Raw genomic sequence first — 55,948 nt, forward strand, 5'->3', positions numbered from 1 at the left:
ACCCAGTCCAGCAAGCCTTGCCAGAATTCACTGCCACAGAGGATGATGGGAATGCGTCGGCTCTTGCCGGTTTGCACCAGCGTGAGCGCTTCGAACATCTCGTCGAGCGTGCCGAAACCTCCCGGCATCACCACATAGGCGATGGCATGTTTCACGAACATGACCTTGCGGGAAAAGAAATGATTGAAGCGCAGGCTCAGATCCTGGTAGTCGTTGGGTTTCTGCTCGTGCGGCAGCACGATGTTGAGTCCGACCGACGGGCTCTTGCCGTAGAACGCCCCTTTGCTGGCGGCTTCCATGATGCCGGGGCCTCCGCCGGACAGCACGGAAAACCCCGAATCGGATAATAGGCGGGCAATCTCTTCCGTCAGTTTATAATAGCGGTGATCCCGGGGGGTGCGAGCGCTTCCGAAGATGCTGACAGCGGGCGTGATCGCTTGCAGTTCTTCGGCGGACTCGACGAACTCCGAAAGAATTTTCATGACATGCCAGGCCTCGCGTGCGCGAAAACGCTGCATCATGGCGTAGCGGTCACTCGTCTGCGGCAATTTATCGGACAAGCTCATATTCTCTGCCTTTATGAAAACACTGTTATTGATTGACGGCTCTTCTTATCTGTATCGCGCCTTTCACGCGATGCCCGATTTGCGCTCCCCGGACGGACTGCCGACAGGGGTGATCTACGGCATGGTCACCATGCTCAGACGCCTGGAAAAGGAAGTTCAGTTCGATTATAGCGCCTGCATTTTCGACGCTAAAGGCAAGACCTTCCGCGATGAGATGTACCCTGACTACAAGGCCCAGCGGCCGCCGATGCCCGAAGAGCTGGCTTCCCAGATTACGGCGGTTCATGAGGTGGTGCAAGCTTCCGGCTGGCCGATGCTGGTCGTGGGCGGGGTCGAGGCCGACGACGTGATCGGCACACTGGCGTCTCGGGCGGAGGCCGAAGGGATGAAGGTGATCATCTCGACCGGCGACAAGGACATGTCGCAACTGGTCAGCCCCTCGGTGTCCCTGGTCAACACCATGACCAACGAAATGCTCGACGAAGCGGGCGTCAAGGAGAAGTTCGGCGTACCGCCGTCCCTGATCGTCGATTATCTGACGCTCATCGGCGACAAGGTCGACAATGTGCCGGGCGTCGACAAGTGCGGTCCGAAAACGGCGGTGAAATGGCTGGAGGCGTATGGTTCGCTGGACGGCGTGATGGCCGCCGCCGATTCGGTTTCCGGCAAGGTCGGGGAAAACCTGCGCCAGGCGCTCGACTGGCTGCCGACGGGGCGGCGCCTGATTACCATCCGGCGCGATGTCGATCTGGCCGAGCACCTGACCGACGACAATCTCGAGGCGTTGCGTCATCGGGCGCGCGATCTGGCCCACCTGGCGGTGCTGTTCAAGGATTTCGGGTTCCGCACGTTCTACCGCGAGGTCACCGAAGGCCAGGACCTGCCCGATGCGCCGCTGGCCCGGCCCGCGGCGGGCGATCTCTTCCATGACGAGCCGGCTCCGGGGCCGGTCACCGCCCCGCCGCCCGAGCGGCGTTACGAAACCGTGCTCGACGAGGCCGCGCTCGATGCGTGGATCGCCAGGCTGATGGCGGCGCCGGTGGCGGCGGTGGACACCGAGACGACCAGTCTTGACCACATGTCGGCGAAGCTTGTCGGCATCAGTTTTTCCATCGAACCGGGCGTGGCGGCCTACCTGCCGCTGGCTCACCACTATCCGGGCGTGCCCGAGCAATTGCCCATGGCGCGCGTCCTGGAAAAACTGCGCCCCTGGCTGGAGAGTGAAACCCACGGCAAGATCGGGCAGAACCTCAAGTACGACCGTCACGTGTTCGCCAACCATGGTATCGCGTTGCGCGGCGTGGTCGATGACACCATGCTGGCTTCCTATGTGGTGGAGAGTCACGAGCGCCACAATATGGACGATCTGGCGCGCCGTCATCTCGGTGAAACCACGGTTACCTACGAGGAGATATGCGGCAAGGGCGCCAAGCAGATCGGATTCGATGCGGTCGATATCGACACCGCCACCCGGTACGCGGCGGAGGATGCCGACATCACCTTGCGCCTCGCGCACTTTTTCGCGCCGCGCCTCGAAGGGCGGCTGGGCGAGGTCTATCGCGACATCGAGCTGCCGGCGGCCGACGTGCTGTTCGACATGGAGCGAGAAGGGGTGCTGATCGATCGCCAGCAACTGGTCCAGCAAAGCCACGAGCTTGGCGCGGCGATGTTGTCGCTGGAGAGCAAGGCCTATGAACTGGCCGGTCAGCCGTTCAATCTCAATTCGCCCAAGCAGTTGCAGGAAATCCTGTTCGGCAAGCTCGGCATCGATACCCGCGGCGTGCGCAAGACCGCGACGGGCGGTTTCTCCACCGACGAGGAAGTGCTGGAAAAGCTGGCGCTGGATCACCCGCTGCCCAAGCTGATTCTGGAATACCGTGGCCTGGCGAAACTCAAGTCCACCTATACCGACAAGCTGCCGCAGCTGATCCGCCAGGATACCGGGCGGGTGCATACCAATTACGCCCAGGCCGTGGCGATCACCGGCCGGCTGGCAAGCTCCGATCCCAACCTGCAGAACATTCCGGTGCGCACCGCCGAAGGGCGGCGCGTGCGCGAAGCGTTCATCGCGCGCCCCGGTTTTTGCATCGTGTCGGCCGACTACTCGCAGATCGAGCTGCGCATCATGGCCCATCTGTCGGAAGATCCGGGCATGCTGGCCGCCTTTGCCGGCGGCGAGGACATCCACCGCGCCACCGCGGCCGAAGTGTTCGGCGCCGGTCTTGACGAGGTGACGCCGGATCAGCGCCGTTCGGCCAAGGCGATCAATTTCGGCCTGATCTACGGCATGGGGGCGTTCGGGCTGGCGAGCCAGCTTGGCATCGAGCGCGCGGCGGCGCAGCAATATATCGACCGCTATTTCATGCGTTATCCGGGGGTGGCCGATTATATGCAGCGCACTCGCGAGATGGCGCGTGAAAAAGGTTATGTGGAAACGGTGTTCGGACGCCGGCTCTATCTGCCCGAGATCCGCCAGTCCAATCCGGCGCGCCGGGCCGGCGCCGAACGCGCCGCGATCAACGCGCCGATGCAGGGCACGGCCGCCGACCTGATCAAGCTGGCGATGATCGCCGTGCAACGCTGGATCCGCCAGGAAAACCTCGCCAGCCGCCTTGTCATGCAGGTGCATGACGAACTGGTGCTGGAAGTGGCGGAGTCCGAACTGGCGACGGTGCGCGAGGCGTTGCCGACGCTGATGGCGTCGGTGGCCGAACTGAAAGTGCCGCTGCTGGCCGAGGTCGGCTCCGGGGCGAGCTGGGAAGCCGCCCACTGAGCCGGCGGAAAGATCAGGCCAGACGGTCGAAGGCGGCCAGCAGACTCGTGTGGCGGGCGGAGCCCGCCATGTCCGGACCCAGCCGTTCAAGGCCGAAATGGCGCAGTTCGCCACTGAGCAAGGCCCGGGCGATGGCGACCGCGTCGCGGCCGTACAGCAGGTCAAGGGACGTGGCGTAATCGTCCGGGGAACCCATCTCCAGGAGGCTGGCCACCGCGCGATAGACACGCCGGCGCGCGGCGGGCAGCTCGCCGAAGTGATGCAGCCAGTGGCAGCCGGCGCGCACCGTTTCCTCGTGCCCCGAGGCGAGTCCGAGCAGGGTCTTGAGCTCGGCGACGCGCAGGGTTTTCCAGGGGCTGGTCTCGTCCGGCGCAAGTCCGATGAGTTCCGCCACCAAACGCTGATCGGCAAGGCCCAGCCGTTCGATCAGGTCGAGCAGCGCCGCGGAGCCTTGCGCATCGAGCGCCGGCAGGTCGAGCAGCGCCGGCCGGATCAGATTGCCCACGCTGTTGTTCTCCCATTCCAGATCGTCCACATCGTAAATCTCCGACATGCCCGGCACGATCACTCGGCAGGCATAGGCGCCCAGTTCGGTGAAATCCGCCACGTAAATGTCAAAACCGTCGGCTTCGATCGTGTTGCGCAGCCACTGGTAATCGCTTTCGTTGTCTTCGCTGAACTGCCAGTCGCAGAATGGGTGGTCGGGCGTATCGGCGAGGAAACGCCAGCCGATCACACCGCTCGAATCGACGAAATGGATTTCCCGGTTTTCCGCGCTGGCGACTTCCTCACTATCGAATGACGGTTCGGGAAATTGTGCGAGGTTGTCGAGTGCCCGGCCCTGCAGCAATTCGGTCAGCGCCCGCTCCAAGGCGATGGCGAAGCGCGGATGGGCGCCGAAACTGGCGTAGCAGCCGTGATCTTGCGGATTGAGCAGAACGACGCACAGTACGGGGTAACGCCCGCCCAGCGAGGCATCGCGAACCAGGATGCCATACCCCGCGTCGCGCAATTGATCGATGCCGTGGCGGATACCGGGGTAGCGGTCGATGACGCTGTCCGGCACCTCGGGCAGGCACAGTTCTTCGCCGATGACGCGGAATTTCACATGGCGTTCGAGGATTTCCGACATCGCCTGGGCGCGCGCTTCGCGCGGCGAATTGCCGGCGGACAGACCGTTGCTGACATACAGGTTGCCGATCAGATTGATGGGAAACCAGAGCGTTTCGCCATCGCTCAGACGCGTGTAGGGCAAGGCGCAGATACCGCGCTCGCGGTTGCCGGAATTCAGATCGACCAGGGTTTCCGCGGCGATGGCGTCGTCGGGGTTGTAAAACGCCTTGAGCGTGTCGTCGAGTAACCCTTCCGGCCAGGCCTCTCCCGCTATGGGAAACCAGCGCTCCTGGGGGTAATGGACCCAGTCGCGCCGGGCGCGGCTCTCGCCCAGGTAGTAGTGGCTCCAGAAATGATGGCAGCTGGCCCGCTCGACGAATTCACCCAGCGCGCTGGCGCGGGCGGCTTGTTCGGTGGCGCCTTTGCCGTTGGTGTACAGCATGGGGCAATGGCGGTCGCGCAGGTGGACCGACCAGACGCCGGCCACCGGATTGAGCCAGGAGGCTTCCTCCAGATCGAAGCCGCGTCCGGCCAGAAGTCCGCCCAGAGTCGCGATGGAGTGTTCGAGCGGAGCGTCCTTGCCCGCGATGATGCTGTGTGATGCCATGGTCAGGTAAGCCCGCCGATGATGGACAAAGGGGGGCACTCTACCGGACTTCCGGCATCGTTTTTTAGCGTTTTATCAAGGAATCAATGAATTACGCGATGCTTGGCACGTAAAACCGTTCGCTCAGCTCTTCCAGCCCGAGCATGTCGAGCAGCCGGGTGAGCTTTTCCGCGGCCTGGCGGCGCGGATGGCCTTTGCCGGTGGCGATGATCAATTCGTTCTTCATCGAGTGCTCCCAGCCCACCAGCTCGGTGACATTGACCTGGTAACCGTGCGCCTCCAGTTGCAGGCAGCGCAGCACGTTGGTGATGTGGCTGCCGAATTCGCGGGTGTGGATGGGATGGCGCCAGATTTCCGTCAGCACGTCGCGGGCCAACTGACGCGCCTTGTTCTTGCGCAGCGCGGCGGCGACCTCGGCCTGACAGCAGGGTACGAGCACGATGTGCCGGGCCTTTTTCGCCAGCGCGAAATGAATGGCATCGTCCGTCGCGGTATTGCAGGCATGCAGGGCCGTGACGATGTCGATGGTTTCGGGCAACTGTTCCGACGAGGTCGATTCGGCGACCGACAGATTCAGGAAGGACATGCCGGGAAAGCCCAGTTCCTCAGCCAGTTTCCGGGAGCGTTCGACGAGTTCTTCGCGGGTCTCGATGCCGTAGAGGCGGGCGTCGGGCGCTTTTTCCTTGAAGAACAGATCGTAGAGAATGAAGCCCAGATAGGATTTCCCCGCGCCATGGTCGACAAGGGTGACCCCGGGGTGATCCGCCAGGCGTTCCTCGAGCAGCGGTTCGATGAACTGGAACAGGTGATAAACCTGTTTGAGCTTGCGTCGGCTATCCTGGTTCATCTTCCCGTCCCGGGTCAGGATGTGCAGTTCTTTGAGCAGGGCAACGGATTGGCCGGGGCGTACTTCATATTTGTCAGACATGGCGTGGACTTCAGAATGGCAGGGTGAGCCGCTATTTTAGCGGATAGCGCGCAAAACATCGAAATACCGTGCTGCGGTACAATGCAGACCTTTTGATGCATCGCGAGGAGGTGCGCGGATGATGACGTTTCTTGGAGCCCGCCTGGATCGCCGTGCGCAGGTGCTGGTGAATGTCAGGCTTGACGGTTACCCGTCGTATTTCCATATCGAGCCGGGCGCGGTGGCCGCGTTTCTGGGCGAGGCGGCCATGGATCCGGCCGCTGAGGCACGTCTTGTCGGCGAACGCTGGGCGATTTTCGCCGCGCCGCTCGAGACGCTGGTGCGCCGCCACGGTCAGGATTTTCGCGTGACGGGCGCGATGCTCGACGCCCTGCGCTGAAACGCAAGCCGGCCGGGCAGGCCGGCTTGCCCCACGGCGTCAGGCCGCTTCGTTGGCCAGGACCGCGCGTTTGCGGGAGTAGCCGAAGTAAACCACCAGACCGATGAGCAGCCAGGCGACGAAGCACAGCCACGTCAATGCCCCGAGCTGGCCCATCAGGAATACGCAGAATACCACGGCAAGACCCGGAATCCAGGGTACGGCCGGGCAGTGGAACTTGCGCGGCAGATCGGGTTGCTGCTTGCGCAGTACGATCACCGCGATGGCGATCAGGCTGAACGCGGCGAGCGTGCCGATATTCACCAGTTCCGCCAGCGTGCCAAGCGGCACGAAACCGGCCAGCGCGGCGATGGCCGCGCCGATCAGCCAGGTCGCCTTGTAGGGCGTCTGGTATTTCGGGTTCACCTCGGAAAACACTTTGGGCAACAGACCGTCGCGCGACATGGCGAAGGCGATGCGGGTTTGGCCGTAGGTCATCACCAGGATAACGGTGGTCATGCCCATGATCGCGCCGATATTGACGACGCCGGCGACCCAGTCGAGGCCGGCGACTTCCAGCGCCTTGGATACCGGGTGGTCGACCCCGGCGTAGCCGGAAAAGTGAACGATGCCCGTCATGATCGCGGAGACCACCACGTACAGCACCGAACAGATCGACAGCGACAGGATCACGCCGCGCGGAATGTCGCGTTCTGGATTCTTCACTTCTTCGGCCGCGCAGGTCACCGCGTCGAAACCGAGGAAGCTGAAGAACACGATGGCGGCGCCATGGAACACGCCGGTCATGCCGTAGGGCAGGACGGGATGCCAGTTGGCGGGCTTGACGTGCCATACGCCAAGCGCGATGAACAGCAGGACAACGGCCACCTTGATGACCACCACCACGTTGTTGAACCGCTTGGATTCCTTGATGCCGAACGCCAGCAGGGCGGTGACGCCGATGGCGATCGCGAAGGCAGGCAGGTTGAAGAACGTCGCCTTGCCCGGCCGCGCGCCGTAGGCCGCCGATAAGGCATCGGGCAGGGTCAGGCCGAAACCGGCCAGCAGGTTCTGAAAGTAGCCGGACCAGCCGACCGAGACGGCGGAGGAGGCCAGCAGGTATTCGAGCACGAGATCCCAGCCGATGATCCAGGCGATCAGTTCGCCGAGCGTCGCATAGGCGTAAGTGTAAGTGGAGCCGGATACCGGCAGCATGGAGGCGAATTCGGCGTAGCACAGCGCGGCGAAACCGCAGGCCAGCGCGCCGATCACGAACGACAGCATCAGTCCCGGGCCGGCGATCAGCGCGCCGGTGCCCGTGAGCACGAAAATCCCGGTGCCGATGATGGCGCCGATGCCGAGCATGGTGAGGTCGAAGACCCCGAGTTCTTTCTTGAGGCTCTGGGTGCGCTGGCTGAAGGCAAGCATCCCCTGAACGCTCTTTTTGCGCATCAAACTCATAATTTGTGTCCCTGGTTTCATATACGACGGCGCGAGCCACGCGAACGGGGCACGGTCGTCCTGGCGGGCTGCCCGGTCTTTTGCCGGCATGTCCCGCCCGTCAATGGCTGGTTTTCTCCAGGAGGTTCCGGCTTTGCCTTGCGCTGTCGCGCCGACGGTTCTGGCCGTTGTCTGTCGGTCGGGCGCCGATTCCTGCGGCAATGAATCCGGACGGGCCGGAGTCATCCTGTGCTGCCGCAAGAGGGCATGTCCTCGGTCGGAGGCGTCGTACAGCCTGGCAAAGCGGAAGTGAACCTGGAGTCAAGACGACCACGGATGGCGGTCTTTTATGTCATTTTTTCTACAGTCGATTGGATACAATCGGCATGGAAAAAATAAAGCGGCCCGCTGATCTGAAGCGGACCGTCTTCCTGACTTACTTTAAACGCTCGATAAGCGTGAATGCAATAGCAACAATGAAAATACTGACAAAAAATTGTCAGTTTTCCTAGCACAAACTGGCTCTTATTCTTATTGCCAATCAGTATGTTGTGCAGTTGTTCCGCCGCCCCCCTTTTGGGGACGGTCACGGCGAGATTTCCGGCGGTATGGCGCGCCGCTTTCCGGCAATGGACAAGGGAAATCCGATTTCCACTACGGGGCACCGACGCTAAGCTGATTGTCCAGTGACGGTTCAAGCGGGAAAGGGAGGCGTCGGGTGAGCATGGCGGGTCGCAAGGCCGGTGGCGTGACGTTGCCCGAAATGGTGGTGGTGGTCGGTATTCTGGCCGTGTCGGCCCTGCTGGCGCTGCCAGGGTGGGGGCAGTTGATTGCCCGGGCCCGGGTACGCGCTGCGCTGGATACCTCGGCCTCCCTGTTCCGCCACGCCAGAGCCGTGGCCATGATGCGCCGCCAGCCGGTCGCCGTGTGCCCGGTTCTGGGAGACCGGCACCGCGAAATTCACGGTTGCCGGCGCGACGGAAGGGAGAGGCGATGGAGAGACGGTATTTTGGTGTTTGTTCCGGACGCCGGTGCCGAGCCGGATGCGTATCGCACCGGCCAGTCCCTGCGATACGGTTTTTTCGACAGGAATCTGGTCGTGCGGGGGCCGGAGGCTTTCATGATAGGTGCGGACGGAGATGTCGCCGGACCGCCCCCGACATTGCGAATCGCGGATGTTTCGGGCCATGCCTGCGGCACCGTGACACTGGTTTCCGCTGGAGGGGTGGCTCGCTGCTTCGGATCCGCATGCCCGGGATGCTCCGAATGACGGGAAGCACGTTTCCGGAAGTGATGCTGGCTCTAATGATCCTGACGGCGGGGGTGCTGCCGCTGATTCAGACCAAGCTGGTTATCGCGCGGGAGATTCGCTTGCAGGAGGAGAGCGCACTGCGGCGGTTTGCTGAGCGCAGTCTGCATGAACTGGGAGCCGGACGGCCGTGAGAGTCGCAGGGCAGCGCGGGATGACACTGCCTGAATTGATGCTGACCGGGCTGCTGGGAATGATGCTGGCCGGCGTGGCGGCCGATTGCCTGGTAGCCGGAGTACGGCTGGGGCCGCGTCTTGCTCATGCCGGCGAGCGCCAGCGGGCGAGAGTGGCCTTGTGGCGTCTTGCCGACGATCTCGTGCGGGCCGGCGGCGTCGGGCGGACAGGAAAACCACCCGGTTTGCCAGATGGCGTGACAGAGACGCCGGATCTGTTCATTCAGGGAAAGGTGGTGCCTTTGCAAGACCCGGTGGATGTGGCCGGGTGCATGGTGTTTCGGGTGCCCGTGACGGGAGCGGACATGGCGTCGGCCTCGTGGACATTGACCAGTCTTTCCGGTTCGGTGGATGACGTGGCGGGGAGCATTGAAGGGGGGCGGTTCTTTGCCCCGGTTTCCGGGCCGCAGGCCGATTCATTGCACTTGCCTTCCCTGCTTGCCGTGCAGCGGGTACGGGTGCGCTGGTTTATGCGGGAGGAGAAATTGTGGCGAGAGGAGAATGGCCGTATGGCAGAGATGGCGGAGAACGTACGTCGCTTTTCCGTGACGATCCGGCAAAACGGGCGTCTGGCGGATATCGTGCTGGACGATTGGTGCCTGACTGTGGCGATGGCGCGCCATGCGGGCTGAGCAGGGCAATGTGGTGCTGTGTCTGCTGATTGCGTTGATCATCGCGTTGACATCAGTACATGGCCTGATGCGCGACAGCCTGGACTTGTCCCGGCTCGGCCGCGAGGAAAGCGCGATGCAACGGCGTTTCATGGCGGCGGAACAGCGCCTGCGGGAGCTTGAGCTCGCTGCCGGCCGCGATGCCCCTGCTCCAGCCGGGCCGCCGGAGTCCTGCACCTGCGTCAGACGGCTCGATACGCTGCCCGACGGCCGGGGCCTTTTCCGGGTCGCCGTCGATGCCGGGCACGGAATCATGCAGAGCGATTGGCTTGTAACGGGTCATCAACAGGGAGTCAGAGTGTCATGGTATTGGCAGCTTCGCGATCAGGCGGTCTGTCCTTGCTGGAAGTGATGGTGGTGCTCGCGATGATGGCCACGCTGCTTGTTGCGGCCACGGCAAGCTGGCGGGGCCCTGTTGCGAAAGTCCAGCAGGCCGAGGCAAGAAGCACGCTGGTGCGCACGGCATTCTTTCTGGAGCGCTGGTATGCGGATCATCGCGGATTTACCGATGAGGGCATTCGCTGGCCCCCTCTTCCCGAAGACGGAACGAAACATTACCGGCTGGTTTTCGAAGCGCAGCCGGGAAACGTCGAACCGGGTAAATTCCGGTTGTACGCCTACCCCAGGCCCGGCCTGGCCGCTGATCCGGCAAGCTGGCTGGTGCTTGACGAGTCGGCGGTGGTGCGCCTGTGTCAGAAAATCAATGGGCGCAAACAATGCCAATGAACAGCATCCCCCTCTGAGCTTGTTTGATGCCGGGCGGGCAGATTGGAAAACAATCAGAAGTCCAGCTTTCGGCAGATGCGGCAATGCCGCTTGTGCAATGACCAGGCCGCGGCTGATGGCCTGAGTGGACTCTCCGTCTTCGATAGCCCAGATGCTTGATAGGGCGGCTTGCACAAAGCACCAACCCACTATGCGGTTCCTGTCAAAATCGAGCTCCCGGGCCGTGATGGTCAGACGGCAATCGATGATGGAGGTATGGGCATACAAGCGGGAATCCAGGGTCGGGCTCCTGAGCGCCGCACCTATTTCGTACTTCGGCTAGCCGATGACCCCTTTGGGATCGATGGCTAGCCAACCGTGCGAGCTATCAAACAGAACATTGTCGTGATGAAGATCCCCGTGCAGGAGCCGATGACATCGCTGGAAATGACCCAGGGCCGATGCCGATCGGTATTCGTCACTTGTGTTGTGCATGACCTTCAAGACGACGGGGCCGTGGCGCCCACCTCCGAATGCAATGGTCGCGTGTGCCATGTGTTGGATGCTAGGCTCGAGCGTCAGTTTCCAGTGCGCTGAATAACGCGGCAATGGCGCAAAACATGCTTCCATGTCGCTTTTCTCTGCGAGACGAATGCGAGTGCCTGCACAGCTTTTCTGACTCATGCCCCATGCCATTGCGCGGTGATTGATGAAAGGGTTCGAAGCCGGCGATATCAGCCAAGTTCCCAACCTGCACACCTGTCCCCCTCTCTGTTCGTCTCGGGTTTTTGGCGGCAATGCCTTTATCGGAGCATAGTAGTAATGTTGGAGAGGTTTACCCGCTCCGCCGTGTTCATGATAAAGGTGCACGGACGATGGGGCGGCTAGGAGGGGATCGGGTGGCCTGTTCTGTCCGAAGAAGGCATGAGATATTACCCGCTGGTTTTTGAGGTTCGCCCAAGGTGCGTCGAGCTTGGTGAATTTCGGTTGTATGCTTATCCGATCCTGGGCCCCGCCACTGACTCGTCCAAACTCCTGGGGGCTTGACGAGTCAGCGGTGGTGCGACTGTACACGGAGTACAGGAATTGCCAATGATCGGCATCACAGGCGGTCGTCAGCTATGCTGCCGATTTTGATTCACGGAGCATTGGCGTGTCTCCGTTGAATACAAGGTGAGCGACGGTCCGTTTTTTTGTATCTTTGTCATAATAGAATACAACAAAACCCATGTCGTTCATTTTTTGATTAAGTTTGTTAATGTCTTCCTTGTTATGGTAGAGATAAATATTGAGCGTTTCTTTGTCCATGGCTTCAAAATTTGTTGAAAAATCGAGGAAGGCGCAAAGTGGTAAGTCCTGTGCATCATTTTTCGGAACAAATAGTACTTCGGTAAAGTCTCTTTGGTAGGCCGCTTCTTCCATGTAACGTTCTCTGCCTTTTTTGACGTGTTTTTGTACCGCACGTAAGGTATCATCTTTTGCACGCTGCTGTATTTTTCCATCTTTCGTTAGTTTGAAATTTTTATCTAGTCCATAGAGAAAGTCAACGTTGATGGACTTGGCCATAATTTTCTGTTTGCCATTTATTTCTTTAATAAATGGCATGTGAACTTTATTCGCTGTCGGATGGGACGAGGTGAAAGCGTTGGTAATGTCGGCTTGTTCTGTGTTGATGATAAACCCATACCCAACTTTGACCTTATATTTCAAGTAATCTTCGTTTTGATGCATTTGAGTTAATGCATCTCTATGCAGAGCCTTATCTCCATATGCTAAAAGGCGTTCCTCAGGCGCTATGCGAGGAGTGGAGAAATTTCCCGGGTTTTGAGTCACCGATCCATTTACAGACCATACTTTATCTTTTGAGTCAGGAAAAATAACAGAACCGGAAAAGTTAACTTCTTGATCGTAGGTATTGTCATTCGAAATATTATTTTCGTTGTTTTTTGTTAAATACTCTTTGTAGTTTTTTTTGCGCTCGGACACAATGGAAAAATATTGATCTAGCGAGAATTTGTCAGGGGTGATCCAAGAAAGACTGGTGATCAATGTGCCCATGTCTTTGTTGTTGAAATTATTTACCAAATCTTCAATAGATTTTGCTTTGTGCGAGATTATGTTTTCGGGAATATTGGATGATGCTGTGTCAGTGGAATGGTTTGTGGAAGGTGTGGCTGGAGTGTTAGTGATCTGTTTTAAATTTGAGTAATTGTTCTTGTGTTTTTGGGAAAATACGTAACTGGAAATTGTGTTGAAAATGTTGTGAAAAGTGGTTCTCATTTGTGTATGATCCAATTTAAATGTTTAAAGTATGGCTTGCCAGTGGGATACCATGCCTTGCAATGAGGAATTTACCATTTTGATATGGTGGTAAATTTCAAAAAACGTTTGTTAACTATGGGGTGAAACTCAATTAATTGTTGTTGTGAAAGAGTGTGATAACCCACTGAATCTACGCTCAGGTCATAATTCACACAGGGGCATGAGATGAGTAGAACCGCGAAGACGAAATCAAGCGTTGGACCGCCAAGCGCAAAGCCGCACGGGTGTAGAAATCATTCAAGGCAAGACCACGATAGCCGAGGCTTCCCGAGCGTTCGACCTGACACAATCCTAAGTCGAGGAATGGGTCGATGAAGCCCAGCGTGGCATGGAGAACCCGAGTCCGACAACTTTTCGCCAAAATCCCATTTCTTGCCTCACCCTCTAGTATTCATGCGGGTTTCAGGGAGGGATTTTCCTATTCGTTGTAATGGCATTTTTATGTGGAGATATATATTTGACAATGCTATTTGGCTTTTTATGGTAAAGGCATTTTTATCAAAGTTACTTCTTCAGGTCCTCGCCGTTATGTCCAGTTGGTTGAGGCGTTTCGCGATGAGGCCGGCAAGCCCAAACAACGTACCGTGGCCACCCTCGGGAGACTGGATCAGCTTGGTGGCGAACTGGAGTTCATCACGCCGTATACGCCAGAACAAAACGGGATGGTTGAGCGTGTGATCCGGAGCGTGAAGGAGCCGTGTGTTTACCGACACCGCTTCGAAAGCCTGACGCACGCCAGTCGTGTCATGGCAGACTGGATTAGTTTCTACAACAACCGACGTCCCTACCAGGCATTGGGGATGAAGACGCCGGCCAGAATTTACGAATTAGCAGCCTGACCTGAGCAGAAAGCGCTGGGTCATTACAAGAGCAAAAAAAAACCGCCCGGGGAGGGCGGCAAAGGGCTTTGCATGAAAACGGGTGTCAGTGAGCACCGCCGTCGCTGCCGCTGGGGCGGAACGGGGGCTTGGCGAACCAGACGAGCACGATCAGGGCGATGAACAGGATTCCGGCTCCCCAGAAAATCTCGTTGGACGCCATGATGTAGCCTTGTCGCGTTACCTGGCTTGCCGCCAGCGCGGCGGCCTTGTCCTGGCCGATGCCGAAGCTCGACAGCAGGGAAAACCATTCGCGGCTGGCGGCGCCGAACAGGTCGACATGGCCGGTCAGCGTCTCGTGATGAACCGCTTCGCGCCGGTCCCACAGCGTGGTGCTGGCCGATGCGCCGATGCTGCCCGCGAGGATGCGGGTGAAATTGGCGAGACTGGATGCGCCGGCGATCTGGTCGGGACGCAATCCCGACAGAATGATGGTCGTCAGCGGCATGAAAAAGCAGGCCACCCCGATGCCCTGAACGAACTGGGGCCACACCACCCAGGCCAGATCCATGTCGGTGTTGAACGTGCTGCGCCAGAAAAAGCACAACGCGAACACCGCGAAGCTCAGCGTCACCAGCGCGCGCATGTCCACCTTGTGCGCGAATTTGCCGATCACCGGGGAGAGCAGCACGGGCAGGATGCCGACCGGCGCGGCGGCGAGGCCGGCCCAGGTGGCCGTGTACCCCATCTGGGTCTGCAGCACCAGGGGCAGGAGCACGATGGTGCCGAAATAGAGCATGTAGCCGATGCTGATACCGATGGTGCCGACCGTGAAGTTGCGGTAGCGGAACAGGGACAGATCGACCACCGGGTGCTTTTCCGCCAGTTCCCAGATGACGAGGTAGGTCAGGGCGACCGCGGAAACGACCGCCATCACCACCACCTCCGTGGAGTTGAACCAGTCAAGCTCCTTGCCGCGGTCGAGCATCATCTGCAGGCAACCCACGCCGACGACCAGAAGCGCGAGTCCCACCCCGTCGATGGGCAGCCGGACGATGTCGGTTTCCCTATCCTTGAGTTCGCGGTAGGCGATCCATGCGGCCAGAATGCCGACCGGAACGTTGATAAAGAAAATCCAGCCCCAGTGCCAGTTGTCGCTGATGACGCCGCCGAGGATCGGCCCGAAAATCGGCGCAACGATCACGGTCATCGACCACAGCGCCAGCGCCATGCCCTTTTTCTCCGGGGGATAGCAGGCCAGCAGCAGGCTTTGCGAGAGGGGAATCAGCGGACCGGCCACCGCGCCTTGCAGCACACGGAACAGGATCAGCATTTCCAGGCTGCCCGACATGCCGCACAACCAGGATGTCAGGACGAACAGCGCCGTCGCGGCCACGAACAGTTTCACTTCGCCAAAACGTTTGGCCAGAAACCCCGTCAGCGGGATCGAGATGGCGTTGGCCACTCCGAACGACGTGATCACCCAGGTCCCCTGGGACGTCGCCGCCCCGAGATTGCCGGAAATCGTCGGCAACGCCACGTTGGCAATGGTGGTGTCCAGCACCTGCATGAACACCGCCATCGACAGCGCCAGGGTAATCCACACCAGGCGCGAGCCGGAGAGCGGAGGATGGTTCATGGCGTGATCCTTACTGGGCCTTGCCGGCGCCGTTTTCAGCCAGCAGCTTGGCGATCATCGCATCGACCGGAGCCAGATCCCGGTTGGCGGTGGCGGAAACCTGGGCCGACCGGGGACTGGTGCCGTCCGCCAATGTCTTGCCGTTTTGATCGCGTGTGTCGATTTCCACCGCCATCGACAGGCCGACGCGCAACGGATGGGTTTTCAGTTCGGCGGGATCAAGCTCGATCCGCACCGGCAGACGCTGCACGACCTTGATCCAGTTGCCCGTGGCATTCTGGGCCGGCAGCAGCGAGAACGCGCTGCCCGTGCCGGCGGAAAGACCGGCGACCTTGCCGTGATAGCTGACCTTGCTGCCGTACTGATCGGCCGTGAGCGTCACCGGTTGGCCGATACGGATATGGGCGAGCTGGACTTCCTTGAAATTGGCGTCGACCCAGACCGATTCGAGCGGCACGATCGCCATCAGCGGGGAACCGGCGGCGATATGCTGGCCGGCCTGAACGCTGCGGCGCGATACAAAGCCGCTGGCCGGTGCCTTGATGCGGGTCCGTTCGTTGGCGAGCCAGGCCTCCTTGAGCCGCGCGGCGGCGCGCAGCACGGCGGGGTGGGTGGCGACACTGTCTCCTCCGATCAGCGCCGCAGTTGCCTTGCGTTGCTCACGGGCGGCGTCCAGCGCCGCGCTGGCGGCCGCTACCGCATCCTTGGCGTGGGCCAGTTCTTCGGTCGAAATGGCGTCCGTGCCGGCAAGCGTGCTGCGCCGGGCGAGGTCGCTTTTCGCCTTGGCCAGTTCCGCTTCGCGCAGGGCGGTCTGAGCGGCCTCGCGCTGTCCGTTGTCCATCAACTGGCGGGTTTGCCGCACCGCGTCGATGAAATCGCTTCTGGCGCGTTCGAACGCCAGCCGGGTATCGTTGCCGTCCAGTTCCACCAGCGTTTGTCCCGCGCTGACCCGGTCGGTGTCGTCGGCCCTGACGGCGGTGACCGTGCCGGAGATTTCCGGGGTCAGCTGCATCAGGTGGCCCGCCACGTAGGCGTCGTCCGTGGTTTCCTGATGGCGCAGCACCAGCGCCCACCATGCGCCGTAACCGATAGCGGCGATGGCGAACAGGGTGGAGGCGATGATCAGATTGCGTTTGCGGCCTTTGGCCTTTTTCAGTTGGGCATCCATGATATTAGTGCTGTCCTTGTGACGGAGCGCGGGTGGCGAATCCGCCCCCCAGCGCCGTGTGCAGATCGGCCTGCGCCAGGCGGGCAAGCGCGATGGCGTCGGTGTGGCGGCTGGCCTGTTCCAGTTCGGTGTCGATGGCGTCAAGCAGGGCGAGCCGGTTGCTGAGGCCGGCTTTGAACCGCGCTTGGGCGGCGTTCCGGGTCTGGCGGGCGCTCTGCAGCGCCTGGGCGGTTTCCGTGAGGCGACGCTCGGCGGTATCGGTCTGCGACAGGGCATCGGCCGCTTCCTTGAGCGCGGCGAGCACCGTGCGGTTGTAGGAGGCGATCGCCATGTCACGGCCGGCTTCTTCGCGGGCGAGGTTGGACTTCAATTCACCCGAATGGAAAATCGGCAAGGTCAGCGCGGGCGTGACACCCATGGTGCGGGCGTCGCCTTTCATCCAGGTTCCGGTTTCCAGCGACGAAAGACCGATGAAAGCGGTCAGCGACAGATCCGGATAGAACGCGGCCCGCGCGGCCTGTGTCGCGGCGCCGGCCGCTTCCACCTCGGCCTTGCGCGCCAGGATATCGGGCCTGCGGCCGAGCAGATTGGCGGTCAGGCCCGCTCGGGGCAGCGCGGGAGGCGCCAGTGGCGCGGCCGCGGTCATGCCATCGAGCGCGCCGGGCGGCTTGCCCGCGAGCTCGGCCAGCGCATGGCGGGCGGTATTCATCTCGTGGGACAGGTCGTTGGCCTGCTGCTCGAACTGAGAGCGCGCGGTCGCCAGGGTGGCCAGGGCATCCGCGCTGACGAGTCCCGCCCGTACGCGGTCCCGTGTCAGATCCTGGCGTTGGCGCAGCGTCTGCAGCCGTTCATCGATCAGGGTGCGGCGTGTCTGGAGGCGTTGCAGGGCGGTGTACTGGGCGACCACCGCGCGCGCAATCGCCCGTCTGGCCTCGGCGGTGTCCAGTTGCGCCGCCCGGGCCTTGCCCAGCGCCGCGTCCAGCTCGGCGCGGCGGCGGCCCCACAGGTCCAGATCCCAGCTGCCCTTGAGCGCCAGCGAGTAGGTTGTGAAATAGTTGTTGCCAATCGGTTCGGGGAGCAGGCCGTAGCGCGAATAGCGCTGGCGGTCGGCTGAGACCCCCGCGTCGATTTTCGGGCCTTCGTCGCTGCGCGCGATGCCCGCTTCGGCGCGGGCACGATCAAGACGGGCCAGCGCCATGTCGAGTGTCGGGGAGTGCTCGAAGGCATCCCGGACCAGCGCGTTCAGTTGCGGATCGTTCAGGGTTGTCCACCAGCTTTCCGTGGCGGGCAGGCCCGGGCTGTCCGCCAGGGACAGCGATCCGGCATCGAGCATGCCGGGGGAGCGGGAAGCCTTGTCCGGCGTGGCGCAGCCGGCGAGCAGGGCGCCCAGCAGGGCGAGGGGGAGGCCCTGCCTGATCAGGCGTTTCATGATGATTGCCTCCATGATCGTTCAAGTTTGTTTTCGAATAATAACCGTGGTTACTATAAGGGTAAAAAAAACCGGCGGGTTCATCCGCCGATCGAGGTCAGCAGTTTGCGCATCAGTCGTTCCATTTCCAGCTTTTCCTCGGAGGAGTAGTCTTCCCACAGCCGTTTTTGAGCATCGCGGGAAATCGGCAGCAACGTCTCGATGAAGGCAATGCCCTGCTTCGTCAGACGCAGTACGATCTTGCGCCGGTCATCCGGACAGGCGATGCGCTCGACCCAGCCATGACGGACCATCTCGTCCGACACCCGGGTCGCATTGGTGCGCGAGGAGTCGAGCATGTCGCTCAGATCGGATGGGTTGAGCGAACCGTCCTCGGAGGCATACATGCCCAGCAGGGACATCCAGACCGTCTCGTTGATGCCCCATGGTTTGAGCGCCTCGTTCAGATGGCAGCTCAGCCGCTGCTGCAAATGCAGGGTCAGCCGGGTGAGCAGGACTTCCTGGCGGGGAACGCCGGGAAAGCGCCGGTCGATGCGCTCGATGGCGTCTTCGAGAATTTGGAAGGATTTGTTCATCTCGGCATTTTAGTAACATGAGTTACTATGAGTCAATGAACAATTGATGACGTGATTAATCCGCCAGCAGTTGCAATACGTTTTCCGGCGGGCGGCCGATCACGGCGGCGCGATCGGTCACGGCGATGGGGCGCTCGATCAGGCGGGGGTGCTGGATCATGGCGGCGATCAGGTGGCGGCGCTCCAGTGTTACGTCGTCAAGGTGCAGGGCGGCGTATTCTTCCTCCTTGCGACGCATCAGATCGCGCGGCTCAATGCCGAGCAAGTCCAGGATACGTCCGAGTTCCGCCTCGTCGGGCGGCGTCTTCAGATAGTCGACAACTTGCAGCGGCGCTCTCGCGTCCTCGAGCAAACGCAATGCTTCTCGCGATTTCGAGCAGCGCGGATTGTGATAAAAACGGATCATGGCAGCGTTCTGGTACGGTGGGTTGGGACGATCAGTGTCGCGTGCCCGCAACGATTTTGCAACCAGCGCATGACAAAGCTATGATGAGCACCCGTCACCATCCGGCTGTTTTTTCCATGTCCGCCACCCCATCCCGCCATTCCATGCGGCTGGCCTTTCTTTTGGCCGCGCTGTCGACCATAGGACCGTTCTCGATCGATACCTTCCTGCCGGCCATGCCGGCCATCGGCGCCGCGCTGCAGGTGTCGCCGATGCAGATGCAGCAGGCGTTGTCGGTTTACCTGCTGTGTTTCTCGGTGATGATGCTCTGGCACGGCCCGGTGTCGGATGCCGTGGGCCGACGGCCGGTGCTGCTGGTGACGTGCTTTCTTTTCGGGGTGGCCTCGCTCGGATGCGCGCTGGCCACGTCCTTGCCGCAACTCTTGCTGTTCAGGGCGTTGCAGGGGCTGTGCGGCGGAGCCGGCGGCGTGGTCGGCCGGGCCATTATCCGCGACTCGTTCGACGGTGTGGCGGCCCAGAAACTGATGTCGCATGTGACCATGCTGTTTTCCCTGTCGCCGGCCATCGCGCCGGTGGTGGGCGGTTTTCTGTTCGGCCATTTCGGCTGGCACTCGATCTTCCTGTTCATGGCCGCGGTAGGATTCTTCCTGTTTCTGTTCACACTCCTCGGTTTTACCGAATCGCACCCCGCCCAGCGGCGCCAGAAACTCGATGCGGCGGGATTGGCGTCCAATTACTGGATCATCGGTCGGCAACCGCGTTTCTTGCTGCTCACAGCGGCCATCGCCTTCAATTTCGCCGGTTTTTTCCTGTATATCCCGTCCGCGCCGGTATTCGTGATGCGCCATCTGGGGCTCGCGCACGACCAGTTCCTCTGGCTGTTCGGCCCTTCCGTGTGCGGCATCATGACCGGCGCTTATTGGTCGGGGCGAATGGCTGGGCGGCGCTCGGCGCGCCAGATCGTTTCCCTGGGGTACGCGCTGATGGCGTTCGGCGCGCTCTTCAATGTGCTGCACGCCGGCTTCATGGCGCCCTCGCTGCCGTGGAGCGTGCTGCCGTTGATGATTTACAACACGGGAATGTCGCTCGCCTCGCCATCCATCATGATCGGTCTGATGGACCAGTTTCCTTCCTTGCGCGGCACGGCTTCGTCGCTGCAAGGCTTCAGCCAGACATTGCTGTCCAGCCTTGTCGCCGGCCTGTTCGCGCCGTTGCTGTGGGACAGTCCGTTGACTCTGGCGCTGGGGATGTCTGGCTTTCTGTTGTTCGGTTTTCTTTCCCACACGGCCTATCGCCGGTTGGCGAGTCCCGCCGCCGGCTTCTGATTCGAGCCTGTTCGGGCTTGCCGCGAATACGAACTTCAACGATAATCATTCTCACCACCCGGCAAGTCGGACCGAATAACGTCAATGTTTGCAGGTTTCGCCATGCGCGGAACCCAGTAAGGAACTCGAATGCGCAACACCTTGAAACTGGCCGTCGCCTCGCTCGCCCTGACGGCCTCCGCTGTCGCTCTCGCCAAGGAATACCCCGTCGGCAAACCGCAAATCCGCAATGGCATGGAAATCGCCGCCGTCTATCTGCAACCGGTGAAAATGGAACCGGATGGCATGATGCGCAAGGCCGAAGACTCCGATGTCCATTTCGAGGCCGACATCCATGCCGCCAAGGGCAACGTCAACGGTTTCCCCGAGGGCGAATGGATTCCCTACCTCGAGATCAAGTACGAAATCACCAAGATCGGCACCAAGGACGTCATCAAGGGCGACTACATGCCGATGGTGGCCAGCGACGGTCCCCACTATGGCGACAACGTGAAGCTGAAGGGCCCGGGCAAGTACCGCGTGAAGTACACCATTTCGCCGCCGGGCTCCAATCCGCACAGCCATTTCGGTCGTCACACCGACAAGGAAACCGGTGTTGCTCCGTGGTTCAAGCCGTTCGATGTCAGCTGGGAGTTCACCTACGCGGGCATCGGCAAGAAGGGCGGCTATTGATCGTCCGGTTGGCCGCTGAACAAAGCGCGTCCGGCACCGGACGCGCTGTTTCGCTTTGTCGCGGGGATTTCGCATGAAAACGTTACGACTCATCACCCTTCTGGCCTTGTTGCCGGCGCTGGCGCCGGCCGAAGACATGCCCACCTTCAAGCTGGAACTGAAGGACGGCGTACTCAACCCCTCCCGTCTCGTGGTGCCGGCCGACAAGCCGTTCCGGCTCGAAGTGAAGAATACCGGCAAAACACCGGCCGAGTTCGAGAGCCTGCAGTTGCGCAAGGAAAAGGTGCTGGCTCCGGGAGCCGAATCCGTGGTCGTGTTCCGCAAGATTTCCCCGGGTGAATACAAGTTTTACGACGAATTCCACATGAAGACGGCGCAAGGCGTGATCATCGCCAAGTAAGCGGGCAGGAGACCGACATGGGACAGGTTCTTTTCATCGTCTGGCGCGAAAGCGTCGAGGCGCTTCTGGTGATCGGCATTCTCAATGCCTGGATGAATCACAATCCCGAGGGCCGCGCGGGCCGGCCCTGGCTGTGGGGCGGTGTGATCGCGGGCTTCCTGGCCGCGGTGTTGCTGGCGATCGGGCTGTTCGAAGCCAGCGCGCTGATGAGCGAATGGCAGGATGTTTTCCAGACCGTCATGGTGCTGTCGGCCGCGGCGCTGATCGTGCACATGGTGCGCTGGATGCGCCTGCACGGACGCACGCTCAAGCGCGATATCGAATCGGGGCTGGCCGCCCAGGCCGAGCGCTCCAACTGGTGGGGCGTAAGCCTGCTCGCCGGTCTTGCCGTGGCGCGCGAGGGCAGCGAGACGGTGGTGTTCCTGTACGGCACGTTGTCGGCCGCCGACGGATCCACCCTGCTGTCGATGGCGGGGGCCGCGGCCATCGGTTTCATGCTGGCGCTGTTGACTTTCTGGCTGCTCCAGCTTGGCGGCAAAGTGCTCAACTGGCGGTTGTTCTTCCGGGTGACGGAAATCATGTTGCTGCTGCTTGCCGGGGCGCTGCTGATGTCCGGCGTGGACAAGCTCATCGAAATGGGGGTGCTGCCGGCTCTCGTCGATCCGGTGTGGGACAGTTCCTCGCTGCTTGACGACTCCACCGCTGCCGGAGGACTGGTCGCCTCGCTGACCGGCTACCGCGCCCACCCGGCGCTGACCGGACTTCTGAGCTACGCCCTGTTCTGGCTGGGTGTCTGGTTCATGATGTACCGGGAGTCCCGGAGGTCCTGATGCGAATGTTGCTTGCGCGGTGCGGCGATTGGCTCCGCGATCACGGCCCACTGCTGCGCAAGCTGCAGTGGGTTGTCGTTTTCATGTATCTGGGCTTGCTTGTCGTGCCGGCGGTCATGCCGCTGCCGCCCGACTCGGCGCGCATCCTCGACAACATCACGGTGTTCGCTCAGTTCGTGTTCTGGGGGATCTGGTGGCCATTCGTGCTGCTGAGCATGGTGTTGTTCGGACGGTTGTGGTGCGGCGTGCTCTGCCCCGAAGGGGCGATGACCGAGTGGGCCGCGCGCCGGGGACTCGGCCTGCCCATTCCGCGCTGGATGCGCTGGGGAGGCTGGCCGTTCGTGGCCTTCGCCTGTACCACCGTGTTCGGCCAGATGGTCAGCGTCTACCAGTACCCCAAGGCGGCGTTGCTGGTGCTGGGCGGGTCGACGGTCGCCGCCGTGATCATCGGTTTCCTGTATACCCGCGGCAAGCGCGCCTGGTGCCGTCACCTGTGTCCGGTCAACGGTGTGTTCGCGCTGCTGTCGAAACTCGCCCCGTTTCACTACCGGGTCGACGAGGCCGCCTGGAAGGCTTCCCTGTCCGATGCCTCGGGGCGCAAGGTGATTCCGGTCGTGGCCGTCGACTGCGCGCCGCTGATGCCGCTGCGTCACATGAAAGGCGCCGGTGGGTGCCACATGTGCGGCCGCTGCAGCGGACACCGCGGCGCGATCAGCCTTGCGGCGCGCGCGCCGAACCGGGAGGTGGTCGAGGTTGCCGGCCGGGAGACCGATCCCTGGCAGAGCGCTCTCATCCTGTTCGGCCTGCTCGGCATCGCGCTGGGGGCGTTCCACTGGACGGTGAGCGACATTTTCATCGCCATGAAGCAAGCCAGCGCCGAATGGCTGGTCGAACGCGATATCCTCTGGCCGCTGGACGATGGTGCGCCCTGGTGGCTGCTGACACATTATCCCGAACACAACGACAGTTTCACCTGGCTGGATGGCGGAGTGCTGATCGCCTTCATCGGCGGTTTCGGCCTCGTGTCCGGGACACTGCTCTCCCTGCTTGTCGCGCTGGCGGCAAGGTTCGCCGGTCCGTGGGAAGCCCGCCGTTTCCATCATCTGGCGCAAAGCCTGATCCCGATGGCCGGCTGCAGCGTGTTTCTCGGCCTGTCCTCCTTGACCGTAACGCTGATCAAGGCCGAGGGTCTGCCGATCGGCTGGACCACCGATCTGCGGGCGGGGCTGCTTGGCGGTGCCGTCGTGTGGAGTCTGTGGCTTGCCGCGCGTATCCTGCGTCACGGCAAGAGCGGCTGGCGCGGCGTGCCGGCCATGCTGCCGATGATCGCCGCGCTCGGCTTGCTGGCGGCGTTTTGGTCGCTGCAGTTCGGTTGGATCGAGCTGTAAGGCTCAGACCGCGATCTCGACCAGAGTGGGGGAGAGGACCCGGATCACGTCTTGCGGGTTGATGCCAATCAGAAAACCGCGTTTGCCGCCATTGATGTAGATACGCTCGAGCGTGGCGATGCCCGCTTCCATGTAAACCGGCATGGGATGGCGGGTGCCGAACGGCGAGGTGCCGCCGACCTGATAGCCGCTGTGCCGGTCGGCGGTGGCCGGATCGCACGGTTCGATGTGCTTCGCGCCGATCCGGCGCGCGAGATTGCGGGTCGATACCTCCTTGTCGCCATGCATCAGAACGATCAGCGGCTTGCGGTTTTCGTCGTGCATGATCAGCGTCTTGATCACCACGTGTTCGTCGACCCCGAGTTCCCGCGCCGACACGCGCGTGCCGCCCTTGTCCTCGTAGTCGTACAGATGTTCGGTGAAGGCCACCCCGTGTTCGCGCAGGGTGCGGATGGCTTGGGTGACGGGGGTTCGTGTTTTTCCCATGATGTGGTATGCCGGTAACGGTGAGTCAACCGCCAGCCTAACGGCCCGCGCCGCGGCTGGCAATGCCGGTCACGCCAGCGCGCTGCCCTGTTTGCCGCGAGCAGCCAATCGTTCCCCGATGGCCTGCAGCGCGGTCCAGCGCGGCCCGCACCAGGCCGGCTCGATCAGTGTGGGCGCCTGGGCGGTCGCCGACACCCGGTGATACACCACGTCCCAGGGCGTCGCCCGGATCAGTTCGGTGGCCAGATCCGCATAATCCTCCAGGCTCCACGGCGCGATTTCGCGCCGCTGGTACTGCGCCGCCATGCGGCTGCCGCGCACGATCATCAAGGGGTGCAGCTTCAGCCCCTCCACCCCGGCTTCGAGAACCCGGGCGTGGGTTTCGCGGATCATCGTTTCGTCTTCGCCGGGCAGCCCGACGATGAGATGCGTGCAGATTTTCAGGCCGCGCTGGCGCGCGCGTCGCACGGCATCCTCGTATTCGGCGAAACCGTGTCCGCGATTGATGCCGGCAAGCGTCGTGTCATGCGCGCTTTGCAGCCCCAACTCCAGCCAGACTTCCTTGCCTTCGCCGGCAAGGCCGGCCAGCAAGTCCAGCACCGCGTCCGGCACGCAATCCGGGCGCGTTCCCACACACAGTCCCACCACGTCGGCGCACTCCACGGCTTCGCGGTATTGCCGCTCGAGCCATTGGACCTCGGCATAGGTGCTGGTGTAGGCCTGGAAATAGGCCAGATAGCGGCGGGCACGGTCGGTGCGCGCCTTTTCCCGGTGAATCTGCTCGGAGATGGACAGCCTGGCGGCATCGCGGCTGAAACTGCGGACGTTGCAGAACGTACAGCCGCCCTTGCCCAGCGTGCCGTCGCGATTGGGGCAGGTGAAGTCGCCGGTGAGGGACAGCTTGTGGACTTTCTCGCCAAAGCGCCGGCTCAGGTCCCGGCCCAGCGTATTGATGTAGGCGGTCAGATCCATGGCAAAAGCCGCGAGGATAGATCCGCGCCGGGGCGGCGTCGCTGATTCGGATCAAGCAAACAGGCGAAGGAGGATCGCGCCGAGCGCGACGCACAGCAGCAGCATGGCCAGACGGCTGAATACCGTGTGCACATGGTGCCGGTACGCGCGGTGGCGCAGCAGATTCCACAAAAACACTGCCAGGGCCGCGATCAGCAGCCATTTGACGAAACGGCCCATGAGATGGCGAAGCCGGTAAGGCGCAGAAAAGACGGGGCATTATCGCGGGGGCCGGCGTGCCTGCGCAAGTTTTTCCATATGCTGATGACGTTACGTTGTGACGTCCTTATAATGATTCACATGCTCGAGAAGCCTTGACGCCGACACCAACACAAACAAGCTGTGAGTTCATCATGACCGAAGCTGATAATTCCGTCGGCATCGTTACGGCGCAACTGGCCGTTTTCGATACCCCTCTCCCGTTGCTGAGCGGTTCGCTCATTGGCAACTGGGAGCTCAAGTATGAAACCTATGGCACGCTCAACCGCGACAAGAGCAACGCGGTGCTGGTGTGCCATGCCCTGTCCGGCCATCACCATGTGGCCGGGCGTTATACGGAGGACGACGCCGCACCCGGCTGGTGGGATTCGATGGTGGGACCCGGCAAGCCGATCGATACCCGGCGTTTTTTCGTGGTCGGTGTGAATAACCTCGGCGGCTGCCACGGCAGCACCGGCCCGTCTTCCCTTCGCCCGGAAACCGGCGAGCCGTGGGGCGCGGCCTTTCCGGTGGTGACGGTGTCCGACTGGGTCAACGCCCAGGCCCTGCTGGCCGATCGGCTCGGCATCGAACGTTGGGCCGCGGTGATCGGCGGAAGTCTTGGCGGCATGCAGGCGCTGCAGTGGACCATCAGCTATCCGGCCCGGGTGGGACACGCTCTCGTCATCGCGTCGGCGCCCAAGCTGTCGGCGCAAAACATCGCTTTCAATGACGTGGCGCGTCAGGCCATCCTTAGCGACCCGGACTTTCACGGGGGGGATTTCTATCGTCATGGCACGGCGCCGCGCCGCGGCTTGCGGTTGGCGCGCATGCTCGGTCATATCACCTACCTGTCCGATGACGGCATGGGCGAAAAGTTCGGCCGCATGCTGCGCTCCGGCGAGTACCGCTTCGGTTACGATGTCGAATTCGAAATCGAATCCTATCTGCGCTATCAGGGCGACAAGTTTTCCGATATTTTCGACGCCAACACCTATTTGTTGATGACCAAGGCGCTCGACTACTTCGATCCCGCCGCTGATGCCGGGCACGATCTGGCCGCGGCCCTGTCCGATGTCAAGGCATCGTTTCTGGTGGCGAGCTTCACCTCCGACTGGCGATTCTCCCCGGCGCGCTCGCGTGAGTTGGTGGACGCGCTGACCCGCGCCGACCGCCGGGTCAGCTATGCCGAGATCGAATCGGTTCATGGCCACGATGCCTTTCTGATGCTCGATCCGCCTTACGTCGCGCTGATGCGCACTTACCTTGACCGTGTCGCGCAGGAGGTGGGAGCATGACCCGACTGGAAACATTGCGCCCGGATCTGCAGCAGATCGCGGGCTGGATCCGGGACGGATCCCGTGTGCTGGACCTCGGATGCGGCGATGGCGCTCTGCTGGCCTGGCTCGGTGAACACAAGGGGGTGCGGGGTTACGGCGTCGAGATCGACGTGGACAATATCGTGCGCTGCGTGGCCAACGGCGTGAACGCGCTGCAGGGCGATCTTGAGGCCGGACTGTCGGCCTACGGCGACGCCAGCTTCGATCAGGTGATCCTGTCACAGACCATCCAGGCGATGCGTGAAACCGAGCGTATCCTGTGCGAAATCACCCGTGTCGGGCGCGAAGCGATCGTGACCTTCCCCAATTTCGGCTACTGGCGCAATCGCTGGCAGATCCTGGCCGGACGGATGCCGGTATCGGAAACGATCCCCTATCAGTGGTACGATACGCCCAATATTCACTGGTGCATGCTCGGGGATTTCGAGGCCTTGTGCACGAAAAACCGTATCCGGATCCTGGAACGGGTGGTGATGGACGGGCAGCGGCGCGTTGACTTTCTGCCCAATGTGCGCGGCAGCCTCGCGTTTTACCGGATCGGCCGCCAAGGACGATCCTAACGAGAAGAACGTTACGATTCGATGATTCAACATGCAGCAAACTGGCGGCAGACCCTGCTGTCGCGCCGGATGATCATTTGTCTTTTTACCGGCTTTTCTTCGGGCTTGCCGCTGTTCCTGCTGATCAATCTGGTGCCGGCCTGGCTGCGCAGCGAAGGGGTCGACCTCAAGACCATCGGCCTGTTTACCCTGATCCAGTTTCCCTATACCTGGAAGTTCCTCTGGTCGCCGCTGATGGACCGCTTCAGCCTGCCATGGCTCGGCCGCCGTCGCGGATGGATGCTGGTCTCGCAACTGGCGCTGCTGGCCAGCATCGGGCTGTTCGGCCTGTTCCGTCCGGCCTCCGATTTGCCCTGGATCGCGGCGATGGCTTTTTTCGTGTCGTTCTTCTCGGCGAGCCAGGACATCGTGCTTGACGCCTACCGACGCGAACTGCTGGACGACGAGCAGTTGGGGCTTGGCACGTCGCTGCATGTGAACGCCTACCGGCTGGCGAGCCTGGTGCCGGGCTCCCTGGCCCTCGTGCTGTCCGACCATCTGGCCTGGTCATCGGTGTTTCTCGTCACCGCTCTGTTCATGCTGCCCGGTATTGTCTTGACGCTGGTGGTGGCAGAGCCCGCGCGGACCGCGCTGCGGCCGCACACGCTGCGCGAAGCGGTGGTCGATCCGTTCCTGGAGTTTTTCCGGCGCAACGGCCGCTCGGCGGCACTGCTGGTGCTGGCGTTCATCTTCCTGTACAAGCTCGGCGACAGCATGGCTACCTCGCTGGCGACGCCGTTTTACATGGACATGGGATTCAGCAAGTCGCAGATCGGACTCGTCGCGAAAAACGCCAGCCTATGGCCGAGCGTGATCGGCGGTCTGCTCGGCGGTGTCTGGATGATCCGGCTCGGCATCAATCGCGCCCTGTGGCTGTTCGGCGTCGTGCAGGTGGTATCGATCATCGGTTTCGCGCTGCTGGCCGCCGCCGGTCCATTCTCGGCGATCGGAGGCTGGGAACTCGCCAAACTCGCGGTCGTGATCGGTTTCGAGGCGTTGGGCGTGGGGCTCGGAAGTTCGGCCTTCGTCGCTTTCATTGCCCGCTCCACCCACCCGGCGTACACCGCGACCCAGTTCGCCCTGTTCAGCAGCCTCGCCATGGTGCCGCGCACCGTCGCCAACTCCATGACGGGGTTTCTCGTCGAGCGCTTCGGCTGGTTCGGATTTTTTCTGCTGTGCACGCTGCTTGCGCTACCCGGCATGGCGTTGCTGTGCAAGGTGGCCCCTTACCGTGGAGACGATTCATGATATCCCGTTATGTCGTTGCCGCGCCGCTTCTGGCGGCGTTGGCCCTGCCCGTCCTGGCCGAAGACGCGCCATCCGCTCCGCCCGCCAAGTATCCGTTGACCGTGCGCTATGCCTGTGCCGGGGGCGTATCCCTGACGGCGACCTATCCCGATCCGGATCGGGCCCGCCGCCCGCCAGTCAAGCTCGCATGGAAAGGCCGCACCTGGCTGCTCAAGGAGGGCATGAGCGCGAGCGGTGTGCGCTACGTGAGCCGCAGCCTTGTCTGGTGGACCAAGGGGGACTCGGGTTTTCTCACAACGCGTGGCGGGCGCATGCTGGCGCGCGACTGTACCGCCGCGGCCGCGGACTAGACCGATGCCAGTTTGAGGGCCGTCTGGGCCAGCCGCTTGCCCTGGGCAAGCGCCAGGCGTTTTTCCTCGTCGGTGGGCTGCGCGAGGTTTTTCAGGCCCGAGACGTGGCTCGCGCCGTATGGTGTGCCGCCACCCGTGGTGGTGGACAGGTCGGCTTCGGTATACGGCAGCCCGAGTATCACCATGCCGTGGTGCAAAAGCGGGATCATCATCGACAGCAAAGTGCTTTCCTGGCCGCCATGCTGGCTGGCGCTCGAGGTGAAGACGCAGGCGGGCTTGCCGGCCAGTATGCCCTGCGTCCACAGGGGGCTCGTCCCGTCCAGAAAATATTTCACCGACGCGGCCATGTTGCCGAAGCGGGTCGGGCTGCCCAGCGCAAGGCCGATGCATTCGGCAAGGTCGGACGCCTCGATATAAGGGGCGCCTTTGGCCGGTATCGCCGGTTCGCTGGCTTCGCAGACGGTGGACACCTTCGGTACGGTGCGCAGTCTTGCCCGACAGCCGGGGACGCTTTCGACTCCGCGGGCGATGAGCCGGGCCAGCGCTTCGGTCGAACCGTGCTGGCTGTAGTAAAGAACCAGTATTTCGTGCATGCTCGGCTTCCCGTACGTTGCGCAAAACACGCAGTTTACCTCATGCCCGGCCTTGCATCGCCAACGGAATGTCCGTAACGTGCTGCGCATGTCTTCCTTATCCCGTTTCGAGCGCCAGACCGGCTTCGCCGGTTTCCTGTTGCGGCGCATGGCCGGCACCCGCGTGCTGCAGGTGGCCGGCAGCCTGACCTTCACCACCTTACTGGCGCTGGTGCCCTTGCTGACCATCGCCCTGATCGTGCTGTCGGCGTTTCCGGTGTTTTCCGAGTTCAGCACCCGGTTCAAACTGCTTCTATTGTCCACTCTGGTGCCGGAGTTCGCCGGCAAGGTGATCACCGTGTACATGCGCCAGTTCGCCGATAATGCCGAAAAGCTCACCGCCGTAGGCGTTGTCATGCTGGTGTTGACATCCTTGATGCTCATGTCGACCATCGAGCGGACCTTCAACGCCATTTGGGGGGTGCGCAGCACACGGCCGATGCTGCAACAGGGGCTGGTCTACTGGGGCATGCTCACGCTCGGCCCTGTCGCCCTCGGTCTCGCGCTGCTCGCCTGGCGCTGGCTGTTCAAGTCGTCACACCTGGAGGCGCACTCGCCTGTCCTCGCGGGCTTGCTGGAGATCGGCGGCACGCTGCTGTTCACCAGCACGGTGCTATGCCTGTTGTATCGCATCGTGCCGGACCGCTTCGTGCCCATGCGTCATGCGGTGTGGGGCGCGGGTATCACCGCGGTACTGCTGGAGGTGATGCGCGCGACGTTCGGGTTCTATATCGGCAAGATCGCCTCCTACAAACTGGTGTACGGCGCGTTCGCCAGCCTGCCGATTTTCCTGCTGTGGGTGTATTGCCTGTGGCTGGTGGTGCTGGCGGGGGCCGTGATCACCGCTTCCATGTCCTGGTGGAGCGGCGACGCCTGGCGGCGCCGATTCGAGCCGCGCCGCCGCTATCTGGATGCGCTGGAGGTGCTGGTCATGCTGGATAGCGCGCAGGCCAGCGGCAGCGCCATGACACCGGCCCAGCTGCGTCAGGGGGTGCGCGCCGGGTTCGATGAGCTGGGAAGCGTGCTTGACCGTCTTGCGCGCGAAGGCTATGTGATGCGCGGCCAGCGCGATACCTGGGTGTTGATGAAGAAACTCGCGTCGATCACGCTGGCGGATCTTTTCCGGTTGTTTGTCTACCGTCCGCAAAACAGTGCGGGAGATCCCGCCGCGCAGACGCTCGAGGCCACGATGGCGCCAATGCTCGCCGCGCTTCAGGATGTCACGGTCGAGGACTTCGCGCGGCGACTTGAGCGGAAGTAATCGCGATTCGCGTAGAAGGCCGGATCTTCGTTGTCCGCGCACCAGCCCGGAATACCGAGCAGGGGGAGCGGCCACAACCGGTGGGTGTCGGCAAGCCGGGCATCGTCGTCAAGTTGTTCGGCAAGCCAGGCGTCGAGCCAGTCGCGCTGCGCGCGGTGCTCCATCCGGAAAAATCCGTCGTCCACTTGCACGACCAGCGCTTTCCCGCACCAGCCGATGAAGGGGGCCAGGCCGGTTTCCCACAGCGCGTGCCCCAGCGCGAAGGCACCGATCCGGCTTCCCCAGTCTTGCCTGTGTTCAAGAAACAGCGCGTCCCACCGCATCTGGTCGATCAGATGTCCGAGATGACTGTCCGAGACGGGGATCAGTATGCCGCTTTCGTCCAGCAGCGTGGCGGCGTCCCTTGCCGGCCCGCGCCGTACTTCTCCACGGGCAATGGCGCGGACATGACGCCGGTTCAAAGCGGTTTTCGCCCGTGGCCAGGCAAGCCAGGCCAGCGCATTGAACCAATCGTGCCAGTTGCGCCGCCGGGTCGGCACTTCGCCGGTCTGCGCGATGTGCTGCTCGTAATAGACATCCGGTTCCAGGCCAAGCACGAAGCGGACCGGCGAGGCGCAGCGTCCGGTAAGCGCATCGAGTTCGGCCTGATCGGGCCAGTCGGCAAATGACGGCAAAACGAGACCGGCAAGTCCCGCGTACAGGGGATGGTGCAAGGAAAGTGGGCGCCAGTCGGCCATGACAAATCGGGAAGAGTGTGCGATTGGTGTCAGTCTAAAGATTTTCAGAAACGGCCGCACTATCGGCGACCCGGTTGCGGCCGGCTTTCTTGGCGGCATACAGCTGGCGGTCCGCGCGTTTGAGCAGGCTTTCCATCGCCTCGCCGTCTTCCGAGCAGGCGATACCGATACTGACCTGGTAGCGGATACGGGCGCCCTCTGGCGTGACGACTTCGTCGTTTTCCGTCGCGAGGCGGATGCGTTCGGCGATGTGCCGCGCCTCGGCAAGATCGCTGCCGGGCAGCAGCGCACAGAACTCCTCACCGCCCATGCGGCCGATGAAATCGGTTGAGCGGAGTATGGACTGGCAAAGCTTGGCGAAGTGGATGATGACCATATCTCCGGCCGCATGGCCATAAGTGTCGTTGATGGTCTTGAAGCGATCCAGATCCATCATCAGCACGGCATCCGGTTGCCGGTCGCGGGAGGCCTGCTTCAACTCCCTGCCAGCCAGATCGACGAAGTGTCGGCGATTCAGTAAACCGGTCATGCCGTCGCGGGTGGCCATCTGATAGAGCTGGCTCTCGTGCAGGTTACGCTGCAGGGCGATGGCCGTGATGTGCGAGATCCGGTAGAGCAAGCGAAGCTCTTCGGCGTTGGGGTTGCGCGGTTCGCGATAGTACAGCGCGATGGTTCCGAGCAGGGTGCGATCGGCGGCGAGTACCGGCGTCGACCAGCACGAGCGCAGGCCGGCGCGGGCGAGCTGTGGCAAATGGCTCCACAGCGGGGAGTGTTCGATGTCATTGACGATGACTGTCCGTTTCCAGAATGCGGCGGTGCCGCAAGCGCCTGTCTCGGCGCCGATCGGCGCACGGGCGAGCAAATCCCGGTATTCGGTGGGCAGTGCCGCCGAGGCGGCCATCCGCAGGTCGTGCGCAGACTCGTCCACCAGCATGATTGTGCACATGGCCTGACCCAGCTGGGGTTCGACCATCCGGCAGATTTGCTGCAGGGTTTCCTCGATCGGCCGGTTGTCGGCGATCATTTCCATGATGGCGTTTTCATCGGCAAGGAGCCGGTTGGCCTGCCGCGCCTCGGTGATTTCCCTGTCGATGCACAGCAGCGAGGTCAACTGACCGTGGCTGTCGAACTCCGGAAAGATGCGGCTTTCGAAAAAGTATTGATGGTCGCCGATCGACAACTGGATCTCGATGGTGCGCTGCTCGTGTTCGCGGATGACCTCCCGGCAGGCCTCGACCACCTGGCGGGTGACGTTGTCGGGCCAGCCCTTTTCATGAATTTTTTTACCGATGTGCTCGTCGCGCGCCAGCGGCGAATAGCGGGTCACGCTGCGATTGATGTACTGGCAACGCAAGTCCAGGTCGTAGCGTGAAATGATGTCGGCGGAGTTCTCCACCAGCATCCGGAACTCCTGTTCGCGACGTCGGATTTCCTGTTCGGCGAGCTTGCGGGGCGTGATGACGTGGCATAGCGCGACGATTTCGTGGGTATGCCGGTCCCGGCTGATGACCTGGGAGCGCTGCTCGATCCATTCCCAGTGGCCGTCTTCGTGCTTGAGCCGGTACTCCGTGCTGGCCGCTCCGGCGTTGTGGGGGACGGCATGGTTCAACAGGCGCTCAAGTCGGCCCCGGTCGTCAGGATGCACGCGTTCGAGCCAGTCGTCGAAAGCAATGTCCTGCCATTCGTCGCCCAGCCCCAGCATCGCATTCAGGCACTGGCGCGTCGCGTGAACGCGGCGCAGGGTCAGATCGAAGCAGAGCAGCCCTATCCGCGAGCCATTGAGCGCGGTGTTCCAGCGCAGGTTCTCGTGATGCAGGCGCTCCTGCTCGGTCAGGTCTTGTACCAGCAGTACCCGCCACCCGCGCCGCGCCGGGGTCACCGAGCAGTACAGCGAGAGCCGGATGATGTGCTGACGGCCCTGGGGGTCCTGGATGTCCATTGTCCGGCTCTGGCTCATCGCGCCCTGCTGTCGCATCAGGTGGGCCATGACGTCGGAGGGAAGCGGAAGGTGATCGAGATGGACGGCTCCGGAGCCGAAAAGCTCGATGAACGGCGGGCTTTTAGAGATAATGCGTCCGTCATCATGCAGCGCGCAGCTGGGATCGGGAGACTGGCTGACGAAGCGGGCGAGTTCTCTCAAGGTATGGCGACGCGCCTGTCTGGCTTGCAAGAACCAGCCGGCGGCGAGAGCCGCGGCACTGAGCAGAATCGGCCCAAGGCTCATCCAGAACAACATGCTCTCCAGTAAACGACCCTCTGCGATGTTGCCCCATGCGGAGAGGTCTTGGCAATAAATCACACTGTCGTCGTGCTGTCCCGACAATTGAAGTAAGCTTAGTTCATAACGGATTCTTTTTTCATCATGGATTACTTCCCCCTGTTCATGCGTTTGCGCCATGCCGATTGTCTGGTGGTCGGCGCGGGAGAGGTCGCGCTGCGCAAGGTGCGCCTGCTGACGGCGGCCGGCGCGCGTCTGACCGTGATTGCGCCGCGTTGCCATCCGGAGCTGAAGGGAATGGCAGAGGCCGGAGAATTGGCGTTTCTTGAACGGGAGTTCGACGATGAAGATCTGGCCGGCAAATGCCTGGCAATCGCCGCGACGGATTGTCGCGAGGTCAATCGGAGGGTCTCGGAAGCCGCGAAGCTGCGAGGTATTCCGGTGAATGTGGTCGACGACCCTGAGTTGTCTTCCTTCATCACTCCGGCGATAGTCGACCGCTCGCCACTCGTTATCGCGGTATCGACGGGAGGACGTGTCCCGGTACTCGCCCGTCTCGTCAGGGCGCGACTGGAGAGCCTGATTCCCGCGGGGTTCGGCCGCCTTGCCCGTTTCGCCGGAGAGTTCCGCGACCGTGTCAAGGAGCGTTTCCCCGAAACCGGCGCGCGGCGGGCTTTCTGGGAGTCGGTGCTCGAGGGACCCTTGGCCGATGACGTGATGGGCGGCAACGAGGGGCGGGCCCGCGAATCGATGGAGCGCGCCATCTTGTCCGGCGATTCGACCCCCTCCGGCTGTGTCTACCTGGTGGGGGCGGGGCCCGGCAATCCGGATTTGCTGACATTTCGCGCGCTACGGCTGATGCAGCAAGCCGATATCGTGCTTTACGATAATCTGGTGGCGCCGGCCTTGCTCGACCTGGTCCGGCGCGATGCCGAACGGCTCTACGTGGGCAAGCGACGTGATAATCATGCGCTGCCGCAAGAAGAGATCAATACCCTGATGGCCAGGCTCGCGCTGGAAGGGCGGCGGGTGCTGCGACTCAAGGGCGGCGATCCGTTCACTTTCGGCCGCGGCGGCGAAGAAATCGAGACTCTGGTATCGCATGGGATCCCTTTCGAAGTCGTGCCTGGAATCACGTCGGCCAGTGGCGCGGCCGCTTATGCTGGCATTCCCTTGACCCATCGCGACTATGCTCAGTCGGTAACCTTTGTGACCGGGCATCGCAAGGATTCTGCCCTGACGCTCGACTGGCCGGCTCTGGTGCGGCCGGAGCAAACGGTGGTGATCTACATGGGGGTTTCGACGGCAAAAGCGCTGTGCGAGGGGTTCATCACTCACGGCAAGTCCGCGTCCACCCCCGCGGCGGTCGTTGAGTGGGCAACGTGCGAGCGGCAAAGAACAGTGGTCGGCACTCTGGAAACGTTGCCCGCTAAAATGTCGGAGTACGGCATACACTCGCCGGCGTTGATCATCGTCGGCGAGGTTGTCACGTTGGCCGACAAGCTCGGCTGGTACCGGCGCGTGGAGGGGGGCTCGCAGACAATCGCTGTTTTACCGCATTCATGACATACTGTTTGTGATGATCCATCAGCATTTTACAATTCGTGGCACATTATGGTCGGCGTTCTCATCATTACTCATGGCAACCTGGGGTCCAGCCTGGCAGGCTGTGCCGAGCACATACTGGGCCGGGCACCCGATAATCTGGATGTTCTGGCCGTCGAAAAGACCGATGATCCCGAACAGGCCCTGGCGCGCGCTCGCGACAAGGTCGCGCGGCTCGATACGGGAGAGGGGGTATTGGTCCTGACCGATATTTTCGGGGCCACCCCTTCCAATATCGCCAGCCGGCTGATCGAGCCGGGGCGCGTCGAAGCGGTGGCGGGGGTCAATGTACCGATGCTGGTGCGTGCGCTGTGCTACAGCTCCCAGTCACTGGACGTGACGGTCAGCAAGGCCGTGACGGGCGGACTGGAAGGCGTGCTCTACATTATTCCGGGGGAGGCCAATGCTTAAAAAAGAAATCGAAATCATCAATAAACTGGGATTGCATGCCCGGGCGTCCAGCAAGTTCACCCAACTCGCGAGCCGGTTTTCCAGCGATATTTTCATTTCCCGCAGCAACCGCCGGGTCAATGGCAAAAGCATCATGGGCGTGATGATGCTGGCGGCGGCCAAAGGTTCGACCGTCACGCTAGAAGTCGACGGCGGTGACGAGACTGAGGCCATGTCGGCATTGACGGAGCTCATCAACAATCGGTTCGATGAGGCGGAATAAGCGCAAGCAGGCGGGGCTGCGGCGGCCCCGCGGAGGATTGGGGACATGAATATCGTTCTGCACGGCGTTGCCATCGGCGGCGGCATCGCCATCGGGCGGGCCCACCTGATTTCGCGCAGCATGGATGATGTCGCGCATTACACGCTGGACGAAGAGGAAGTACCGGCGGAGGTGGCCCGCTTCGACGAAGCCATCCGGGCGACCCGCAAAGAGTTGGAGACACTGTGGGGCAGCATCCCTGAAAACGCCCCGGCGGAACTCGGCGCGTTCCTTTCCCTGCATATCATGCTGCTTGGGGATGTGACGATTTCCCGCGAGCCGCGCGAACTGATCGAGACCCAGCATTGCAACGCGGAATGGGCGCTGAAGCTGCAATGCGATGCGCTGGTCTCACAGTTCGACGCCATCGAAGAAGGGTACCTGCGGGAGCGCAAGCACGATGTTCTGCAGGTGGTCGAGCGGATTTTCAACAACCTGGACGGTCACACTCCGCAACTGCCTTCCCCCGACGATCTGGTCGAGGATGCGATCCTGGTCGCGCACGATCTGTCCCCGGCGGACATGGTGTATTTCAAAGAGTCGAATTTCGCCGCGTTCATCACCGATGTCGGGGGGGCGACGTCCCATACCGCCATCCTCGGACGCAGCCTGGATTTGCCATCGGTGATCGCCCTTCACCATTCGCGCGAGTTGATCCGGGAAGAAGAGCTGGTGATCGTCGATGGGCAGCAGGGCGTGGTGATCATCGATCCGGACGAAGTGGTGCTCGCCGAGTATCGGCGGCGCCTGCGCGCTTGGCGCGATGCTCGGCGCAAGCTGTCGCAGATTCGCAAATCGAGCGCGCTGACGCTCGACGGCACGCCGATCGAACTGTTGGCCAATATCGAACTGCCCGACGATGTGGATGGCGGCAAGCTGCTCGGCGCGGTGGGCGTGGGGTTGTTCCGCAGCGAGTTCCTGTTCCTCGGGCGCGATACCTTGCCGACCGAGGACGAGCAGTATGAGGCCTACCGCGCCGTACTGACCGCGATGAAGGACAAGCCGGTCACGATCCGGACCATGGATCTGGGAGCCGACAAGAATCCGCGCTGGCTTAACCACGGAAGCGCGGAAAACCCCGCGCTCGGACTGACCGGCATCCGCCTGTGTCTGGCCGAGCCATTGATGTTCCGGGTTCAGTTGCGGGCGCTTTTGCGGGCTTCGGTGCACGGCAAGTTGCGCATTCTGTTCCCGATGCTCAACTCGCTTGGCGAGCTGCGGCAGTCGATCGCCCAGCTCGACTACGCGCGCGAGGAACTGTCGGATGAGGGCATCGCTTACGCCGACGTGGAGGTCGGCGCGATGATCGAGATTCCCTCCGCGGCCCTGGTGGCCGGCAGCCTGCTCAAATACGTCGATTTCCTGTCGATCGGCACCAACGATCTGATCCAATACACGCTGGCCATCGATCGCAATGATGATGCGGTCAGCCATCTTTATGATCCGGTACATCCGGCCGTGCTCAAGTTGATTCTGCACACCATCAAGACCGGTGCCAAAGGCGGGGTTCCCGTATCGGTCTGTGGAGAAATGGCGGGGGATCCTCGCCTCACCCGCCTGTTGCTGGGCATGGGCTTGAGAAAGTTCTCGATGCATCCGGCCAGCCTGCTTGCGGTCAAGCAGCGTGTGCTCACGACCCACCTCGATGCCGTGGCACCGATTGTGGCGAGGATGCTCCGGACCGAAGACCCTGATAGAATCGCGGATCTTCTGGAACAACTGAATCGCGACGACGAATCGTCGTGAACACGGGATCGATGACTTCGAATGCAGTGCCGCGCCTGGCGATCGTCCGGCAAAAATACAATCCGGCCGGCGGGGCCGAGCGCTTCGTCAGCCGGGCTGTCGGTGCGTTGCGGGATGCCGGTGAAGTGGATGTCGTCCTGATCGCCCGGCGCTGGGAGTCGCTGGCCGGACTGACCCCCTGTCTTGTCAACCCGTTTTTTCTCGGAAATGTATGGCGGGACTGGGGATTCGCCAGAGCCGCGCGTCGGGCCTGGAAATCCATGGGGATCTCGCTTGTCCAGTCCCATGAGCGGATTCCAGGCTGTTCGATTTATCGGGCCGGCGACGGTCTTCACGCGCGTTGGCTGGAGATTCGCCGGCAGGGACTGGGCTTTTGGGGGCGTTTATCCCTCTGGTGCAATCCCTATCATCACTACACCCTGGCGGCGGAACGGGCGATGTTTACCCACCCTGATCTGCAACTGGTGATCTGCAATTCCCGCATGGTGAAAAACGAGATCCGCTCAGCGTTCGGCTTGCCCGAAGAGTCATTTGCCGTCATTCATAATGGACTTGATACCGAGAAGTTTTCCCTTGCGTTGCGAGAACGCTATCGCGAGTCAATGCGGCGCGCATTGACTATTCCGCAGAATGCTCCCGTTTTGCTGCATGTCGGCTCGGGATTCGAGCGCAAGGGTTTGAAAGCGTCCCTGGCCGCTGTACGGGCCAATCCGGATGTATGGCTGGTTGTCGTTGGTCGTGACAAAAATGACCGGGACTACAAAGCCATGGCGCGCCGTTATGGCATCGCCGACAGAGTGTATTTTGCGGGAGCGCAGGATGACGTTCTGCCCTTTTACGGAATGGCAGACGCTCTGGTTCTTACCTCGCTGTACGATCCTTTCCCGAATGTCGGTATCGAGGCGCTGGCATCGGGTTTGCCGGTTTTCACCTCCCCGACTTGCGGAACCGCCGAACTGATTCAGAATGGAAATAATGGCTGGGTTGTCGAGAGTGCCCAGGATGTGTCGGGTCTTTCACATGCGGTCGCAGAGTGGATGGCTGATCGCCGCCGCTGGCCGGAGCTGCGGATAGCCGCTCGTCGATCTGTCGAACACATGACGCTGGAAGCCATGGCCAGTGAGCTTTTGGGCTGCTATCAGCGGATTTTGGCGTCATCAGCCAGGAAAGTGAAGTGAAGCCGATGAACGGTAAGCGATCGTATAAAAGTCTTGGTCTGTACTTGCGGATGATGGGATATCTGCGCCCTTATTGGGGGGTGTTTGTGATTTCACTGGTTTCGATGTCCATTGCGGCAGCAACGGAACCAGCTTTTACCACCTTGATGAAGCCTCTTATCGATCAGGGCTTTGTTGCAAAAGATAATACAACCATCACGTGGGTTCCGCTGGCGATTGTCTGCTTGTTTCTGGTGCGTGGCATTACAAGTTTCATTAATGAATACAGTACAAGCTGGCTGGCAGGCAAGCTGGTGATGGGATTGCGGAATGAAATGTTTCAGCGTCTCGTGAATATGCCATCCGCCTTCTACAAGGAAAATCAATCGGCACATTTGCTATCCCGGATTACTTACGATGCTGGGATGGTGACCGATGCGGGATTCAATATCATTACAGTGAGTATCAAGGACGGCATTCAGGTGATTGGGTTGATCGGAGTGATGTTTTACACCGATTGGCAACTATCGCTGATATGTCTGACTGTATTCCCCATGGTTGCGCTTTGCATTCGCATCGTCAGCAAGCGATTGCGTCGTTTGTCATCGCTGGGCCAGAAACAAATGGCAAGCCTTACCCAGGTGCTTAGTGAGTCCATCGACTGCGAGCGAGTGGTGAAGATTTATGGTGGCCAGGAGCGTGAGATATCGCGGTTTGATTCCGCCGCTCAAGCCATTCGCCGAAACTGGATAAAACAGACTTCCGCCATTTCATCGAATACCAGTGTGACCCAGCTGATTATCGCCGTTGCCTTGTCATTTGTATTGTATTTTGCAACCATGCGTGCCCAGCAAAATGCCTTGACGGCTGGAGCCTTCATGACGTTTTTGACGTCAATGACCATGCTTTTTGCTCCGATCAAGAGAATTACAAACATTTCACAATCGCTTCAGCGAGGGCTTTCTGCTGCGGAAAGCGTTTTTTCGTTCCTTGACCAGAGTGTTGAAGAGGATGCGGGGACCATTGGTCTGAAAACGGTAGCCGGCCGGATAGAATTTGATCATGTTTCTTTCCGTTACCCCTCTGCCGAGCGTCTCACGCTGGACGATGTGTCATTTACGATCGAACCGGGGGAAACCGTCGCGCTGGTGGGGGCGTCGGGCAGCGGGAAAACAACTTTGGCAAGCTTGATACCAAGATTCTACTTGCCTTCGCAGGGCATAATTCGTCTTGATGGAGTGCCATTGGGCGACTGGGTGCTCAAGGATTTGCGCTCTCACATCGCCTTGGTTAGTCAGGATGTTCTGTTGTTCAACGATACCGTTGAAGCAAATATCGCTTATGGCCGCCAAGGCAAAGTCGACCGGGCCGAGATAGAGGCGGCGGCCCGTGCCGCCAATGCCCTTGAGTTTATCGAGCAATTGCCGGACGGGTTTGACACCGTCATTGGCGAGAATGGTTCCCGATTGTCAGGTGGTCAGCGGCAGCGTCTGGCGATCGCGCGCGCACTTTTGAAGAATGCTTCGATTCTTATCCTGGATGAGGCGACATCGGCGCTCGACTCGCACTCCGAGATGCTGGTTCAGTCCGCGCTGGACAAATTGATGGCGAATCAGACGACACTGGTGATCGCGCACAGGCTATCGACGATCGAGAATGCAAACAGGATTGTCGTGATGGATCAAGGACGAATCGTGGAAACAGGTTCTCATCCTGATTTGCTTGCACATAATGGAGTGTATGCCAATTTGCATCGAATTCAGTTTAAATCTGCTGAGTAGTCCTAGGAGGCTCCACCTCCTTTGATTTTTCCCTGTGCTGGAAAGCTTTCATGCAAAATTATAGTAATATTATTCCATCGTTTCTGACAAAATTTTCTCCTGATCCGAATAAGCCTTTTTTTAGTTGGTTTTTGTGGGTTGGTGTATTGATATTGGCGTTTTTTTGGCCGATTCCTAATGGGTTGTTGCCATTCCATAGGAATTTTTTGCTGCTCCCCGTTTTTTTTATATTGTTTTACGATGTTTTTTCAGATAAAAAACTTCGGGAAGAGGTGGCAAGACCAATTAAAGGCAAACTCTGGCCTGTCGGGCTGTTGAGTCTATGGTTGTTGATAGTCGGTCTTTTCTTTTCAGGAAAAGGTGTCGGCTATATGGAGCTATATAATGGAAAATGGCTGCGGGTTATTGAAACAGGATTCATGGGGATAGCAATCCTGCCGGTTGTTCTGGCCTATCAAAAAAAGTTGGACGCCGTAGATATTTTCTGGGGTATCATTTGTGCGATGTGGCTCGTGCCACTCGTGCAGATGCTTGACATCATTTGGCTGGGTTTCAAGAGCCACTCCATTCCATGGCAAGAAACACGAATCGCTTACAGTCGGATGGAGTTGAGTGTCCATGTGAATTTGGTATTGTCATTTTTTGCTACGGAACTGACATTAAGAGCTGCGCTTGGCAAATCCTGGTTGTCTGTAAAAACCCCCGTACTGGTTTTTATGTTTGCAGTATGCGTTTTTGTTGACTTACAGCTTGTCACAAGGAATGCCACTGTTGGCATGATAAGTATGGTCGTCTCGAACGTTATTTTCGTGATGCTTTACAGATTTAGGAAATGGGGCACAAAGAAGTTGATACTGGTGGCGTTGGCGGGCATCGTTTTCTTGGGCGCGCTTGTGAAAATATCACTTGTCACCGATCCTCGCTGGAGGTCACTTGCAGAAACTGTGCCTTACTCTCTCGATATCAAAAACTATAAATTTTGGCTAAATAATGAAAAATACCCGCATCCTAGGTTGGCCTCAGGAGAGGAAGTTAGCCTTTCGAATTATGAGCGTCTAGCCTGGGCCAAGGTTGGCATCGAGCTGGTAGCGAAGGAACCTCTTGGTATCGGTATCGGGAATGATAATTTTCATCGACTTGTTGAAAAGCATTTCCAGGAACCATCGACCACGACACAGAGCCACTCGGGGCTGCTGAATTTCACTTTTGCGGCAGGTATCCCGGGTTTGCTTCTTTGGCTAATGCTGATTTTTTCATTTGCGGCGACTGGCTGGAATAGTTTTTATCGTGAAAAGAAGGTAGTTGGACTTTTTCTGTTGATGTTCATTCTTGGGTTTACGTCACGAAGTGTGTTCGATGATGTTTTGCGAGATCACATGCTCGAAATGTTTACCTTTTTCAGCTGTCTGTTACTCGTGATTTGCTACCGGGAAAAGTCACAAGCGGTCGAGTGTTCAGATGGAGGCCCCTCGGCGATGAACCCTCCGGTGGACAGTTGGGGTAAACACAAGAAAAGTTTTTAGGAGTCGTGTTTATGCGCATCGCGCATATCGAGTCATCCATGGACTGGGGCGGACAAGAACTCCGCATCGTCGAACAGACGCAATGGTTGAATGATCATGGCTATCCGGCCTGGATAGTTGCTCGCCCCGGTTCTGCAATTCTCCAGCAGGCCCGCATGAGAGCATTGCCGCTTCTGTCTCTCGAAATCCGCGGTTCGGTAAATCCCACGACATTCTTCTCCTTGCGCCGTTTTTTGGCCGATAATCAGATTGATATTCTTGATTGCCATGGAAATCGTGATAGTACGTACGGAGCCTGGATCAAGTGGCTGACCGGGCGTACGGTGGTGCGCTCCCGTCATGTCACCGATCCCATCGGCGTCAATGCGCTGAAACGCCTGGTTTGGCGCCATGGCAACGATGGTGTGATTGTCACCGCCGGACGGGTACGAGAGATACTCGACGAGGCCGGCCTGGTGAATCCCGAACATGTCTATGTCGCGGTGGCCGGGGTGGATGAACAACGTTTCTCGCCAGACCGGGATGGTGCCGCATTGCGTCAATCCCTTGGTATCCCGGCCAATCACATCGTGATTGCCAATGTCGGCATGATCCGGCCGGACAAGGGGCAACTGCACTTTGTCAGAGCTTGCGCCTCACTCCTGCGGCGGCACAGTGACATCACGTGCATTCAGCTTGGCGAGGCGACGACTCAGACGGAAAGCTACAAGCAAGAGGTAGTGGGCGCCGTACGCACCGATATCGAGAGCGGGCGTATCCGTTTTCTCGGCTATCAGAGTGATATCGAAAACTGGCTGGCGATCGCCGATATGGTCGTTATCGCCTCTGTCGCCACCGAGGCGCAGACTCGTCTGGTGGCGCAGGCGTTCCTGATGAAAAAGAATGTTGTGGCGACCACCACGGGCGGTTTACCCGAAATGATCGATCACGAGCGAACCGGTCTGCTGTGCGAGCCGGGCTCCGATACCGCCCTCGCCACGTCGGTGGCGCGCTTGCTGGATGATCCTGATCTGGCTAGCCGTTTGAGAGAAGCCGCCTTCGATCACGCGCTTCAGTATATGTCTTTCGACTACATGATGCGGGGCATGCTCAATTGTTATCGGGACGCGATGCGGCGTTCGGGGCGAGTGGAGGCCGCATGAAGCGGTTGCGTATCGCCCATCTGATCGATCTGGCCAACGTAGGCGGTGTGGAGACGCTTTACGCGGAGTTTTTGCGTGCTTCACCTCCTGACGGATGGCACGTCGAACATCTGACCGTGGCGGACAGTCCGGAGCCAGCGGCCCGTTTCTCCGACATCGGTCAGCATGGCCGCTACGTCTCCTGGCGCTGCCTGGGGCCTCTGTCTGTGCCGCGCCGGCCGTATGCGTTGCGGGCATGGAACCGTTTGCGCCTCATCCGGCAATTCCGGCCGGATCTTGTGGTGGCGTGGAACCAGTTCACTGACTTCCGGCTTGATCCGGTGGAATTGGGGTGTCCGCTGGTGTACTATGAGCATGGCATGAGCTGGTATACCCACCATCCACGTCAGTTGCAAGGATTCTTCCCCCATGTCGCCTCGGCGATTGCCGTGTCCAGAGCCGGCGCCCGCATGCTGCAGCTCAAGCATCGGGTACCGTTCGATGTGACGGTATGCCCGAACCCGGTTCGTCCCGGATTGTCCGGCCAGAGCCATGTGCCGCGCGGTTTGCCGAGCGGGCGCCCTCTCCGGCTAGGATTCGCCGGCCGGCTTGTTCCCCTGAAAGCGGTTGGGTTGCTGATACTCGCGATCGAAGAGCTGCGCAGCCGGGGCATGCATGCTGAGGCCCGCATCGCAGGAGAAGGGGCCGAACGTCCCGTACTGGAAGCGCTTGTCAAACGGCTTGGTCTGGAGGATCGGGTGATATTCCTGGGTTTGGTCGACGATATGTCGGGGTTCTATCGTTCGATCGATCTTTTTGTGATGACTTCCATGCACGAAACCATGCCTTTGGTGTGCCTTGAGGCCATGGCACATGGTTTGCCTGTTCTGTGCCCGACAGTCGACGGCTTTCCCGAAGTGGTCGATGATGGCAAGACTGGAGCCTGCCTGGCTCCACGTTGGCCGATTGACGACTATGCGCGTGCCACGGGCGCCAGTACCGCTTTTGCTCGGGAGGTTTACGACCCCGACCTTGATTCGCTCGTGCCGACTCGGCTGATGCATCCTGCCGATATGGCCGACGCGCTCCAGTTCATGACATCGACCGAAGAGCGTTACCGGGAACTGAGCGCCGGGGCACTCGCCAAAGCGGCTGTTGCCCACCGCTTCGACGACTGGCTGGCCAGGTTTTACGCGCGGCTTGCCGCCGCGGCCGGCAAGCCGTGACGTTCGACATGGCCAGCGTGGTATTCCGCGAGCGTCGCTCCTGAATAATCTCGCGCCAGATGCGTGAACAGGGCTTCAAGGTCCCGGTAGAGCTCTTCGATATCCGCCTCCGTCCTGAATGTCGGGCTGCCGCCAGGCATGAATTCCGACGAGTGCAGCATGAACTCCAGGTAGTCGGACCCGCCAGCGCCAACCCGGTCGGCGAGTGTGATCATTTCCCTGGCGTTACCTCCACGCGGACGCAACCAGCTCATGGAGCGGGGGCGCGACTTGCCGCGCAGGCGATTCACCGTGTCCTTGAGTCCTTGCACGATAGATGAATATTTCGGACGTGTTGTCATAGGAATTTCCAGCAGTGGCAGCGAGCCGGCTTGGCCGATATCACATTCGTCGAGCCAGTAAGCCGACTCCGGGAATTCTCTGTAGTCGGTTCCTCCCCGACCCTGACGGGCTCCTCTTGTCTGGCTCCAGTCGACATGCGGAGTCACCGAGCAGTCCACCTTGTACCCGTGTTCCACCAGCAGCTTGGCATAGCGGCCGTCGAAGGCCCAGCGTCCGGCGCGGTGGCTGACCATCTTGACCCCGAACGTATCCTCCAGAAGATGGGTCATGGTGGCTATCTTGGCGCGCATGACTTCCAGCGGGTATTCGATCAGGTAAGCTTTGTCCTCGCCACCGTGGTCGGTTTCAGGATGCAGAGGAGGACTGTTCCAGGCATGCAGATGCATGCCGATCTCCGCTGTTTCCCGGGAGATCACGTCCCGGGCGAAAGCCTGGTAGACTGGATCGATCGCCATTTCGTGGTTGGTCAGATAGCACGGCTTGAAGCCGAAGCGTTCGCACAATGTCTGGAAGCGCTCGAGAAAACCGGCGTTGCGGGTAGTCAGCGTGGCTGCATTGCCCCACAGGTCGTCGCCTTCCGTGTCGATGGTGATAAGAAAGTGCTTTTTCATGATGCAGCCTTGGATTGCCCGTTTGCGAGGGCCAAATAACGATCGACGATACTCTCGACAGAGAAGCGCCTCAAGAGTGCCTCGGGAATGGCTGGCGGTACGGTGGTAACTTCGTCGATGGCGCGAGCCAAATCGCCGCAGGACGGCTCGACGATCCAGCGGGCGAGTTCACCTTGCAGAATATCGTTCGGCCCGTCAGGGTGGTAGCGCGTTGAAACGACTGGTGTTCCGCAGGCCATTGCTTCAACCAGCACCAGTCCGAATCCTTCATGATCTGAACTGAGTACCAGTGCCTCCGCCGCGCGCATCCACGGGTAGGGGTTTGACTGAAATCCGGCAAGAACCACGCGTGGCGAGATACCGAGGGCTAGAGCGCGTTGTTTGAGATCTGCCGTTTCCTCATGGCTGCCTTTGCCCACAAGCACGAGCTTTCCGGGATAGTTCGCGCTGGCAAAGGCCTCAAGAAGCCTGTCATGGCGTTTGACCGGATGGAATCGGCCGACGTGCACGATGAAGCGCTCCCCGTCCATTGGGCACGGCTCCATAGCGAGCTGCCGTACGGTGGGAAGATCGACGGGATTATCGATAATCTCCAGCTTTGCCGGCTGTATCCCTCCGCTTTCCAGAATGTCACGGGCTACACCTCGCCCGACGGCAATCAGCTTGTTATTGCCATATGTGTTCTTGAGTTGATGCTTTTTCAGGATTCGAGCCAGTCCGCTCCTGCGTTCCAATTGGGTTTTGGCAACGGCGCCGTGCAGGCAGTACCATGCCCGTGTCCCGAGCGATGACGCGGCGACGATACGGTCGGTTTTGGGCAGATTGGAGATAATGAGTTGTGGCGGCGACGGCAGCCCGGCGACCGCCGCGTCCAGCGCCCTTGCGCGCCGGCGAATCTCGGTCTGGCGGCGCAGCGGCCCCCGGTACCGATCCTCGAGCTGGATAAAGCGCACGCCGTCGGGCAGGGTATAAGCCATTTCCGCGCGTAATGAGATGAGGGTCACATCGAGGCCGCGAGCGAGCATGCCGCCAGCCAGCGTCAGCACGACCTTCTCAGCCCCCCCGCCTGCGAGTCCGTCGATAATGAAAGCGACATGACATACGCTCATGGGCGCTCTCCGGCCAGGAAACCCCTCGCGGCGTCAAGCACCGGCTCGACTGGTATTGCCCGGAGGTAGCGTTCCGTGGTCGACGTGTCCACCGCGTCCGGATCGATCAGCGGGCCGTAATCCGCTGCGTGGATCAGCGCATGCCGGGCCATCCAGGGGTGCCATTCGTTGATTTTACTGGGACCGAACAGCGCGACGATATCGCGGTCCAGAGCGGCGGCCATGTGCATCGGCACCGAATCGACGCCGATGAACAGTCCGGCGCCTTCGATCGCCGCGGCAAGTTCCGTCAGACTCAGTTGGCCTGCCAGCGAATGCACGCGTGGCGATCGTACGCGCCGCAGGATGGCATCCACCAAAGCGAGCTCTTCCCTGACGGGGGCGGCGGTCATGATGATTGTGTGACCATCATCGGCCAGCGACTGGATCACGCTGGCAAAGCGGTCGTCTTCCCAGCATTTGAAAAACCACCGGGAGGCAGGATGGATGAGGATATAAGGCCCGGTCACCCCGAGTGCTTCGAGCTGCCTGCCGACTGTATCGCGATCGCGTTGATCGATCGCCATCACGCAACGTTTATCGGCGGGTGCGGCGGTGATGCCAAGCGTTTCCAGTGCGAGCAGGTTCTGTTCGACCGTGTGAATGGTATTGCTGGGAGCCAGCGGAGCGAGGCGGCTGAACAGGGACGCCCAGCGGTTTCCGCGGCGCTTGGGGTAATCGAATCCCACCGCCTCCTGGCGGGCCAGCAATCTGGCCAGCAGTGCGCCGTTCCATTGGTCGGACAGGTGAATCACCCAATCGTAGCGCCGACCGGCCATCCGGCGATACAGGGAAAGGAGGTGGCAGAGTTTTGCCGCGCCCTTGAGGCCGCGATCCAGACCCCATACCCGGTCGATGTCCGTGTTGCGCGATACGATGGGTATGGTTTCCCGGTAAACCAGAAAATCGATCTGCGCATGCGGATAGCGCATTTTGAGAACCCGCGCGACAGGCGTGCACAGAAGGATGTCTCCATGGTGTCGCAACTTGATCACCAGAATGCGTTTGGGTGGGGCGAGGTCAGTCAAGGTCGAACGGTCCGAAACGGGTTGTAAAGCGATATGGAGGCAAGGATAACGCAAATGGCGTTGCCGGGGGATGAGGAGCGGGGATTCTTTTTATGTTTTATATGATTGGCATGTTTCGGATGGTGCCGTGGCCAGAAACGAAAACACCGGCGCAGAGCCGGTGTCGGAGCAACTGCCGTCTCAGACGGCTTGATGCCATTCAGGTGTTGAACAGGGGATTCATCGGATCCATGTCCCGTCCGTTTTTCTGGATGGTTTTCCAGACATTCTGCCCCTGCAGTCTCGGGTGAACATCCGTCGCCAGTTGCGAATAAGCCTTGACGTCACGGTCCGAGGAGTAGGCCCGGAGCAGGGTGACCTTGGCGGCCAGATTGTCCGGTTCGTCCGCCAGCGCATCGCGCAGCACGCGGACGGCCTCCTTGGTTTTCCCGTAGGCCAGGAAAACCTCGGCCTCCCCGATCGGGTCGATTCCCCTGTCCCGCGGCTTGGTGTAGGAGACCGAGCGCCAGACCTTTCGACACAGTAACAAGGCGGCCAGGCAGCCCAGTCCGCTGATCATGCTTGTCATCATCACGTGTTTTTCCCTCTCTCTACCTTTGTTGTGTCACTGACGGCCGGTGTTGTGGTCATCAGGTGCGCTGTTCCGGAAGAGGTCCGGCCTGAGGGGAGGAGGCGAAGGTGACGATGCGGGGAATGCGATCAGCCTGCACATGGACGAACGCGATCGCCGGTCAGTACCCTGTCCAGCGTGCGATCGTCCACATCCCCTTTCAGTACCGCGCGTCCCAGCCGTTCGAGAAGGACAAAACGGATAGCGCCCTGTTCCACTTTTTTGTCGTGGCTCATCAGTGACTTCCAGTTTGCCACACCCAAGTCGGGCGCGTGTACTGGCAACCCCGCATTTTCGATCAAATATCCAATCCGGTTGCAATCCTGTTGCGAAAGCCATCCATACTCCCGTGACAGTTCGGCGGCCAGCACCATGCCGGCAGCAACGGCTTCGCCGTGCAGCCAGGCTCCGAAGCCCAGCCCCGCCTCGATGGCGTGACCGAATGTGTGGCCAAGGTTGAGCAGTGCGCGGCGTCCCTGTTCCCTTTCGTCTTCGGCGACGATTTCCGCCTTCATCTCGATGGAGCGGCGTACCGCATAAAGGAGCGCATCGTGTTCGCGTCCGCGCAATGCGTCGATATGCTCTTCCAGCCAGGCGAAGAAGGCGTCGTCGCCCAGCAGCGCGTATTTGATCACTTCGGCCAGCCCCGCCGAGATCTCCCTGTCGGGCAGGGTTTCCAGCAGGGAAAGGTCGGCAAGCACCATGCGCGGCTGATAAAACGCGCCGATCATGTTCTTGCCCAGCGGGTGATTGATCGCGGTCTTGCCGCCGACCGATGAGTCGACCTGGGCGAGCAGGGTGGTCGGAATCTGGATGAAATTGGCTCCGCGCTGATAACAGGCGGCGGCAAAGCCCGTCATGTCGCCGATCACTCCTCCGCCCAGCGCGATCAGCGTGATCTTGCGCTCGGCGCGGGCTTCGAGCAGCGCATCGAAAATCCGGTTCAGCGACACCCAGGTCTTGTGCTCCTCGCCATCGGGAAGGATCACCGGGATGCAGGCGATGCCGGCGTTCTCCAGCGCGTTTTGCAACGTGGCGAGGTAGAGGGGCGCCACGGTGGTATTGGTGACGATGGCGACCTGGGGAACGGGAAGGTGGGGCAGGATCAGGTCGACCCGCTTAAGGAGATCCCGGCCGATATGAATGGGGTAACGGGTGTCCGGCAACGCGAGGTCGAGTGTCTGCATGTCAGTTCCTGGGGGGGGTGGGGGATCGGAGCAGGTGTTCGAGTTCCGCGACCAGCAGGTTGACGTTTTGCTGGGTGGTATCGACGACGAGATCGGCGATTTCGCGGTAGAGCGGGTCGCGCTCCCGGTACAGGCTTTCCAGCTTTGCTCTGGGGTCGGCGGTGCGCAGCAGGGGGCGGTTCCGGTCATGGAGGGTGCGGGACAGCAAGTCATCGATGTTGGCGCGCAGGTAGATGACCTTGCCGTGCGTTTTGAGCAGTTCCCGGTTGGCGGGCCGCAGCACCGCCCCGCCGCCGGTCGCCAGAACGATGTTGTCGAGTCCGACAAGATCGGCGATCACCGAGCTTTCCCTGTCCCGGAACCGTTGTTCGCCTTCGATATCGAAGATCGTGGCAACGCGAACCCCGCAACGCGTCTCGATTTCATGATCCGAGTCGTAGAAGGTCCTGCCGGTTCTCCGTGCCAGCGCCCGGCCCACGGTGGTCTTGCCGGCGCCCATCAGACCGACCAGAAAGAGGTTGCCTGCCAAATTATCCATGACAGGCATTGTATCCGAGGCCGCCCGGCCTGTCAGGGGGTGGGCGGAAGCAGGTCGGCGATGATCTTCGGCGTAATGAAAACCAGCAATTCCCGGCGCTTGTTCGCCGCCTGCTTGCTGCGGAACAGGGCGCCGATGCCCGGGATGTCGCCGAGGAGGGGGACTTTCTGCTGAAGGTCGCTCTGCTCTTCGACATAGATACCGCCGATGACCACCGTCCCCCCGTTCTCGATCAGCACCTGGGTGGTGATTTTCTTGGTATTGATGGAGGGGGTACCCTGCACGAGCTGGCTGAAATTGGCCGAGTCCTTGGACAGATCGATGTTCATCAGGACCGTGTTGTCCGGGGAGATCTGTGGGGTGACCTTGAGGCTCAGCACCGCCTTTTTGAACTCGACCTTGGTCGAGATGCTGGTTCCGCTGCCGGTATCGGACTGGTAGGGGATTTCCTGGCCCTCCTCGATGCGGGCCTCGGTCCGGTCCGAAGTGAGCACGTGCGGACTGGAAATGACCTTGCCCTTGTCTTCCGCCTGCATCGCCTGCAACTCGAGTCCGATCACCGCGCTCGCCCCGGCGCGGAACAGGGCCGCCACCGAGTTGTAGGGGGTCTTGATCGGCAGGTTCACGCCAATGCCGGGCATTTTCAGCGTCCCATCATCATTAAGCGTGCTACCTAACAGCATGTCTTTACTGTAGCGGGCAAAACTCAGCTTCACCCCCAGATCCCGGCTGAAATTGTCGGTCGCTTCCACGATGCGCGCTTCGATCAGAACCTGGCGCACCGGTATGTCGGTCTTGCGGATCAGCCCGCGGATCTTGTCGATGACCTCACGGGTATCGTTGACGATCAGTGTGTTGGTTTTGGGGTCGAGCAGCACGCTGCCACGCTCCGACAGCACGGTGCCGCCCTTACTGCCGCCGAGCGAGCGGTCGTCGAGGATTTTCCGGAAATCCTCCGCCGAACGGTAGCGCAGCACAAAGGTGTCGGATTGCAAGGGCGCGAGATTGCCGAGTTGTTGCCGGCTCTCCAGCATCTGCCGGTCATGGTTGGCCAATTCCTCGCGCGGCGCGACGCGAATGATATTGCCCATGCGGCGTTGATCCAGGTCGCGACTTTGCAGAACCAGATCCAGGGCCTCTTCCCACGGCACATCCTTGAGCCTGAGCGTGACCGAACCCGTCACCGTGTCGCTGACCACGATGTTCATCCCGGAGAACTCCGCGATGACCTGGAGCAGATTGCGCACATCGATGTTCTGGAAATTAAGCGACAGCCGGTCAGCACGGGAGGCGGCGGCCTTCGGGCGCGCCGCTGGAGTCGCGGGCGCCTGCGCGGGGGTGTTCAGCCCCGGCTTGACGACCTGGATCGTCAGCTTGCCGTCCGCCTGCCAGCTGGTGAATTGCGCATTGGGATCGAGCGTGACCAGCAGCTTGGCCTTTTTACCCTGGTTGCGGGTCTCGATACGTCTCACCGGAGTGGCGAAATCGGTCACGTCCACGCGTCGCTCGCGCCCCGCCGGGAAACGCTGGCCCGGTAGTCCCACGACGAGGATGGCGCCATTGCGGTGGATATCCGTCACGACATTGCCGGCGGGAAGCGTCAGCTCGATACGCCCCTCGCCGGCCGCGCCCCGGGCGAAGTCGAGCGCGAAAGGCGTCTCCTCCGCCCGGACCGGCGCTGCGATCTTGCTGCCTTCGCCCAGCACGAGCTCAAGCGTGTTGCCTTCCGCCCGGGTGCGCCATGAGGCCTGGCGCGCAAGATTGACGACCAGCCGTGAACGGCCCTCAACCTCGACGGCCGACAGCGAGCCAACCAGCTCTCCTGCCAGTTCCAGCGCCTCCTTGGGCAAGGTAAGCCGGTGCTGGCCAAGATCGAGGTTCAGGCGCGGAGGTTGATCGACCATGAAGGCGCGGGTGTCGCCCGGCGGGGAGTCGAACGTCAGGGTCAGAATCTCTTCCCCTTGCGAAGAGCGGGAGAGTGCCATGCCTGTCAGGGCGGCCATGGCGTGGCAGGGCCAGTGGCCGATGAAAATGGCGAGCGCGGTAAGGAGATATCCTTGGCGGTGTCTCATCGTTTGGGTTCCGGTTCTCTCAGGGCCAATGTCGTAATGCGTTGTGTCCAGGTGCCGTCGGTTCCCCGCAGCATTTCCCGGATGTCCATGCCGTCTTCCCGCACGTTCTGGATGCGTCCGAAGCGGGTGCCGATATGATTGCCCGGCGCGACGCGTTGCACGATGCCGTCCGGCGTGCGGACCAGCGCTTCGCGCTTGCCGCCACGAGTCAGCGTGCCGACCATTTCCAGTTTGTCGAGTTCGTAATTTTCCAGCAGCTCGCGCGGCCGGGCGCTATCGGCGTCTGACGGCAGATTAAGGTACGAGAACTGTGACAGCCGGGCAGGCTCGAACGGGTCTTGCAGCAGCTCTGGCGTGATCTCGTACGCGACGTGCTGCGTGATACTGGGTAGTGGCGCGACCTTGCCGCGCGTGGTGCGCCGGGCATGATCCATCCATTCGTCGAGGTCGTCTGGCGAGCCGCCGCATCCGGCGAGTGTCAGGAGCAGGGTGACGAGCAGGAGGTGTCTCATGGCGTTTTTCTGCCGGTGGCCAGTGGTTTGGTGACGGTCCGCGCCGCCTGTTCATCGGCTTCCAGAGCCCTGAAGGTCCGCAGTTTCGCCTGCAGCGTCATACGACCGGATTTCCCCGGAGCGAGGGTCAGTTCGCTCAGCGTGACGATACGCGGCAATTTCGCCATGTCGGCGGTGAATGCGACCACGTTCCGGTAGGTGCCTGTGACGCGAAGGGAAATCGGCACTTCGGCCAGATCGCCCCTGATGACTTCCGGTTCCGGACGGAACAATTCGAAACGCACGTCGCGCCCCGCGCCGGCCTGATTGATGTCGGCCAGAAGCGACGCGATATTGGAGCGGGTCGGCAATTGACGAATCAGTTGCGCGAGCGCCCCTTCCACCGAGCGCAGTTGTCGTTCCTGTTCCGCCAGGCTGTGGACGGCGCGCAGCTTCTCTATATAGGTCTGTCGCAGCTCGGTTTCCTGCCTGCGCGCGTCGTCCAGCCGGGCGAGCGGCCCATCGAGCAGAAATGTGTAGCCCCCCGCCAGAACCAGCGTGCCCAGCAGCGCGGCGACGAAACATTGCCGCCGCACCGGCCAGTCGGCCATGGTACGCAGATCCAGTTGCCTGAGTTCGTCGAGTGTCATTGACGGGCTCCTTCCGAGGCTGCATGGCGAGTCGGTGCCTGCGACGCTTTTACCGACAGGGAAAATTCGCTGCCGCGCGAAGCGGCGTCGGCCGGATCGCGCAGATAATCCAGCTGCGGGTCGCTCAGCATCGGTCCTTGTCCCAAGAGGATCAGATAGGCCGACACCCGCTCCGCGGACTGGGCCATTCCGGTGACGATGATGCGCTGACCGTCCTGTGACGGTTTGATTTCCTTCAGGTAGACGCCCGGCGGGGTGAGCAGGGAGAACTGCTCGAGCAGCCGCACGGCGTCGTTGCGTCCGGCCTGCAGTTTTTCCACCAGTTGCTGGCGCTCGATCAGGGTCTGTTTTTCCCGATTGAGGGAAGCGGCGCGGCGCAAGGTGCCGTTGAGCGTATTGATGGCGTCTTCAAGCTTGCCGTTCCTGGCCCCCTGGTCGCGGATAGCGGCGTCGATCGCCACGGCGGCGAGGGCGAGCAAGGCGGCCGAAACGAGCACGGCGAGGATCAGGAGCAGCCGGAATCGACGTCGGTGGCCTTCGCGAAGCCGTTCGCGGTAGGGGAGGAGGTTTATCCGGATCACAGGTCGAACCTCCTGAGGGCAAGGCCGGTGGCGACCAGCAGCGAGGGCGCATCGGCCAGCAGATCCTTGATGGCGACGTCACGCCCCTGGATCATGGTGGCGAACGGATTGGCGAGCATGGTGCTGATCTGGGTACGAAGCGCGACCGCATCGTCGAGTCCGGGCAGCAGGCTGCTGCCGCCGGCGAGCAGGATGTAGTCGATCCGTCCGTAACGGTTCTGGCTGACCATGGTGTAGAAGAACTGCAGTGCGCGCTGCACCTCCATCGCCAGGGTGTCGATGAACGGGTGGATCAACTCGGCCTCGACGCCTCCGGGCAGGCCGCTACGCGTTGTCTCCACGCCCAGCCGGCGCTGGATGTCGCGCGTCAGTTGCTGCCCGCCAAAAGTCAGATCGCGGTAATGGAGCTGTTCGCCGTTGCGTACCACGCTGCAATGAATGCGCGAAGCCCCGATCTCGAACAGGGCGAACGTCTGGTCGAGCCCCTGATCGGGCATCTGCAGGCGGATCTGCTCGAGCGCGGTCATCGACGCGAAGCACTCGACATCGACGACGCGCGCCGACAGACCCGCGAGCTCGACCGCGGCGACGCGCTCCTCGACCCGCTCCCGGCGGGCCGCGCACAGCATCACTTCCAGGTCGTCCAGATTGCCCTGCGCGGCGCCCAGCACCTGAAAATCCAGGTTGACTTCGTCGATGGGAAAGGGGATCAGGCCGGCCGCCTCGTTGCGTACCCGTTCTTCGAGAACATCCGCATCGCTGGCCGGGATCGACACCTTTTTGTAAATGGCCATGGCGGTGGGGATCGCCAAGGCGGTCTCCCGGGTGGAGGTGCCAAGCGCCTGCCAGGCGCTGGCGATGGCTTCGGCGATGGCCTCGATGTCATGGAAGGCGCCTTCCTCGACGGCGCCTGCCGGCAAGGGTTCGATACGGTAGCGGTCGAGCCGTATGGCCCTGCCGGTGCGTGACAGTTCGACCAGCTTGACCGAGGAGGAACCGATATCCACTCCGATCAGCGGCTGGGCCGCGGCATGCCGCAAGCCGGCCCGTTGCAGCCAGCCGGCACTTTTCTCAAAAAATTCGGCTAACATGGGCGCTTTGGCTCCCTCTTGGCGGCTATCGATCGGAGGGGGACGGAACGAAACTGTCTTGTCCCGTTGCCCAAGACGTTATAATCCCTTTTCTTGTGACGCTTTTCGACCATTCTATGCTTAAGCGAATCCTTGCCATTCTGGCTGGTCTGTTCATCGGTGGCGCCGTTGTGGCGGCCGGTGCGCTGGCCGTGGCGATCATCATAACCTACCCGACTTTGCCCAGTCTTGACTCGCTCACCGACTACCGGCCCAAGATCCCGTTGCGGGTCTATTCCGGCGATGGCGTGCTGATCGGCGAGTTCGGCGAGGAGCGCCGTTCGTTCCTGCGCATCCAGGATGTTCCGCAACCGATGAAGCAGGCCGTGCTGGCCGCGGAAGACGAGCGCTTTTACCAGCATAGCGGAGTCGACTATATCGGTGTGTTCCGCGCGGCGCTGACCAACCTCGTGACCGGGCACAGCAAGCTGGGCGCCAGCACCATCACCATGCAGGTGGCCCGCAATTTCCTGCTGTCGCCGGAAAAGACTTTCACCCGGAAATTTACCGAGGCCCTGCTTGCCTTCAAGATTGAGCATTCTCTCTCCAAGGATCAGATTCTCGAGCTGTATTTCAACCAGATTTATCTGGGGCAGCGCGCCTACGGTTTCGGCGCAGCGGCGCAGGCCTATTTCGGCAAGTCCATCAAGGACCTGAATATCGCCGAGATGGCTATGCTGGCAGGGTTGCCCAAGGCACCGTCCGCGTACAATCCCATCGTCAATCCGGAGCGGGCCACATTGCGCCAGCAATACGTGCTGCGCCGCATGAAAGATCTGAACTTTATCACCCCTGAACAGTATGACGATGCGATGCAGGTCAAACTTAAGGTGGTTAGTCAGGCTCTGGACAACAGTTTTCCCGCGCAATATGTTGCGGAAATGGCTCGGCAGGCGATGTACGAGCGGTATCGCGAGAAAGCCTATACCGACGGTTTCCGCGTCGTGACCACTATCAACAGCCATGACCAGCAGTGGGCCTACGACGCATTGCG

56 protein-coding genes (2 of these 56 running past the window's edge) are annotated in these 55,948 nt (G+C 60.9%); 28 read left to right on the forward strand and 28 right to left on the reverse strand.

Annotated elements, in window-relative coordinates; genetic code table 11:
- Positions 1 to 566, reverse strand: the 5' portion of a protein-coding gene (locus JNO50_RS02125) for an LOG family protein (RefSeq protein ID WP_189533918.1). The gene continues 163 nt to the left of window position 1, outside the view; only the first 566 of its 729 coding nucleotides appear in the window; it begins with the start codon at positions 564 to 566; its stop codon lies beyond the left edge, outside the window.
- 13 nt (positions 567 to 579) lie between these two features.
- On the opposite strand from JNO50_RS02125, the gene polA reads away from it, so the two are divergent.
- Positions 580 to 3,339 (forward strand): DNA polymerase I, encoded by a 2,760-nt coding sequence (gene polA / locus JNO50_RS02130; protein ID WP_189533916.1) that lies wholly within the window; start codon positions 580 to 582, stop codon positions 3,337 to 3,339.
- 13 nt (positions 3,340 to 3,352) lie between these two features.
- On the opposite strand, the gene ycaO is transcribed toward polA, so the two are convergent.
- Positions 3,353 to 5,059: a 30S ribosomal protein S12 methylthiotransferase accessory factor YcaO gene (ycaO, locus tag JNO50_RS02135; RefSeq protein WP_189533914.1), complete on the reverse strand. Its 1,707-nt coding sequence runs from the start codon at positions 5,057 to 5,059 to the stop codon at positions 3,353 to 3,355.
- A 91-nt stretch (positions 5,060 to 5,150) separates the two neighbouring features.
- Positions 5,151 to 5,987 (reverse strand): class I SAM-dependent methyltransferase, encoded by an 837-nt coding sequence (locus JNO50_RS02140; RefSeq protein ID WP_189533912.1) that lies wholly within the window; start codon positions 5,985 to 5,987, stop codon positions 5,151 to 5,153.
- 118 nt (positions 5,988 to 6,105) lie between these two features.
- On the opposite strand from JNO50_RS02140, the gene JNO50_RS02145 reads away from it, so the two are divergent.
- Entirely contained in the window at positions 6,106 to 6,366 is a 261-nt protein-coding gene (locus tag JNO50_RS02145; protein ID WP_189533909.1) for a hypothetical protein, read from the forward strand.
- Positions 6,367 to 6,405: 39 nt separating this feature from the next.
- On the opposite strand, the gene bcaP is transcribed toward JNO50_RS02145, so the two are convergent.
- A complete protein-coding gene (gene bcaP / locus JNO50_RS02150) occupies positions 6,406 to 7,806 on the reverse strand; it encodes a branched-chain amino acid transporter BcaP (RefSeq protein WP_189533907.1) in 1,401 nt (466 codons plus the stop codon).
- A 703-nt stretch (positions 7,807 to 8,509) separates the two neighbouring features.
- Here bcaP and JNO50_RS02155 point away from each other — a divergent pair.
- The 5 genes from JNO50_RS02155 to JNO50_RS02175 are packed head-to-tail and all read left to right on the forward strand — an operon-like array spanning position 8,510 to position 10,664.
- A complete protein-coding gene (locus tag JNO50_RS02155) occupies positions 8,510 to 9,055 on the forward strand; it encodes a pilus assembly FimT family protein (RefSeq protein ID WP_215796460.1) in 546 nt (181 codons plus the stop codon).
- Positions 9,052 to 9,228, forward strand: a complete 177-nt coding sequence (locus JNO50_RS02160; RefSeq protein ID WP_189533903.1) for a hypothetical protein — start codon at positions 9,052 to 9,054, stop codon at positions 9,226 to 9,228. Before JNO50_RS02155 ends, JNO50_RS02160 begins: the two co-directional genes overlap by 4 nt.
- Positions 9,229 to 9,248: 20 nt before the next feature.
- The gene (locus JNO50_RS02165; RefSeq protein ID WP_189533901.1) at positions 9,249 to 9,899 is read left to right on the forward strand and encodes a hypothetical protein; all 651 of its coding nucleotides are present in this window, start codon (positions 9,249 to 9,251) and stop codon (positions 9,897 to 9,899) included.
- On the forward strand, positions 9,889 to 10,290 hold the full coding sequence (locus JNO50_RS02170) for a hypothetical protein (RefSeq protein ID WP_189533898.1): 402 nt from the start codon (positions 9,889 to 9,891) through the stop codon (positions 10,288 to 10,290). Before JNO50_RS02165 ends, JNO50_RS02170 begins: the two co-directional genes overlap by 11 nt.
- Entirely contained in the window at positions 10,242 to 10,664 is a 423-nt protein-coding gene (locus tag JNO50_RS02175) for a type IV pilin protein (protein ID WP_189533897.1), read from the forward strand. Before JNO50_RS02170 ends, JNO50_RS02175 begins: the two co-directional genes overlap by 49 nt.
- A 318-nt stretch (positions 10,665 to 10,982) precedes the next feature.
- Here the strand turns inward: JNO50_RS02175 and JNO50_RS19210 are convergent, their stop codons facing one another.
- Positions 10,983 to 11,339, reverse strand: coding sequence for an aminoglycoside phosphotransferase family protein (locus JNO50_RS19210; protein ID WP_189533991.1), 357 nt, complete (start codon positions 11,337 to 11,339; stop codon positions 10,983 to 10,985).
- 423 nt (positions 11,340 to 11,762) lie between these two features.
- Complete coding sequence (locus JNO50_RS02185; RefSeq protein ID WP_189533895.1) at positions 11,763 to 12,701, reverse strand: hypothetical protein; 939 nt, start codon at positions 12,699 to 12,701, stop codon at positions 11,763 to 11,765.
- Between the two features lie 755 nt (positions 12,702 to 13,456).
- On the opposite strand from JNO50_RS02185, the gene JNO50_RS02190 reads away from it, so the two are divergent.
- Positions 13,457 to 13,804 carry an integrase core domain-containing protein gene (locus JNO50_RS02190; RefSeq protein WP_229804674.1) on the forward strand — a complete coding sequence of 116 codons (348 nt, stop codon included), beginning with the start codon at positions 13,457 to 13,459 and terminating at the stop codon, positions 13,802 to 13,804.
- 85 nt (positions 13,805 to 13,889) lie between these two features.
- Here JNO50_RS02190 and JNO50_RS02195 read toward each other — a convergent pair whose 3' ends face one another.
- The 5 genes from JNO50_RS02195 to arsC all read right to left on the reverse strand — a co-directional run bounded on the left by JNO50_RS02195 (position 13,890) and on the right by arsC (position 19,000).
- Positions 13,890 to 15,422, reverse strand: a complete 1,533-nt coding sequence (locus tag JNO50_RS02195; protein ID WP_189533893.1) for a DHA2 family efflux MFS transporter permease subunit — start codon at positions 15,420 to 15,422, stop codon at positions 13,890 to 13,892.
- Between the two features lie 10 nt (positions 15,423 to 15,432).
- Entirely contained in the window at positions 15,433 to 16,590 is a 1,158-nt protein-coding gene (locus JNO50_RS02200) for an HlyD/EmrA/EmrK family protein (protein WP_189533891.1), read from the reverse strand.
- 4 nt (positions 16,591 to 16,594) lie between these two features.
- The gene (locus JNO50_RS02205) at positions 16,595 to 18,019 is read right to left on the reverse strand and encodes an efflux transporter outer membrane subunit (RefSeq protein ID WP_189533889.1); all 1,425 of its coding nucleotides are present in this window, start codon (positions 18,017 to 18,019) and stop codon (positions 16,595 to 16,597) included.
- 80 nt (positions 18,020 to 18,099) lie between these two features.
- Complete coding sequence (locus JNO50_RS02210; RefSeq protein ID WP_189533887.1) at positions 18,100 to 18,594, reverse strand: MarR family transcriptional regulator; 495 nt, start codon at positions 18,592 to 18,594, stop codon at positions 18,100 to 18,102.
- A gap of 55 nt (positions 18,595 to 18,649) precedes the next feature.
- The gene (gene arsC, locus JNO50_RS02215; protein ID WP_189533886.1) at positions 18,650 to 19,000 is read right to left on the reverse strand and encodes an arsenate reductase (glutaredoxin); all 351 of its coding nucleotides are present in this window, start codon (positions 18,998 to 19,000) and stop codon (positions 18,650 to 18,652) included.
- A gap of 80 nt (positions 19,001 to 19,080) precedes the next feature.
- Between arsC and JNO50_RS02220 the strand changes: the two genes are divergently transcribed.
- The 5 genes from JNO50_RS02220 (at position 19,081) to JNO50_RS02240 (ending at position 23,615) form a co-directional block, all read left to right on the forward strand.
- Complete coding sequence (locus JNO50_RS02220) at positions 19,081 to 20,325, forward strand: multidrug effflux MFS transporter (RefSeq protein WP_229804671.1); 1,245 nt, start codon at positions 19,081 to 19,083, stop codon at positions 20,323 to 20,325.
- A gap of 129 nt (positions 20,326 to 20,454) precedes the next feature.
- Entirely contained in the window at positions 20,455 to 20,997 is a 543-nt protein-coding gene (locus JNO50_RS02225) for an iron transporter (protein WP_189533884.1), read from the forward strand.
- Between the two features lie 73 nt (positions 20,998 to 21,070).
- The gene (locus tag JNO50_RS02230; protein WP_189533881.1) at positions 21,071 to 21,397 is read left to right on the forward strand and encodes a cupredoxin domain-containing protein; all 327 of its coding nucleotides are present in this window, start codon (positions 21,071 to 21,073) and stop codon (positions 21,395 to 21,397) included.
- A 17-nt stretch (positions 21,398 to 21,414) separates the two neighbouring features.
- Positions 21,415 to 22,227, forward strand: coding sequence for an FTR1 family iron permease (locus JNO50_RS02235; RefSeq protein ID WP_189533879.1), 813 nt, complete (start codon positions 21,415 to 21,417; stop codon positions 22,225 to 22,227).
- Positions 22,227 to 23,615, forward strand: a complete 1,389-nt coding sequence (locus tag JNO50_RS02240) for a 4Fe-4S binding protein (protein ID WP_189533877.1) — start codon at positions 22,227 to 22,229, stop codon at positions 23,613 to 23,615. Before JNO50_RS02235 ends, JNO50_RS02240 begins: the two co-directional genes overlap by 1 nt.
- A gap of 3 nt (positions 23,616 to 23,618) precedes the next feature.
- Here the strand turns inward: JNO50_RS02240 and ybaK are convergent, their stop codons facing one another.
- The 3 genes from ybaK to JNO50_RS02255 all read right to left on the reverse strand — a co-directional run bounded on the left by ybaK (position 23,619) and on the right by JNO50_RS02255 (position 25,292).
- Positions 23,619 to 24,101, reverse strand: coding sequence for a Cys-tRNA(Pro) deacylase (ybaK, locus tag JNO50_RS02245; protein ID WP_189533875.1), 483 nt, complete (start codon positions 24,099 to 24,101; stop codon positions 23,619 to 23,621).
- Between the two features lie 69 nt (positions 24,102 to 24,170).
- Positions 24,171 to 25,073, reverse strand: a complete 903-nt coding sequence (gene mnmL / locus JNO50_RS02250; RefSeq protein WP_189533873.1) for a tRNA modification radical SAM protein MnmL/YtqA — start codon at positions 25,071 to 25,073, stop codon at positions 24,171 to 24,173.
- Positions 25,074 to 25,124: 51 nt separating this feature from the next.
- Positions 25,125 to 25,292 (reverse strand): protein MIGRI, encoded by a 168-nt coding sequence (locus JNO50_RS02255; protein WP_189533871.1) that lies wholly within the window; start codon positions 25,290 to 25,292, stop codon positions 25,125 to 25,127.
- A 173-nt stretch (positions 25,293 to 25,465) separates the two neighbouring features.
- Between JNO50_RS02255 and metX the strand changes: the two genes are divergently transcribed.
- Genes metX through JNO50_RS02275 form a run of 4 tightly spaced genes read left to right on the forward strand, consistent with a single transcriptional unit; the run spans position 25,466 to position 28,847 of the window.
- On the forward strand, positions 25,466 to 26,608 hold the full coding sequence (gene metX / locus JNO50_RS02260; protein WP_189533869.1) for a homoserine O-succinyltransferase MetX: 1,143 nt from the start codon (positions 25,466 to 25,468) through the stop codon (positions 26,606 to 26,608).
- Complete coding sequence (gene metW / locus JNO50_RS02265) at positions 26,605 to 27,210, forward strand: methionine biosynthesis protein MetW (protein ID WP_189533867.1); 606 nt, start codon at positions 26,605 to 26,607, stop codon at positions 27,208 to 27,210. Before metX ends, metW begins: the two co-directional genes overlap by 4 nt.
- Before the next feature lie 21 nt (positions 27,211 to 27,231).
- Positions 27,232 to 28,497, forward strand: coding sequence for an AmpG family muropeptide MFS transporter (locus JNO50_RS02270; protein WP_189533865.1), 1,266 nt, complete (start codon positions 27,232 to 27,234; stop codon positions 28,495 to 28,497).
- The gene (locus tag JNO50_RS02275; protein ID WP_189533864.1) at positions 28,494 to 28,847 is read left to right on the forward strand and encodes an MliC family protein; all 354 of its coding nucleotides are present in this window, start codon (positions 28,494 to 28,496) and stop codon (positions 28,845 to 28,847) included. The genes JNO50_RS02270 and JNO50_RS02275 overlap by 4 nt, the downstream gene beginning before the upstream one ends.
- On the opposite strand, the gene wrbA is transcribed toward JNO50_RS02275, so the two are convergent.
- On the reverse strand, positions 28,844 to 29,440 hold the full coding sequence (gene wrbA, locus JNO50_RS02280) for an NAD(P)H:quinone oxidoreductase (protein WP_189533862.1): 597 nt from the start codon (positions 29,438 to 29,440) through the stop codon (positions 28,844 to 28,846). The genes JNO50_RS02275 and wrbA overlap by 4 nt on opposite strands.
- Before the next feature lie 88 nt (positions 29,441 to 29,528).
- Here wrbA and JNO50_RS02285 point away from each other — a divergent pair, with 88 nt between their 5' ends.
- Positions 29,529 to 30,740 (forward strand): YihY family inner membrane protein, encoded by a 1,212-nt coding sequence (locus tag JNO50_RS02285; protein ID WP_189533860.1) that lies wholly within the window; start codon positions 29,529 to 29,531, stop codon positions 30,738 to 30,740.
- On the opposite strand, the gene JNO50_RS02290 is transcribed toward JNO50_RS02285, so the two are convergent.
- Together JNO50_RS02290 and JNO50_RS02295 are read right to left on the reverse strand one after the other, a co-directional pair.
- Entirely contained in the window at positions 30,692 to 31,477 is a 786-nt protein-coding gene (locus JNO50_RS02290; protein ID WP_189533858.1) for a DUF3025 domain-containing protein, read from the reverse strand. The two genes, JNO50_RS02285 and JNO50_RS02290, sit on opposite strands and share 49 nt — an antisense overlap.
- Positions 31,478 to 31,511: 34 nt before the next feature.
- A complete protein-coding gene (locus tag JNO50_RS02295) occupies positions 31,512 to 33,713 on the reverse strand; it encodes a sensor domain-containing diguanylate cyclase (protein WP_189533856.1) in 2,202 nt (733 codons plus the stop codon).
- A gap of 126 nt (positions 33,714 to 33,839) precedes the next feature.
- Here JNO50_RS02295 and cysG point away from each other — a divergent pair, with 126 nt between their 5' ends.
- Genes cysG through JNO50_RS02340 form a run of 9 tightly spaced genes read left to right on the forward strand, consistent with a single transcriptional unit; the run spans position 33,840 to position 44,566 of the window.
- Complete coding sequence (cysG, locus tag JNO50_RS02300) at positions 33,840 to 35,261, forward strand: siroheme synthase CysG (protein ID WP_189533854.1); 1,422 nt, start codon at positions 33,840 to 33,842, stop codon at positions 35,259 to 35,261.
- A 48-nt stretch (positions 35,262 to 35,309) separates the two neighbouring features.
- A complete protein-coding gene (locus JNO50_RS02305) occupies positions 35,310 to 35,711 on the forward strand; it encodes a PTS sugar transporter subunit IIA (protein WP_189533852.1) in 402 nt (133 codons plus the stop codon).
- Complete coding sequence (locus JNO50_RS02310) at positions 35,704 to 35,973, forward strand: HPr family phosphocarrier protein (RefSeq protein ID WP_189533851.1); 270 nt, start codon at positions 35,704 to 35,706, stop codon at positions 35,971 to 35,973. Before JNO50_RS02305 ends, JNO50_RS02310 begins: the two co-directional genes overlap by 8 nt.
- Positions 35,974 to 36,018: 45 nt before the next feature.
- Positions 36,019 to 37,758 carry a phosphoenolpyruvate--protein phosphotransferase gene (gene ptsP, locus JNO50_RS02315; protein ID WP_189533849.1) on the forward strand — a complete coding sequence of 580 codons (1,740 nt, stop codon included), beginning with the start codon at positions 36,019 to 36,021 and terminating at the stop codon, positions 37,756 to 37,758.
- Positions 37,755 to 38,936: a glycosyltransferase family 4 protein gene (locus JNO50_RS02320; RefSeq protein WP_244976379.1), complete on the forward strand. Its 1,182-nt coding sequence runs from the start codon at positions 37,755 to 37,757 to the stop codon at positions 38,934 to 38,936. Before ptsP ends, JNO50_RS02320 begins: the two co-directional genes overlap by 4 nt.
- 5 nt (positions 38,937 to 38,941) lie before the next feature.
- Entirely contained in the window at positions 38,942 to 40,696 is a 1,755-nt protein-coding gene (gene msbA, locus JNO50_RS02325; RefSeq protein ID WP_189533987.1) for a lipid A export permease/ATP-binding protein MsbA, read from the forward strand.
- A 50-nt stretch (positions 40,697 to 40,746) separates the two neighbouring features.
- Positions 40,747 to 42,219: an O-antigen ligase family protein gene (locus JNO50_RS02330; RefSeq protein ID WP_189533845.1), complete on the forward strand. Its 1,473-nt coding sequence runs from the start codon at positions 40,747 to 40,749 to the stop codon at positions 42,217 to 42,219.
- Positions 42,220 to 42,230: 11 nt separating this feature from the next.
- Positions 42,231 to 43,361 carry a glycosyltransferase family 4 protein gene (locus tag JNO50_RS02335; protein WP_189533843.1) on the forward strand — a complete coding sequence of 377 codons (1,131 nt, stop codon included), beginning with the start codon at positions 42,231 to 42,233 and terminating at the stop codon, positions 43,359 to 43,361.
- Positions 43,358 to 44,566, forward strand: a complete 1,209-nt coding sequence (locus JNO50_RS02340; RefSeq protein ID WP_189533841.1) for a glycosyltransferase — start codon at positions 43,358 to 43,360, stop codon at positions 44,564 to 44,566. The genes JNO50_RS02335 and JNO50_RS02340 overlap by 4 nt, the downstream gene beginning before the upstream one ends.
- Here the strand turns inward: JNO50_RS02340 and JNO50_RS02345 are convergent.
- The 11 genes from JNO50_RS02345 to pilM form a co-directional block, all read right to left on the reverse strand.
- Positions 44,530 to 45,519 (reverse strand): polysaccharide deacetylase family protein, encoded by a 990-nt coding sequence (locus tag JNO50_RS02345; RefSeq protein WP_189533840.1) that lies wholly within the window; start codon positions 45,517 to 45,519, stop codon positions 44,530 to 44,532. The genes JNO50_RS02340 and JNO50_RS02345 overlap by 37 nt on opposite strands.
- Positions 45,516 to 46,628, reverse strand: coding sequence for a glycosyltransferase (locus tag JNO50_RS02350; RefSeq protein WP_189533838.1), 1,113 nt, complete (start codon positions 46,626 to 46,628; stop codon positions 45,516 to 45,518). The genes JNO50_RS02345 and JNO50_RS02350 overlap by 4 nt, the downstream gene beginning before the upstream one ends.
- A complete protein-coding gene (rfaQ, locus tag JNO50_RS02355) occupies positions 46,625 to 47,695 on the reverse strand; it encodes a putative lipopolysaccharide heptosyltransferase III (RefSeq protein WP_189533836.1) in 1,071 nt (356 codons plus the stop codon). Before rfaQ ends, JNO50_RS02350 begins: the two co-directional genes overlap by 4 nt.
- Before the next feature lie 199 nt (positions 47,696 to 47,894).
- Positions 47,895 to 48,266 (reverse strand): type IV pilus assembly protein FimV, encoded by a 372-nt coding sequence (locus JNO50_RS02360; RefSeq protein ID WP_229804669.1) that lies wholly within the window; start codon positions 48,264 to 48,266, stop codon positions 47,895 to 47,897.
- 128 nt (positions 48,267 to 48,394) lie between these two features.
- Complete coding sequence (aroB, locus tag JNO50_RS02365) at positions 48,395 to 49,492, reverse strand: 3-dehydroquinate synthase (protein ID WP_189533834.1); 1,098 nt, start codon at positions 49,490 to 49,492, stop codon at positions 48,395 to 48,397.
- 1 nt (position 49,493) lies between these two features.
- On the reverse strand, positions 49,494 to 50,039 hold the full coding sequence (locus tag JNO50_RS02370) for a shikimate kinase (RefSeq protein WP_189533832.1): 546 nt from the start codon (positions 50,037 to 50,039) through the stop codon (positions 49,494 to 49,496).
- Between the two features lie 23 nt (positions 50,040 to 50,062).
- The gene (locus JNO50_RS02375) at positions 50,063 to 52,102 is read right to left on the reverse strand and encodes a type IV pilus secretin PilQ (protein ID WP_189533830.1); all 2,040 of its coding nucleotides are present in this window, start codon (positions 52,100 to 52,102) and stop codon (positions 50,063 to 50,065) included.
- A complete protein-coding gene (locus tag JNO50_RS02380; RefSeq protein WP_189533828.1) occupies positions 52,099 to 52,614 on the reverse strand; it encodes a pilus assembly protein PilP in 516 nt (171 codons plus the stop codon). The genes JNO50_RS02375 and JNO50_RS02380 overlap by 4 nt, the downstream gene beginning before the upstream one ends.
- A complete protein-coding gene (locus tag JNO50_RS02385) occupies positions 52,611 to 53,243 on the reverse strand; it encodes a type IV pilus inner membrane component PilO (protein WP_189533827.1) in 633 nt (210 codons plus the stop codon). The genes JNO50_RS02380 and JNO50_RS02385 overlap by 4 nt, the downstream gene beginning before the upstream one ends.
- On the reverse strand, positions 53,240 to 53,824 hold the full coding sequence (locus tag JNO50_RS02390) for a PilN domain-containing protein (protein ID WP_189533825.1): 585 nt from the start codon (positions 53,822 to 53,824) through the stop codon (positions 53,240 to 53,242). The genes JNO50_RS02385 and JNO50_RS02390 overlap by 4 nt, the downstream gene beginning before the upstream one ends.
- Positions 53,821 to 54,915, reverse strand: coding sequence for a type IV pilus assembly protein PilM (pilM, locus tag JNO50_RS02395; RefSeq protein WP_189533823.1), 1,095 nt, complete (start codon positions 54,913 to 54,915; stop codon positions 53,821 to 53,823). Before pilM ends, JNO50_RS02390 begins: the two co-directional genes overlap by 4 nt.
- A 116-nt stretch (positions 54,916 to 55,031) precedes the next feature.
- On the opposite strand from pilM, the gene JNO50_RS02400 reads away from it, so the two are divergent.
- Positions 55,032 to 55,948: the 5' portion of a penicillin-binding protein 1A gene (locus tag JNO50_RS02400; protein ID WP_189533821.1), read on the forward strand. Its footprint extends 1,447 nt past the window's final position; only the first 917 of its 2,364 coding nucleotides appear in the window; it begins with the start codon at positions 55,032 to 55,034; the stop codon falls past the right edge of the window.

This window comes from Paludibacterium paludis, from assembly GCF_018802605.1.
In the GTDB taxonomy this organism is placed as follows: Bacteria; Pseudomonadota; Gammaproteobacteria; order Burkholderiales; family Chromobacteriaceae; genus Paludibacterium; species Paludibacterium paludis.

Coding starts and splice junctions, on each gene's coding strand:
- polA (WP_189533916.1), top strand. CDS start 580: ATGAAAACACTGTTATTGATTGACGGCTCTTCTTATCTGTATCGCGCC.
- ycaO (WP_189533914.1), bottom strand. CDS start 5,059: ATGGCATCACACAGCATCATCGCGGGCAAGGACGCTCCGCTCGAACAC.
- JNO50_RS02140 (WP_189533912.1), bottom strand. CDS start 5,987: ATGTCTGACAAATATGAAGTACGCCCCGGCCAATCCGTTGCCCTGCTC.
- JNO50_RS02145 (WP_189533909.1), top strand. CDS start 6,106: ATGATGACGTTTCTTGGAGCCCGCCTGGATCGCCGTGCGCAGGTGCTG.
- bcaP (WP_189533907.1), bottom strand. CDS start 7,806: ATGAGTTTGATGCGCAAAAAGAGCGTTCAGGGGATGCTTGCCTTCAGC.
- JNO50_RS02155 (WP_215796460.1), top strand. CDS start 8,510: ATGGCGGGTCGCAAGGCCGGTGGCGTGACGTTGCCCGAAATGGTGGTG.
- JNO50_RS02160 (WP_189533903.1), top strand. CDS start 9,052: ATGACGGGAAGCACGTTTCCGGAAGTGATGCTGGCTCTAATGATCCTG.
- JNO50_RS02165 (WP_189533901.1), top strand. CDS start 9,249: ATGACACTGCCTGAATTGATGCTGACCGGGCTGCTGGGAATGATGCTG.
- JNO50_RS02170 (WP_189533898.1), top strand. CDS start 9,889: ATGCGGGCTGAGCAGGGCAATGTGGTGCTGTGTCTGCTGATTGCGTTG.
- JNO50_RS02175 (WP_189533897.1), top strand. CDS start 10,242: ATGGTATTGGCAGCTTCGCGATCAGGCGGTCTGTCCTTGCTGGAAGTG.
- JNO50_RS19210 (WP_189533991.1), bottom strand. CDS start 11,339: ATGGCATGGGGCATGAGTCAGAAAAGCTGTGCAGGCACTCGCATTCGT.
- JNO50_RS02185 (WP_189533895.1), bottom strand. CDS start 12,701: ATGGGCACATTGATCACCAGTCTTTCTTGGATCACCCCTGACAAATTC.
- JNO50_RS02195 (WP_189533893.1), bottom strand. CDS start 15,422: ATGAACCATCCTCCGCTCTCCGGCTCGCGCCTGGTGTGGATTACCCTG.
- JNO50_RS02200 (WP_189533891.1), bottom strand. CDS start 16,590: ATGGATGCCCAACTGAAAAAGGCCAAAGGCCGCAAACGCAATCTGATC.
- JNO50_RS02205 (WP_189533889.1), bottom strand. CDS start 18,019: ATGAAACGCCTGATCAGGCAGGGCCTCCCCCTCGCCCTGCTGGGCGCC.
- JNO50_RS02210 (WP_189533887.1), bottom strand. CDS start 18,594: ATGAACAAATCCTTCCAAATTCTCGAAGACGCCATCGAGCGCATCGAC.
- arsC (WP_189533886.1), bottom strand. CDS start 19,000: ATGATCCGTTTTTATCACAATCCGCGCTGCTCGAAATCGCGAGAAGCA.
- JNO50_RS02220 (WP_229804671.1), top strand. CDS start 19,081: ATGATGAGCACCCGTCACCATCCGGCTGTTTTTTCCATGTCCGCCACC.
- JNO50_RS02225 (WP_189533884.1), top strand. CDS start 20,455: ATGCGCAACACCTTGAAACTGGCCGTCGCCTCGCTCGCCCTGACGGCC.
- JNO50_RS02230 (WP_189533881.1), top strand. CDS start 21,071: ATGAAAACGTTACGACTCATCACCCTTCTGGCCTTGTTGCCGGCGCTG.
- JNO50_RS02235 (WP_189533879.1), top strand. CDS start 21,415: ATGGGACAGGTTCTTTTCATCGTCTGGCGCGAAAGCGTCGAGGCGCTT.
- JNO50_RS02240 (WP_189533877.1), top strand. CDS start 22,227: ATGCGAATGTTGCTTGCGCGGTGCGGCGATTGGCTCCGCGATCACGGC.
- ybaK (WP_189533875.1), bottom strand. CDS start 24,101: ATGGGAAAAACACGAACCCCCGTCACCCAAGCCATCCGCACCCTGCGC.
- mnmL (WP_189533873.1), bottom strand. CDS start 25,073: ATGGATCTGACCGCCTACATCAATACGCTGGGCCGGGACCTGAGCCGG.
- JNO50_RS02255 (WP_189533871.1), bottom strand. CDS start 25,292: ATGGGCCGTTTCGTCAAATGGCTGCTGATCGCGGCCCTGGCAGTGTTT.
- metX (WP_189533869.1), top strand. CDS start 25,466: ATGACCGAAGCTGATAATTCCGTCGGCATCGTTACGGCGCAACTGGCC.
- metW (WP_189533867.1), top strand. CDS start 26,605: ATGACCCGACTGGAAACATTGCGCCCGGATCTGCAGCAGATCGCGGGC.
- JNO50_RS02270 (WP_189533865.1), top strand. CDS start 27,232: ATGATTCAACATGCAGCAAACTGGCGGCAGACCCTGCTGTCGCGCCGG.
- JNO50_RS02275 (WP_189533864.1), top strand. CDS start 28,494: ATGATATCCCGTTATGTCGTTGCCGCGCCGCTTCTGGCGGCGTTGGCC.
- wrbA (WP_189533862.1), bottom strand. CDS start 29,440: ATGCACGAAATACTGGTTCTTTACTACAGCCAGCACGGTTCGACCGAA.
- JNO50_RS02285 (WP_189533860.1), top strand. CDS start 29,529: ATGTCTTCCTTATCCCGTTTCGAGCGCCAGACCGGCTTCGCCGGTTTC.
- JNO50_RS02290 (WP_189533858.1), bottom strand. CDS start 31,477: ATGGCCGACTGGCGCCCACTTTCCTTGCACCATCCCCTGTACGCGGGA.
- JNO50_RS02295 (WP_189533856.1), bottom strand. CDS start 33,713: ATGTTGTTCTGGATGAGCCTTGGGCCGATTCTGCTCAGTGCCGCGGCT.
- cysG (WP_189533854.1), top strand. CDS start 33,840: ATGGATTACTTCCCCCTGTTCATGCGTTTGCGCCATGCCGATTGTCTG.
- JNO50_RS02305 (WP_189533852.1), top strand. CDS start 35,310: ATGGTCGGCGTTCTCATCATTACTCATGGCAACCTGGGGTCCAGCCTG.
- JNO50_RS02310 (WP_189533851.1), top strand. CDS start 35,704: ATGCTTAAAAAAGAAATCGAAATCATCAATAAACTGGGATTGCATGCC.
- ptsP (WP_189533849.1), top strand. CDS start 36,019: ATGAATATCGTTCTGCACGGCGTTGCCATCGGCGGCGGCATCGCCATC.
- msbA (WP_189533987.1), top strand. CDS start 38,942: ATGAACGGTAAGCGATCGTATAAAAGTCTTGGTCTGTACTTGCGGATG.
- JNO50_RS02330 (WP_189533845.1), top strand. CDS start 40,747: ATGCAAAATTATAGTAATATTATTCCATCGTTTCTGACAAAATTTTCT.
- JNO50_RS02335 (WP_189533843.1), top strand. CDS start 42,231: ATGCGCATCGCGCATATCGAGTCATCCATGGACTGGGGCGGACAAGAA.
- JNO50_RS02340 (WP_189533841.1), top strand. CDS start 43,358: ATGAAGCGGTTGCGTATCGCCCATCTGATCGATCTGGCCAACGTAGGC.
- JNO50_RS02345 (WP_189533840.1), bottom strand. CDS start 45,519: ATGAAAAAGCACTTTCTTATCACCATCGACACGGAAGGCGACGACCTG.
- JNO50_RS02350 (WP_189533838.1), bottom strand. CDS start 46,628: ATGAGCGTATGTCATGTCGCTTTCATTATCGACGGACTCGCAGGCGGG.
- JNO50_RS02360 (WP_229804669.1), bottom strand. CDS start 48,266: ATGATGACAAGCATGATCAGCGGACTGGGCTGCCTGGCCGCCTTGTTA.
- aroB (WP_189533834.1), bottom strand. CDS start 49,492: ATGCAGACACTCGACCTCGCGTTGCCGGACACCCGTTACCCCATTCAT.
- JNO50_RS02370 (WP_189533832.1), bottom strand. CDS start 50,039: ATGCCTGTCATGGATAATTTGGCAGGCAACCTCTTTCTGGTCGGTCTG.
- JNO50_RS02375 (WP_189533830.1), bottom strand. CDS start 52,102: ATGAGACACCGCCAAGGATATCTCCTTACCGCGCTCGCCATTTTCATC.
- JNO50_RS02380 (WP_189533828.1), bottom strand. CDS start 52,614: ATGAGACACCTCCTGCTCGTCACCCTGCTCCTGACACTCGCCGGATGC.
- JNO50_RS02385 (WP_189533827.1), bottom strand. CDS start 53,243: ATGACACTCGACGAACTCAGGCAACTGGATCTGCGTACCATGGCCGAC.
- pilM (WP_189533823.1), bottom strand. CDS start 54,915: ATGTTAGCCGAATTTTTTGAGAAAAGTGCCGGCTGGCTGCAACGGGCC.